Raw genomic sequence first — 56802 nt, forward strand, 5'->3', positions numbered from 1 at the left:
TCGAGTGCGTCGAGATCGAGAAAGTGTTCCACGGCTGAGGGGGTGGCCACGCTGTACACGTCCCAGTCTCGGGCCTTGGCGAGGTCGATCATGTGCGCGATGTGGTCGGCGGGTCCGGCGCCACAGATCATGAGGTACAGGTTCACGCGGCTACTCCGGCTCGGTCTGCCATCTGCTTGACCAGCTTGGCGGGTTCACCGCGCGTGTTGTTGAGCAGGGACCGCAGTAGGCCGTGTGCGAGCGGGCGGCAGCGCACTTCTTCTGGTGCGGTCTGTTCGGCTTGGCCGAGAAGCCGTGCGGCTTGTGCGTATTTGCCGACGGCAGTGTGGGCTTCGGTCAGGTCGAGCAGGTAGTTGGCTCGCCGTTCGGGTGGCAACGCCCGGACTGCTGGTGGCCCGATGGTGTGGGCGAATTCCAACGCGTTGCCCGCCTTGTGCAGGCGGACCAGCGCGGACACCCGATGGATCAGCACATTCGTTTGCCCGAACAGTGTGAAGTGGGAGTCGTGGTGCGGGGTGACGCGCAGTGCGGCGGCCATGGCCTCGTCGTGCATAGCCCGAGCCAGGCTGGCGTCGCCTTGTTCGGCGGCCGTGATGGACGAGGCCAGGTAGAGCATGCCGTACAGGGACAACAGGTTGTGCTCGTCGGTATTGACCTCGGAACGCATCCGGTCGGTCATATCCACGAGCACGGCGATCGCTTCTCGCCGCTGATGGGTGCTGGCCATGGCGCGTGCGACGCTGCGAGAGGCACGCGCCAGTGACCAGGTGTCGGTCGCGGCGAGTGCGGTGTGCATGGCGCGGTCGGCGGCGAGCCAGGCGATGTCTGTGGCCTCGAACTTCAACAGCATCGAGGACGCCAGGCGGTAAGCCGTGACGAGCACGCGGTGGGCCGCGACCTGATCGGCATCCGACATGGTCAACACCGCCGTCTGTGCGTCGCGCATCAGTGCCGGCAGATGGCGCGCTACGACCGTGAAGTGTGAGGCCAACCAAGCGTGATCGAGATAGTCGGCTTGGCGTTGGATCGCTGGCAAGGCGACTTCGTCGCTACTTCGAACGGTCACACCCGGGTAGTGCGCGAGGGCGGTGCGAATAGCCGAAACCTCAGTGGCGTCGACGCATTGGGCCGTTCGCTTGGCCGTCGCCACGTCGGTCAGGACTGACGGATCGAGGTCCAGCACCTCAGCGACTCGTTCGAGCATGGGAAGGCGTGTCAGGTCGCGCTCGCCAGACTCGATCTTGTCCAGCCAGGACGTTGACCGGCCGACCATGTCGGCGAACTGCTTGCGATCGAGATTTCGGCGGAGCCGCCAGTAGCGGACCCGCTCGCCGATCCGGCCGTCTTCAAGCACGGATCAACCATAGCCCCGCAACGGTCACACATTTTGTACGAACATGTGCGCTCCGTAGTTCGTAGCGTCGTCGCCCATGAGCAGATTGGTCTTCATCTGGGTGACCAGCATGCGTGGGCGGGTTGATCACGCGGTCACCGATGAGGAGATGGTCGTCGGGATGGCGGACCGGCATGACGAGTACTTGGCGTTGTGTGGGGTGCGGTTTGTGCCGGCGCCGATGATTTGTGGGCCGCGTCGGACGTGTCGGGTGTGTGCGGGGCGGGTGTGGTGAAGGGGCACGATGACACGTTGCCGTCGGATGAGTGGCAGTACACGGTCGTGCATTGGCATGCGTATGACGAGTATCGCGGGAATGGTTGTGTGCCAAGTGATTCGGCGTATCGGGCACGGAGGCGGCCGCGTGTTGCGTTGTTTGATCCGTGGGCGGTGGCCGGGTGGTTGGACAAGGGGATCCGGTTGCATGTGCGGCACCGGGACTTGTACGCGAAGGTCGACGGGATGTGGATGCCGATCAGTGCGGCTGATCTCGGTGAGGTGCGCAGACTGCACATGTTGACCGCGTCGTGCGGGGAGTCGATTCACACGGACGTGTATTTCAACGGTCTGCATCATGATCTGTTCGCCGATGCGATGACCGCCAAACAGTGCACACGAGACTGCCGCCAAAGCTGATTAGCGCGCGATGCGGTACCAGACTTCGGGGCGGCCGACTTGGCCGTAGTGGGGTTCGCGGTGGGCGATGCCGGCGTCGGCGAGGTATTCGAGGTAGCGGCGGGCGGTGACGCGGGAGACGCCGGTCGCGCTGGCGGTCGATGCTGCCGAGAGGCCGTCGGGGGTGTCGCGCAGGGCGGTGGTGATCGCGTTGAGGGTTTCGCCGCTCATTCCCTTCGGCGTCGCGGCTCGATCAGTCGTGCGGAGGGTGGCGAGCATGTCGTCGACGGCGGCTTGGTCGGGGACCTCGCCGCCCCCGGTCGTGCGGCCGCGGAATTCGGCGTAGCGCTCGAGTTTGTCGCGGAGGGAGGCGAAGGTGAACGGTTTGAGCAAGTACTGCACGACGCCGCTGGATACCGCGGCGCGCACTACGGCGAGATCGCGCGCCGAGGTTACGGCGATCACGTCGACGGCGACACCGGAGGCGCGGAGGGCGCGGCAGACCGCCAGACCATGCGTGTCGGGTAGGTAGAAGTCCAGGAGCACCACGTCGACTCGCTCGCGTTCGAGGAACCGCAGCGCTTCTCCGCCGGAGTGGACCACGCCGGCCACTTCGAAGCCTGGCACGCGCTGGACGTAGTCGCGGTGCGCCTCGGCGGCGACCACGTCGTCCTCCACCACGAGCACCTTGATCATCGTGCGGCTCTTGGCAGGCGGACGGTGAATACCGCGCCGACATCGCGTCCCACACTCACAGTGCCGCCGGCTCGGTGGACGGCTTGGCCGACGAGTGCGAGCCCGAGGCCGTGGCCACCGGCTTCCTTGGTGGTGAAGCCGCGCTGGAAGATCCGGGTGGCCAGTCTGTCTGGCACGCCGGCGCCGGTGTCGGCCACTCGAATGAGTAGTTCGCCGTCTTCTTCTCGGACGGTCACGGTCACCTTCGCGGCCCGTTCGGCGGCCGCCTCCGCCGCGGCGTCGAGTGCGTTGTCCACGAGATTGCCCAGGATTGTGACCAGATCGCGGGCGTCGGCGCCGGCGGTGTCGGACATGGCGGTGTCGCCGGTCAGCTCCAGTTCGATTCCGCGTTCGGCGGCTTCGGCGGATTTGCCGAGTAGTAGGGCTGCGACGACGGGTTCGGCGACGGCGCCGACCACACGGTCGGTGAGCTGCTGGGCGGCGCGCAGCTCGGCGGTGGCGAACTCGACGGCCTGTTCGGTGCGGCCGAGTTCGACCAGTGATACGACCGTGTGCAGGCGATTGGCGGACTCGTGCGCCTGGGACCGCAGCGACTCGGTGAACCCGCGCACGGCGTTCAGCTCACCGGACAGCTCCTGCAATTCCGTGTGATCTCGCAGGGTGATCACGTTGCCCTGGGCCCGCCCGCCGGAGTGCACCGGTGAGGAATTGAGCACGAGTACTCGCGAGCCGGTCACGTGCAGCTCGTCGGCCCGCGGTGTGTCCGAATCGAGCGCGGCGGCGAGCGCGGGGTCCAGGCGCAGTTCGGACACGGACAACCCGACCGGATCGATCTCCAGCTCGAGCAGTTCGCGCGCCGCGTCGTTGCACAGGGCCACCCGGTGATCTTGGCCGACCAGCAGCAGACCTTCGCGCACGGAGTGCAGGATCGCCTCGTAGTAGGCGAACATCCCGGCCAGCTCGGCCGGCGCCATCCCGCGCGTCTGCCGGCGCAGTCGGGCGCTGACCAGGGAGGAGCCACCGACGCCGATCGCCAGCACCACGGCGGCGACTCCGAGTACGGCCGGCATCCGGTCCGCGACGCCGGCCGACACCGCCGAGAGCGTGATGCCCACCGCCACCAGCGCGGTGACCCGGTCGCCGTCGAGCACCGGCACCACCGCGCGGATCGACGGCCCGAGCGTGCCGGTGTAGGTCTCGGTGACCGTGCCGCCGCGCAACGCCTCCGCCGTGTTGCCGAGGAACCGCTGGCCGATCTGGGCCGGCGTCGGGTGGGTGTGCCGGATCCCGGTCGGATCCATGATCGTCACGAAGTCCACGTCCGCATCCGCGCGTACGCGTTCGGCGAACGGCTGCAGCTCGACGCTCGGCTGGGGGAGGCGCAGCGCGGAGCGCACACTCGGCGCGTCCGCGATCGTCCTGGCCACGGCGGTCGCGGACTGGGTGGCCCGCTCCTCGGCGGTCCGCTTGGCGTCCAGGTAGGACAGCACCACACCGCCGACGACCAGCACGACGACCAGCAGCGCCTGCAGCACCAGCAGCTGCCGCGCCAAGCTCCACCGTCGGTTCGCCACGCCTCATGGGATCACATCTGCCGGAAACGTGACGTTCACGAACTTAATGACCACAAACGTGACCCAGTTCATAGCGCCGCCCATAGTCACCGGAAACCAGGGGCACGAGGAGGAGAGCAACGTGGCCACATCGACCGTGGTGAGACGGCGCCGCGACCGGATGCACTACCTGTACCTGGCGGTCATCGCCGCCGTGCTGCTCGGCGTGATCGTCGGGTTCGTCGCCCCCGACGTCGCCAAGGAACTCAAGCCGCTGGGCACCGGCTTCGTCGACCTGATCAAGATGATGATCAGCCCGATCATCTTCTGCACGATCGTGCTGGGCATCGGCTCGGTGGCCAAGGCGGCCAAGGTCGGCAAGGTGGGCCTGCTCGCGGTCGGCTACTTCCTGCTGATGTCCACGTTCGCGCTGGCCATCGGGCTGGTCGTGGGCAACCTGCTGCACCCGGGCGAGGGCATGCGGCTGGACCCGAGTGCCGCGGCCAAGGTGCAGGAGCAGGCCGCCAAGGGCGGCGGAAGCACGGTCGACTTCCTGCTCGGGATCATCCCGGACACGATGGTCTCCTCGTTCACCGCCGGGTCGGTGCTGCAGACGCTGCTGGTCGCACTGCTCACCGGGTTTGCGCTACAACGCTTGGGGGACAAGGGAAAGCCGATCCTGCGCGGTGTCGAGCACGTGCAGCGGCTGGTGTTCCGCATCCTGGCGATGATCATGTGGGCGGCTCCGGTCGGCGCGTTCGGCGCGATCGCCGCCGTGGTCGGCGAGACCGGGTGGGACGCGCTGCGCAGCTTGGCCACGATCATGATCGGCTTCTACCTGACCTGCCTGCTGTTCGTCTTCCTGGTGCTGGGCTCGGTGCTGTGGTTCGGCGCCCGGATCAACATCTTCACGCTGCTGCGCTACCTGGGCCGAGAGTTCCTGCTGATCGTGTCGACCTCGTCGTCGGAGTCGGCACTGCCCAGGCTGATCGCGAAGATGGAGCACCTCGGGGTGAGCAAGCCGGTCGTCGGGATCACGGTGCCGACCGGGTACTCGTTCAACCTGGACGGCACGGCGATCTACCTGACCATGGCGACACTGTTCGTGGCGTCCGCGCAGGGCAGCCCGCTCGGCGTCGGTGAGCAGATCTCGTTGCTGGTGTTCATGATCATCGCGTCGAAGGGTGCCGCCGGGGTGAGCGGAGCCGGCATCGCGACACTGGCCGGCGGCCTGCAGTCGCACCGACCGGAACTGGTGGACGGCGTCGGATTCATCCTCGGTATCGACCGGTTCATGTCCGAGGCGCGAGCGTTGACCAACTTCGCGGGCAACGCGGTGGCGACCGTGCTGATCGGAAACTGGACCAAGGAGTTCGACACCGGTCAGGCCAAGCGGGTGCTCGACGGCGAGGATCCGTTCGACGAGGCGACCATGCTCGACGACCACCCGGTGGCCGAGCGGGAACCGGAACCCGAGCGCGCCCCAGTGTGAGCCCCAGTGTGAGCGGCTGTGTGACCGGCTGAGAGTTCCTCGACCTACGGCACCAGGTCGAGGAACTCCCAGTGCGCGTCGGATTCCGCGCCGCTGAGCCATTTCCCGCAGTTCTGCAGGACTACCGGGCCCGAGGTGATGTGCTGGGTGCCGGTGCCGAGATCACGCAGGAACCGGTCGATCGGCCCGCGCCGGATCGCGGTCGTCGCCGCCCATCGGTGCACGGTCTGGGCGACGTCCTGAGCGGTCCCCGTCGCGTGGTTGAGCGCCAGCCTGATCAGCGTGTCCTGCTCGGTACTCAGCGACTCGCCGGCGGCCAGGGTGTCCTCGTTGCCGTGCCACACGTGCATCGCCCATGCCCGCGCCGCGCGCAGCTTGGCTTCGGCGTTCGCGTACTCGGCGTGGAACTGCGCGGTGTCGACGGCCGCGTTGCGCGTGCCGAACCGTCTCGAGGCGTACCGCTTCAGCTCGTCGAGCAGTCGCCGCCCGACACCGAGCGCCCAGCCGGTGTGCACGATCGCGGACATGTTCACCAGGCCGATGCGGTAGATCGCGCCGCCGTTGGCGGGGGCCATCGTCGTCGCGAGGTAGGTGTGCGTCTTCGGGACGAACGCGTCGGCACAGTTGTAGTCGATGCTGGTCGTCGCACGGAGCCCGAGCACATCCCAGTTGTCGACGAGATTCACCTGCGACTTGGGCATGGCGAGCACTCGAAACTCCTCGGTGCCCTCGATCTGGATCAGGCTGTGGATGTGGGTGGCCAGCGCCATGCCGGAGGCGAACTGCCAATTCCCGCTCACCAGGTAGCCGTCGTCCACCGGGACGGCGCGGCCGGGCCGGGTGCCGTGTCCGGCCAGCAGAGCGTGGTCGCCGCCCGCGACATCGGGAAACAGATCGGCCGCCGCGACGGCACCGAGATAGGCCGCGGTGGCGCCGGTGACCATCTGCAGCCCCATCATCGTCCACCCCGCCGTGGCGTCGTGGTAGCTGAGCCGTTCGGTCGTCTGGATCAGCTGGCGCGGCGAGAACTCGTCACCGCCGAGGTTCTTCGGCAGCCCGGCCCGGACGATTCCGGTGGCCAGTAACGCCCGCGCGATGTCGTCGGTGAGCCTGCCCAGCGTTTCGGCCGCGTCCGCGTCCGCTTCGATGGACTCGCCGAGTGCGTCGATTCGTTCGAGCAGCGCTGGGAATTCTTCGCTGACATTCAACCGGGCCGTGGCCGTCATTGGACAGGCTCCTCGTTTTCGGTATCCCCCTTGCGATCACGGTACCGAGAAGCCGCTAATGAGCGACTAGGACTGCGCTGAACGAGGTCTGCGGGAGTGCCCCACCTCCCCGTACGGCTGTATGTGCATCACCCTCACGTTCCCCGCGCCCTGATGATCTCGGTTGACCTGGGCTTTCTGGGTGGCCGAGGGACTTTAGCGGGCTAAAGTACGCAAAACATGAATGGAGCGATCGCTAAGTTTCGGACAGTACGACGTTGTTCAGCAGCCGGCTAGTGGCGGTGGGTGTTGTCGGGCTGCGACGGGTCGCCGGGGTGCTCGAAGCCCTTCGCCGGACGCACCGACTCGCCGCGGCGACGGTCCAGCCAGCGGGCGAACTCGCGCAGCCGCTCGCCCAGCCCTGACGGGCAGGTGTCCACAGTGGACGGACGGTCGGCCGTCTCGTCGGCGACGGCGGCGTGCCAGGTGTCGGCCGCCAGCACGGGCCCGACCCGCCGTCCCGGATCGGCCGCGCGGAGTGCGGCGGCCAGCGCGGGCGGCAGGTCGTTCAGCGTGGTCCAGCCGATCGGGCGCAGCGGCGCCTGATCGGCGTCCTCCTCGCTGGGCGCGCTGGCGTGGCTGACCCGCCACCACCGGGTGGTCGGCCGTGGCACGGTTTTCGTTGGTGTGCCGGGGAAAGCGTCGTCGAAGACCGCGCTCACCTCCGGGCGGGCGTGCCACGCGGCGGTGTTGATCGACCCGAGCTGCACGGCGCTGATCGGGTCCAGCGGCGCCGGCCGCTCGGCGATCAGGTGCCGTGCGAGGGCCTCTCGGCGGCAGATCTCCTCGGTGAACAGCACGTGCGCGGTCCACCGGACGAGCTGACGGTCCTCGCTGGTGCCGAGTGCGGGAAGCGATCCCGCGCTCGGCGAGGACCGCAACGCGGTGAGCCGCGCCTCGAGCAGCGTCCGGGACACCGGGTCGCCGTCCACCCAGCCGATCACGGTCGCGTCCCGCTGTGCGCGAGCGGCGGCCGCCTTGGCGCTCGGCGGCACGTGCTGGTGGTCATCCCCGTGCGGCATCGCTCACCTCCACCGGAACAGCAGTGCCGTACTGGATTCGGCCGAACCACATCAGCTTGATCAGCACCCACCAGTGACCGGGTTCGGCATCGGCCGGCACGTCGATGTCGAAGCCGATCTCGGTACTGGCACCCGGTTCGACGGTGAATCCCGTCGCGTACGGGTGCACGAATTCCCAGGTGCCCCACGGGCTGACCGGCATCGCCTCGCCGTCGATGCGGTCCGACGCGGCACTGGTGACGGTGAGCGCGAGCCGCCCGCTGCCGCCGGGCGCCACGGTGACCCGTTCGGTGGTCGAGGTGATCCGCAGGCCCGTTTCGCGGCCGGTCGTGGCGGTGGTGCCCTTGGTCTGCTTCTCGTGGTCGATCTCCTCGCCGGGCGGCGGCGGGATGATCGCGTCCAGCTCGCCGCCGGGTACCAGCAGCGTGATCACGTCCTCCACCACGTCCGCGCCGGAACCGATGCGCACTCGGGCGAACCGCAGTCCCGGGTCCACTGTGGACGGTGGGGTGATGGTGAGCGGGAACGCGGTGTGCCCGCCGGGGGCGAGCGTGATCGGGCGGCTCGCCGGCTCGGCCGTCCACCCGTCCGGCAGCACCACGGTCAGCTCCGAGGTGAAGTCCTCGGACATGAGCTGGCTGGCGATCGAGACCGTGGTCTCCAGCGCTTGGCCGGCCACGGTCAGCACGGTCGGGTTCGCCGTCACGCTCACCGGGAAGAACCCCAGCGGTGCCGGGCCGCGGTTGTGCAGCCAGTAGCGGGAGTACACCGGCTGCGCGGGCTCAGCAGTCACGCCAAGCACCTCACCCGCCGGCTCGGCCGCGTCGGCCGGCGTGCCGACGACGGTGGCGATCTGCGAGCCGTCCAACGTGACGGTGATCGCGCCGTCGACCGTGACGGCGCGCTTTTCCTTGTCCTCCAACAGATCCGTCTCACGGGCGGCGGTCCACCCGAACGCCGACTCCACCGTCGCGGTGACCGGCCGGCCGGTCGTCTCGACCAGTCGCACGGTCACGTCGTCGCCATGTGCACGCCCACCGGTGGCACTCGGATTGCCCGCCGGTTTGACCGTCTGCACGGCCACCCGCCGCTCGGGCGACACGGTCAGCAGTGCGTGCGAGGCGGGCAGATCACCGTCGTGCGCGTCGGCCACCTCGGGCCGCAGCGGCGTGGAGAACGCATGCCCACGAGCCACCAGATCGGTGGCCCGCCAGTCACCCGCGCCGCTGACCAGCGCGTAGTCGAAATCGTGCGTCCAGTGCTGGAGCTGGAACGCCGAGCCGTCCGGCATGCGGCGCACCGGCGGATCCAGCCACACGCCGGACGGCCACCCCGTGCACGAGCGCATCAGCGACAGGTGCAGCGCGCCGGCCGGGTCCACCGCGAACCCGGGAATGCCGTAGCTGAGCAGGCCGACCGTGTGGCCCTGGGACATCGTGGTGGAGCCGATCTCGATGGCGATGAACTCGGCGGCGGTGCTCTCCGCGAACCCGACCGTCACCGCGCCGATCTCTGCGGCCAGCGTCTCGGCATCCGACCCGGCGATGATCACCGCGGGCAGCGCGCGCACGTCGCGCAGATCGGCGTTGTGCACCCAGGCCCGCTCCACCGAGGTCTCCGCCGGCACGAACACCCGCGCCGCGCCGCGCTCGTCGAGCTGGCGCTTCAACTCGTCGTGAACCCCTTGTCCCGCACGGGAAACCAGCTCGGCGGCCAGCGGATTGTCCTCCGGCCCGCCGAGCACGATCCGCACGTCGGGCAGGTTGGAGTCCACGTGCAGCCAGCCGTACCGCGCGCCGGCCGCGGTGGAGGTGGTCGCGGTGACGCCGATCCGGCCCAGTGCCACGACGAGATCGCGGGCCAGCGGTGCGGCGTCCTCGATGGCGGGGACGACCACCTCGGCGATCGCGATCGCCGCGTCGCCGAGCTTGACGCCGTCGGGGGAGCACAGGATCAGCGCGGCCGTGGTGCTCACGCCGAAGAACGTGTTGGCCGGGTTGTCCAACGTCCAGGGCGCCTCGGCGGTGTCCGACTCGGGCAGCGCGAACCCGCGCGCGATCACCGCGCCGCCGACCTCGCTGATCGGCCGCGCGCCCGGCACGTCCACCGGGAACTTGACTCGCAGCAGGCGATCCGAGCCGGTGAAGTCCAGCACCCGAGTGCGCAGGTCGAGCCGGTCCACGCCGTGCCACAGCGTGATTCGCTGCTCGTAGTCGACCTCGCCGATCCGCCCGGTGACCACGATCCGCTGCCCGGCCGGGCTGTGCTCCACGCGCACCTGGGCCTCGGTCTTCGCCGAGGTCACCACCGCGCCGGTGGGCACCAGGTGCCACGGCCCCTCGCCGAACTCGGGGTGCTGCGGGTACTCCTCGTATACCCGTAGCTCGTTGCCGACCTGATCCGCGTGCAGCAGCTCTCGTCCACTGTGGACTTCCAGAATGCTGGACAGTGCGCCGCCGCGGGCCGGGTCGGCGGTCACCGAGAAGAACTCGTTGGCGATCGAGAGACCGTCCACAGTGGACCATCGCGCGGGCTCGCCGCCGGGCAGCAGCCGCCAGGTCCGCCAGCCCATGCCCGGCACGTCACGCGCCACGAACGACACGGTGGAATCGTTGTCCGACAAGGCTTCCACCACCAGCGGCACGTCCTCGCCGGCGTCGTCGACCAGTCGCGAGCCGGCCGGCACGGTCAGCCGCACCACGTCGGTGCGCGCGTGCGCCAGCGTGTTGGCCACGACCACCGCGCGCCCCTCGCCCGTGGTGTCCACCCGGCCCACGATCGCGGTGAGCGCGCGGTCCCGGACGTCGGCCGCGAGATCGTGCGCCTCTCGCCACCCGGTGACCAGGTCGATGTACACCTGGTCGGACTCCGAGCCGGTGATCGCGTCGTGGTGCGCGCCGTAGGCGAGCTGGCGCCACACCTTGTCCAGCGCGGCCTCCGGGTACTCGCCGAGCCCGAGCAGGCGCGCGAACGTGGCCAGTTTCTCCGCGTCCGTGGCGGCGGTCTCGGCCGCGCGCTGCGCCTGCTTGGTGTCGATGTAGGAGACGTCCTTGCCGGTGTACACCGGGTTCATGTCGCGGGTCTGCGGGCTCGGCGCGATGCCGCGCTCGGTCAGCTCGGCGTGCACCGCGGCGAAGAAGTCGCGCGGGTTGCCGCACACGAATTTCGGCCACACGTAACGGGAATTCCAGTCCCGGTGGATCAGCGTGACCCACTTGTTCGGCGGCGTGTAGTCGGTGCCGACCGGCAGCAGCGTGTTGCGCGTGGCCGCCGCCGGCTTGAGCGCCTGGAACAGCTCGTAGACCTTCTCCGACGCCTCCTCGAGCGTCGCCGAGGAGTCCATCCACCAGCCGGCCGAGTAGTGGTTGGGCATGTAGTGGGTGATCACGCCGCGCCCGGACGGGGACAGCCATTCGAACTCGGCGGGGAACTGCATGTTCCGCGCGTCCCCGCCGGCCTCGTCGAACTTGGTGAGGATCGGGCCCCACTGGTGGAACGGTCCGCGTGCCCACGACGTGCTCGACAGGCCGGCCTCGGCGACCAGCCCGGGGAACTGCGGGTCGTGCCCGAACGCGTCGAGCTGCCACGCCGTCCTCGGGTCGGCGCCCATGATCGAACGCTGGTAGCCGATGCCGTAGACCAGGTTGCGGATCGTGGTCTCCGAGCCGGTGAGGTTGGTGTTCGGCTCGTTGTAGGTGCCGCCCATGACCTCGACCCGGCCGGCGGCGATCAGGTCGCGCAGCACCTGCCGGTACTCGGGGTGCACGTCCCAGAACGGCTTGAGGTAGTCGACCTCGGCGAGCACGAACGTGTAGTCCGGATCGGACAGCGCCATGTCCAGGTGCGCGCGCACCAGGTTGAAGCCGTTGTGCTCCCACACCGGGCGAGTGGTGCCGTCGTTGCCCTGCAGCTCCCAGGTCTGCGTGTAGGCGGCCTGGGTGTTCCACCACACCGGGTCGTAGTGGAAGTGCGAGACCAGGAACATCCGCCAGCCGGGCTCCGCCACGGTCACCGTGCCCTGCACCGTGGACTGGCCGATGCGGACGTAGACGGGGATCTCGGTGCCGGGCGGCGAGGTGGTGGAGACCCCGACGTCCACCACCACCTCGCCCTTGCCGGCCGGCACCTCCGCGGTGCCGCCGAGGTCGGGACCCGACACCTCGACGTCGTGCGCGCCAGACCGCCAACCCCGGTCGACGGTCACCCGTACCACCTGACGAGGCTCCTGCTCGGTTCCGATGAACAGGTCGGTCGAGCTGACCGACACGATCCGCGATGCCACGATTCTCCTTGGTGTGTCAGCGTTTCTGGTACGAGCTGATCAGCTTGGCCCACTCCCAGGGCTTGGCGGTGCCGCCGGGGTTGGAGGTGAAGTACTCCCAGCCCGCGACACCGCCGAAGTCGGAGTACCTGCCGATGAGCGCCTGGACAGTGTTCTTCAGTGTGGTCTCGATGTCGACGTATCCCTGGCACAGGTCCGGGTGCGTGATCGAGCTGGTGACCACCTTGTTCGCCGGGAAGGCCCTCCGCTCGATGATCTTGTCGTAGCCGGCGGTCGAGTCCAGCGTTCCCCAGCCGCAGTAGAACTGCGCGTTGTACCAGTCGATCTTGTCGCGAAAGCCGTCGCCGAAGTCGGTGCGCAGCGCGTCGATCACCCGCTCGATGCCGGCCAGCGACATGTCCTCCTCGACGTCCAGGTCCGCGCCGTTCAGCCCGTAGGTCTTGATCACGTCGCGCAGCTTCGGGCAGTAGGTGTCGAAGTCCCTGTCCAGTTGGTGAACGTGCCCTTGGCCGCGCCGCCGACCATCACCGACACCCGGACGCCGGCCGCCTTCATGTCGGCCAGGTCCTTCCACATCTGCGTGTACCGCTCGTGGCCGGGCGGGTGGTCGTTGAGGTGCACGGTGCCGTCGTCGTTGAGGTGCAGCGCGGCGACCAGCACATCGGTGACGCGGTCTTGTTGTCCAGCAACGGTTTCGGTTACATGTAGGCGTCGTTGTGGTACTGCGTCTGGTGGTAGACGACGGTCCGCTTCGCGTCTGACGTTGGCTCGGCCGACGCCGGTGCGGCGAACAGCTCGAGCGTCAGTGCGGCGGCACCGAGGGCACCGAACAATGTTGACTTCACAGGGATACCGGAGTGACGATCCCTACGCCGCGCTACGGTGCGAACTACGTGCCATCCCAGGGCTGGTTCTACAGCTGGCTCGACTTTCGCGCCGACGACGTTCGCCGCGACTTCGAGGACCTGCTCGCCACCATCGACATCGCCGCCGAGTTCGGCCTGGACGTCGCGGTGGACCTGCTGCAGGGCCACCTGTCCAGCTTCGACTTCCTGCCGTCCTGGGTGCTGACCTGGCACCGGCGCAGCGTCTTCGCCGACGCCGAGGTGCGCGACGGGATCGCCGCCTACGTCGCACGCCTCGCCGGCGAGATCTCCTTGCGGGACAACGTGTTCGCGCTGACGCTCGGCAACGAGGTGAACAATCTGTGGCCGGCCAGCGGGACCACCGCCGAGCAGTCCCGGCGCTGGGCGGCCGAGCTGCTGGAGGTGGCCGGCAAGGAGGCGCCCGAGCTGCTGTGCCTGCACTCGGTGTTCGACGACGCCTGGTACGCGCCGGAGCACCCGTTCCATCCCGGCGACGCGGTGGAGCTGGGCGATCTGACCACCGTGCACTCGTGGGTGTTCAACGGAACCTCGCGCATCGACGGCCCGCTCGGCCCGGCCACCACGACGCACGCCGACTACCTCGTCGAGCTGGCCGCGTCGGCGGACCCGGGCCGTGCGGTGTGGCTACAGGAACTCGGCGCGCCGGAGCCGGACGTGCCCGCCGCCGACGCGGCCGAGTTCACCCGGCGCACGCTGGACGCGGCCGCCGGCCACCCGGCGTCACCTGGTGGTCCTCGCACGACATCGACCCGAGGCTCGCCGACTTTCCCGCCCGCGAGTACGACCTCGGCCTGTTCACCGTGGACCACGAGCCCAAGCCCGCCGCGCTGGCGCTGGCCGAGCACGTGCGGTCCGCGCACCCGCCGGAGGGTGCCACGCGTGCATTGGTGTGCCCGGCCGACGTGATCGCCGAGCCGCACCGCCGCGCCGAGATCGCTCCGGGCAGCCCGTTCCACACCGCGTGGGTGCGGCTGCGGGAGAGCGGCCGGACGGCGATCGTGCCGCCGAGCCGCGCGGCCGACGCCGACTACCTCGCCGCGCGCGGCATCACCGATCTCCTGCCTCATGAATCATGAGGCGGTTGGTCAACCGCCGTTCCAGCTCAGCACCGATATCCGTTCATGCCGATGAGCGCGTGGTGAAGAACGCGATTGACTGCCCGGCTGATTGAATGGTGCCCTGAGCGAGGGCTGTCCGAGTGCTGGAAGATCGAGTAGTGACATGCGGGCGTCTTTGGCAACGAATTCAGGGCGTCCAGTTCGTAAAGTCGACTCGTTGCTCTCCGACGGAGAATCGGCCATTTATCCATTTTCGACCAGCTCGTACACTGGGCACGAAATCCGATGGCTCGATGCCATAATCAAAGATGTCCGCGAGGCCCGGATCGTCAAACTTGACCAAGAGTTCGTCGCCTGGTTCGAGTCGCACGGGCAACTCGTAACGTTCGGCCGGCCCGGCCTTGATTACTACTGGACCGATCAATTTGCCGCTTTTTGACGATGTGGCTGACAGTTTTAGACCTACCTCATGCACGGTCGTTGCCAGTCTCCCAGCATTTGTCGCGACAACGACAATCCTGCGTTTGCTCGGTTGTTGGAAGACGAACTCCTCGGCAGATCTAACCGAAACTCGGGCACCGCTGTGAATCCATGAAAATATATTCCAGGTCAAGGACACAATTGACACACCGAGAGCGAGCCACGCGATCACCGTCGTCATGTTTTGACACTATCTGATCAGACGGCATCGTTGACGACTATTCCTGTTACGTTGAACCGGTCCGGGCTGCGAGAGAAGTTCGCACGGGTGATGGCGGCACGGGAGAACTGCGACGAGCCGCCGATCGTGATCGGCCACAGTATGGGCGGCCTGCTCGGCCAGAAGCTCGCGGCAGCGACCGACTGCGCCGCATTGGTTCTGCTGGCCGCCATTCCGCCCGACGTGCTGTGGCCGCAGGTGCGTCCCCTGCCGCATCTGTTCCCGGTCCTGTTCGCTGTGCGCGCACGATGTGGGAGGTGCGGTTGAGCACGCTCCCGCGTGAGGAGCAAGACGCTCTGATCCCGAGTTGGTGCCGGACTCGGGGCGAGCGTTTCGGTCGATGACGTTCGGCACTCCCGCCACGCGGGTGAAGGCCACCGATGTCCTGTCCGGTATTGGTCGTCAGTGCGGGCTCGGACCGCAACGTTGCGCCGTGGGCTGTCTCGGTTGATCGCGGCACGCTACGGCGCCGAACACCAGGTGCACTCCGGCCTGCCACACTGGATCATCGCCGAATCGGCTCTGCGGAATGTCGCCCCACCGTGCTGTCGTGGCTGCACGCGGTCCTGGACGGCGAGCGGTAGACAGGATGCCGTGCACCGTAGTCATGGCTGTTTCGCTTCTCGATGGACTACGCGGTAACGCAGATGTGTCGCGTCGCGGCCTTCGAGCCGGCGGACGAGCTCCAGTTCGATGTGCTCGCGTCCGGTCGGCTCGAACAGCCGCCGTCCGTCACCCAGCAGTACTGGGACGAGGTGCAGTTCGAGTTCGTCGAGCTGGCCGGCTGCCAGCAACGCCCGCGCCGCACTCGCGCCGTGGACCAGTACGGCTCGATCTCCCGCCGCTTCCCGGGCCTCGTTGGCGCACGCGTTGACGTCGGTGTAGAACTTCGCGCTGCCCGGTGGCTCGTCGGCCGGGTCGATGTCGTGGGTGAGCACGTGGATCGGCACTCCGTCGTGGTGGTCGCCCTGCCATCGACCGGCCAGCTCGAACGTGCGGCGTCCGGATATCACGGCGCCGGTCGCCATGGCCTCGGCGTACACCTGCCCGTTGATCCCCTCGGACATCCGGTCGTCGAGCCAGTTGAACAGCCGCCCTCCGTCGCGGCCGAGCTCCTGGCCCGGCCGGTCGTCCGGCCCGGCGATGTACCCGTCGAGCGACATGGACATGTAAAGCCGGAGTGGCGTCCTACCCATTTTCTTCCCCTTCCTCTGGCCAGTCGGCGGCGGTGATGCCGTCGGTGTGGCCCGCGGGCCACTGGACGAGTTCGATCCGGCGACCGTCCGGGTCGGCGATGAACGCCGTCTTCGGGCCGTCATCGCTTTCCTGCCCTGGGGCGACCGGCTCGATCCCGTGGTCGGCCAGCACGCCGAGCGTGTCGGCCATCGACTCGACCTGCACGACGAAGTGACTGACGTCGGTGCCACGGTCGACCGGCTTGCCGTCGTGAACCAGCTCGACGGTGACGAACTCGTCGTCGGGGAGCTTGAGCATGGTCAGATGCCCGATCGGCGTCTCGGGCACGCTACCGACGAGCTCGTAGCCGACAGCCGTGTAGAACGCCAACGACCGCGCGAGATCGGTCACCCGCAATCCGACGTGCAACGTTCTCATTCCAGTACCTCCATTGCGTGCGTCGATCATGCTGCGACCTGGGTCTTCGCGGCTATCCCCACATTTCTGGGGGTTCGGCTAGGTTGAGGCATGGTCACCGCCCAGCCAGTGCACGACCGGCTCCGCGACACCATCTCGCGGCTGGTCCACCGCGGGCTTGGCGCGGAGGACTACTGGCGTGCAGTGAGCGATGCGCTGGATGGCGCGGTGCCGTCAGAGGGCTCCTGCCTGATGACGATGGACCCGTCCACCATGCTGCCGACCGCGGAGTTCGTCGAGAACGGGATGCCCGCGGACGCGATCAGCCGGCTCGTCGAGATCGAGTTGCGCCAACCCGACTACACCAAGTGGGTCGACATGGCGCGCGGGCAGAGCCGCGGCGAGCCTCAGCGACGTCACAGCGGGCGAGCTCGACCTCAGCCGGCGTCACCGGGAGGTCCGGCGCCCCGGGGGTTTCTCCGACGAACTCCGAGTCGTCCTGTCCAGCAGCACCGGCACGTGGGGCGCGCTCACCGTGTTCCGCGAGAAGGACCGCCCGTACTTCTCGCCCTCCGAGGTACGGCTTGTCACATCGCTGACCGGTTTGATCTCGGACGGACTGCGCCGGTCGCTGCTACTGGACGACGCCCGCGCCGACCGGCACGACACCGGAATGCTCGTCCTGGATCCCGATGACGGCGTCGACCTCGCCAATCAGGTGGCCGAGAAATGGATCGAGGAACTCGGCATCGGCACACGAGCGGGCACAACGCTCCCACTGGTGATCCGTGCGGTCGCCAGGCAGGCCCGTGCCATCGGCGGCCGGGAGGAGGGGCACGTGGGCGAAGCGAGCACCAGACCAGCCAGAGCGCGCGTGCGCACCAAGGCAGGGCGTTGGGTGATAGTCCGGGCATCGCTACTGGGCGAGGGCACGACGGCGCCGGTCGCGGTCCTGCTCGAAGCAGCTCGCCCGGCGGAGATGGCGCCACTGCTGGCCGACGTCTACGGCCTCACCCCGCAGGAGCGACGGGTCACCGAATGTGTCGCACAAGGCCTGCCGACCAGACAGATCGCCAACCAGCTTCGGATGTCGACCTACACCGTCCAGGACCATCTGAAGTCGATCTTCTCCAAGACTGGCACCGGCGCCCGCGGCGACCTCGTCGCCCGCCTGTTCTTCGATCAGCGCGCCCTGCGACTCACAGCTCCGCCGGCAATTCCGGACGAGTAGTGCCCGTTCTGGACACCGTGGAGACCGATCGCCTGATCCTTCGGGGTCGGGGTCGGGGTTCTGGCGGTGGAGCGGAAGGGCACGGCCGACGTCATCGGGTATTGCGGGTTGATCTTTCCTGGGAACGCGGCGCCTGGCGAGCCTGAGTTGGCCTTCGAGTTGCTGCGAGCGTCGACAACTCACACCTCGCCCGGAGGTCTCCCCACATTCAAGCCGCCACTCCGTCAACAACGCTCATGGGCACTACAAGCTAGCCGTACGGGAGTTTTGAGCGCGTCTGGCGAATCTGGATCAGCGGACGGCGATCGCGCCGCCGGGCCGGGCGGGCGATGCCGAGTACCTCGCGGCACGCGGCATCGCCGAGTTGATCAGGTGATCAGGCCGGGACGTCGTGCACGTGCAGGGTGGGCCGGTAGACGAGTTCCTGGATGTCGCGGTCGAGCGTCCGGGTCTCGATCAGCTCGAGGTCGAAGTCGGCCGCGTCCTTGAAGATCGGGTCCACTCCGTTCTCACCGGTGATCACCGGGAAGAGCGTCACCTGGACACGGTCGACCAGACCGGCGGCCATCAGCGCCCGGTTCAACGACAGGCTGCCGTGCGAGCGCAGCGGCACGTCGGACTCCTCCTTGAGCCGGGCGACGATGTCGACCGCGTCGCCGCTCACGACGGTCGCGTTCGGCCATTCGAGGGGTTCTTCCAGCGTGCTCGACACCACCGTGATCGGCTGATTCGTCATCCGGGTGACCCAGGGGTCACGCACCTCGGACTCCTCGGTGCTCGAGGCCAGCATCTGTACGAATTGCCGAAAAGTGTTGGCCCCCAAGACCATCCGCTGCTCCTCGGCGAACAGGGCGAGCCGGTGGTCGAGCAACTCGGGGCCTTGCTTGCCCCAGTAGCCGCCCCAGTCGCCGCCGCCGACGGAGCCGAAGCCGTCGAGGCTGGAGAAGATGTCGAAGGTGTAGGTGGCGGTCATGATGCGCTCCTCGAATTTCGATCGATCCGGTGTGCGGATACAGACCGGAAACCCCGACAAAACTCATCGCTGTTGGTACGGCATGCGTTTTCGTGCCACTGAGACGATGCCAGCATGTCGCCCGCGCCCGTTCTGGACACTGTGGAGACCGATCGCCTCATCCTTCGGTATCGCAGGGTGGGCGAGGCCGCGATCTATCGTCAGTTGTGGACTGAGCGGGATCCGCGGGTGCCGCCGCAGCGGCGAATCGATCCCGAGGGCCGACCGACCGTGGCGGACATCGCGGCGGAGGTGCGCGCGGAGCGTGCGAATTCGGGGCCAGGGATTCTGGCGGTGGAGCGGAAGGGCACGGCCGACGTCATCGGGTATTGCGGGTTGATCTTTCCCGGGAACGCGCCGCCTGACGAGCCCGAGTTGGTATACGAGTTGCTGCGTGCGGCTCACGGTCGCGGCTACGCGACTGAGGCGAGTCGAGCCGTGGTCACCTGGGCGAGCGAGGCGGGCTACCGGCGGTTGTGGGCAACGGTCTGGGACTGGAATGTCGCGTCGCGGCGGGTTCTGGAGAAGCTTGGGTTCCGCGAAACGGGCCGGGTGGAGCCCGACTCCGTCAACGGTCACAGTTTGCTGGCCGTACGAGAGTGAGGTGCTGGCCAACTACAACCACCTGCTGATCCAGACCTATCTCGTGGTCGCGTTGATCTACCTGGTGGTCAACGCGTCACTGTCCAAACTGGCGCGCGGTCTCGACGCGCGGCAGTCGATCAAGGGAGGAACGCGTGCCTGACCCATGGCGCCGGCTGGCCGAGGTGCGGCGATCCGGGTTCCTGGAGAGTGTGCACTTCGGCAGCGTCGTCGGGCTCGACCCGGACGGCTCGGTGGCGGTGTCGGCCGGCCCGATCGAGCAGCCGATCCTGCCGCGATCGTCGCTGAAACCGTTGCAGGCACTGGGATGTCTTGCCGCCGGTGCGCCGCTGGCCGACGAGCGGGTGGCGATCGTGGCGGGCAGTCACACCGGCGAGGACTACCACGTCGAGACGGCCGGCCGCATGCTCGCGGACGCGGGGCTGGACGAGTCGGCGCTGCGTTGCCCGGAGACCTGGCCGCAGGACGAGCGCACGCATCACGAGCTTGTCCGAAGTGGACAGTCGACGTCGCGGATCAGGATGAACTGCTCGGGCAAGCACGCCGGCATGCTGTCCGCGTGCGTGGCGTCGGGGTGGCCGACCGAGAGCTACCTGGACGCGGATCATCCGCTGCAGCAAGTGATCCACCAGACCGTGGCCGATCTCGCCGAGGAGTCGATCGGCCACACCGCCGTCGACGGCTGCGGGGCGCCGGTGTTCGCGATCTCCCTGCTGGGGCTGGCCCGGTCGTTCCGGTCGCTCGCCGAATCCACTGTCGGGGACGCGATGCGCGCGTTCCCCGAGTACGTCGCCGGGACCGGCCACGTGAACACCGAGCTGATGCGGCTGCTGCCCGGCGTGATCGTCAAGGGCGGGGCCGAAGGCGTGATCGCGCTGGCCACCGCCGAGGGACACGCGGTCGCGGTGAAGGTGATCGACGGCGGGAACCGGGCGACCACCGTGATCGCCCTGGCCGTACTGCGCGCGCTGGGCGTGGATACCGCGCCCGCCAAGGAGTTGAGCGAGATCACCGTACTCGGCGGCGGCCAACCCGTCGGCAAGATCACCGCAGTGGAGAAGGAGTGGGCGTGAGCATCCGGTACGAGGTGTGCGTGGACAGCGTCGAGGGGGTGCTGGCCGCCGAGCGCGCCGGCGCCGACCGGGCGGAGCTGTGCGCGAACCTGTTTGAGGGCGGCACGACGCCGACGCTGGGCACCGTGGTCACCACGATGGCGGCGGTGTCCTCGATCCGGGTGCACGTGATCATCCGCCCGCGTGGCGGGGACTTCGTGTTCGACCGGTACGAGGTCGACGCGATGGTGCGGGACGTGGCCGCGGTGCGCGAGGCCGGCGCGCACGGTGTGGTGATCGGCGCGCTGACGCCGCTGGAGCGGCTCGTCGAACTCGGTGTGCACCGGGTGCTCACCTCCGGGCAGGAGCCGTCCGTGCTGGAGGGCGCGCCGCTGATCGCCGAACTGGTCAAGCGGGCCGGCGACCGGATCGTGGTGCTGCCGGGCGGCGGGATCACCGAACGCAACGCGGCCCGGATCGTCGCCGAGACGGGCGTGACCGAGTTGCACTTCGCCGCGTTCGTGTCGGCGGAAAGCCCTGCCACGCACCGGAATCCGCACGTGTACATGGGCGGCGAACTGCGGCAGCCGGAGTACTCCCGCAAGATCACTTCGGCGGACCGGATCGCCGCCGTGATGCGCACACCGTGAACGACCTCGCTAACCACTCGCTAACACCGTGTTGCGGGGGTGCTGGCCGGCTGCGAGATTGAGTCGTGATCGAGAATGGCGCACGGGTCGCGGCCGTGGCACTGCTGCTCGTGTCCGTGGGTGCGTGCAGCGCTGAGGACACTCCGAGCCCGTCGACCTCGACAGCGGGCACACCCGTCGTCGAGACGCCGGTCGTTGATCCCGTGCGGCAGGTGGTCGACCGGTTCGGCCCGCTGGTCCACCTGGCCTCCGGGGAACGATTCGAGCCGACGACGGCCGAGCAGTTCATCGGCAACTCGGTCCTCATGTTCTCGCCCGGCGCGGACTGTCCGGACCCGGTGGTCGCCGACTCGGTCGACGCCGCACGGTTGAGCGCCGGATACGTCGGGGTCGAGCCAGCCGACAAGTGCTCGGGCGAGAAGAAGACCTGGCGGTCCAACACGCCGTCGCGCCCCAAGGACCGCGACGCCGTCGGCTTCTACCTCGACATCGCCGAGAACGCGCGCGGCGGGACCGGCCCGGCCGCGCCGGCCTACGTCCAGTTCAAGGACCGGTCCTACGTCATGTACTGGTTCCTCTACGCCTACAACCAACAGCCGGTCGGCGCGGTCGGCCAGTTCTTCGACCACGAAGGCGACTGGGAGCGCGTGGCCGTGCTGCTGGACGGGGACAACAACCCGACCGACGTCGTGTACTTCGGGCACGGCGGCAAATGCCGCACGACCTGGTCGCAGGCTCCCAAGGAAGGCGATCACCCCGTCGTCTACTCGGCCAAGGGAACCCACGCGTCCTACCCGGACGAGGGAATCCACCGGGTTGGCATCGACCGGACCAGCGCCGGGAAGCCTTGGCGCACTTGGGAAAACCTACGCATGGTCGACGACCAGCCGTGGCGCGACTACGGCGGCGGCTGGGGCAACGTCGGGCAAGGGGCGCACGCGACCGGACCGGAAGGGCCGCACCGCAACCGGAACGTCGACTCGGTGCGCGACACCGAACCGTGCGGCGTGAACGACGTGCCCGCGCAATTCGTCGGCGACTGGAAATCGCTCGGACTGGTGAATCAGCCGTCGGCGGACACCAAGTACTCCGCGGAGCTGACGATCAGGGCCGGGACGGCGGAGGGAACGCCGATCGGTTCGAGCTACTACCCGGGCCTGGAATGCCGAGGCGATCTCTATCTGGTCGCCTCCACCAACGACGAACTGGCCAGAGATCGACTCCAGGTGCGCGAGAAGATCACCCAGGAACCGCTGCACCAGTGCGTCGACGAGGTCGACATCAATCTGACCATCGATCGCGATCAGATCGACTATGACGTGCTGCGTGGCGCGCCGGGGCCGACGACGGCAATCTTGCAGCGGAAGTAGCACCAATCCGCACACCCCGCGGTGGCGAACTGCTTGTGCCACGGCCTTTGCGGAGTCACATCGTCGTCCTGCACCACGGCCGCATCCTCGAGGAGGGCACCCACCGGGACCTGATCGCCGCGAACGGCCACTACGCCACCCTGTTCCGCATCCAGGCCCGCGCCTACCTCGACGCGCGGTAGCCGCCTCCCCGCGAGCCGCGAGTCCCGCGCTCAGACACCCCGAGTCCCGCGCTGTGCACCGTGCGGGGCGCGGGACTCACCGGTGCGGGGCGCGGGACTCGCGATCAGAGCTAGATGTGGACGGTTCGTCCATTATGTGATTATATGGACGTCGAGTTCATTACGGCCGAAGGGGAGACACCATGAGCACCACACCGGATCGCGTCGCACTCGTCCTCGGTGGCTCGGGAGGCATCGGCCGAGCCGTGTCCGAGCGGCTGGCCGCCGACGGCATGGCGGTCGCCGTGCACTACGCGGGCAACAAGGGCAGGGCGGAGGAGGTCGTCACCGCGATCGACGCGGCAGGTGGCGCGGCCATCGCCGTCGGCGGCGACGTGGCCGACGAGAACGACATGCGCGCGGCGTTCGAGGCGGTGGAGACCGCGTTCGGCGGAGTCGACGTGGTGGTGAACACCGCAGGGATCCTGATCCTCAAGCCGATCGCCGAGTTCGACCTCGACGACCTGGATCGTATGCACCGCACCAACATTCGCGGCACGTTCGTCGTGGCGCGCGAGGCCGCCAACCGGGTGCGTGCCGGCGGTGCCGTCGTCAACTTCTCGACGTCGGTGACCCGCCTGCAGATGCCGACCTACGGCGGTTACGTCGCCAGCAAGGCCGCCGTGGAGGGCATGACCCTGATCCTCGCCCGCGAGCTGCGCGGCCGGGACGTCACCGTCAACGCCGTCGCGCCCGGTCCGACCGCGACGCCGTTGTTCCTGGACGGCAAGGACGAGGCCACGATCGCCAACCTCGCCAAGGCCGCCCCGCTCGAGCGCATCGGCCGGCCCGAGGACATCGCCGAAGCTGTCTCGTATCTCGCCGGTCCGGCCCGCTGGGTGAACGGGCAGGTGCTGTTCACCAATGGCGGAATCGCCTGATCTGGCAAGGAGAATCGTCATGAGCAACGTCATCGTCATCACCGGAGCGTCCAGCGGCTTCGGCGCACTCACCGCGCGCGCACTCGCCGGCGCGGGCGACACCGTCCACGCGGGCATGCGGGAGACCGCCGGCCGCAACGCTCCTCGCGTCCAGGATGCCGCCGACTACGCGAGCCAGCACGGCGTCGACCTTCGCGCGATCGAGCTGGACGTGAACTCGACCGAGTCCGTCGCCGCCGCCGTCACGGCGATCGAGGCCGAGCACGGCCGCGTCGACGTGCTGATCCACAACGCTGGCCACATGGTCGTCGGACCGGCCGAGGCGTTCACCCCGGAGCAACTCGCCGAGCTGTACGACGTGAACGTGCTGTCCACCCAGCGGGTCAACCGCGCGGTGCTGCCCGGCATGCGTCGCCGCGGTGAGGGCCTGGTGATCTGGGTGTCCAGCTCCAGCGTGAAGGGCGGCACTCCGCCCTACCTCGCCCCGTACTTCGCCGCGAAGGCCGGTATGGACTCGCTCGCGGTGTCCTACGCCGGCGAGCTGGCGCGCTGGGGAGTCGAGACCTCGATCGTCGTGCCGGGCTCGTTTACCAATGGTACCAACCATTTCGCGCACGCCGGCCGTCCGCGCGACGCCGCCGTGGAGGCCGAGTACGACACCAGGTACGCCGGCCTGATGGACCAGGTCGCGACGAAGCTCGCGGCACTCGCACCACCGGACGCGGACGCCTCGCTGGTGTCCGACGAGATCGCCAGGATCGTCGCGCTGCCCTCTGGTGAACGGCCGTTCCGGGTGCACATCGACCCGGCCGACGACGGGTCCGAGGTCGTCTCGGCGGTGGCCGACCGCGTGCGCCGCGAGTTCCTCACTCGCGTCGAACTGGCCGACCTGCTCGCCGCCCGGCGTCCCTAGACTCATGCCGATGACGAACCAGCCGGCCGTCCGCAGGGGGCGCGGCCGTCGGCCGGCCGACGAGGTCCGGGCGGACGTCCTGCGCACGGTCGGGGAGGTGCTGCTCGCCGAGGGGAGCGCGGACCTGACCTTCGAGCGGGTGGCGCGGCTGTCCGGGGTCAGCAAGACGACGCTGTACAAGTGGTGGCCGTCCAAGGGCGCGCTCGCTCTGGACGGCTACTTCCACGCCGTGGAGCCGACGCTCGCGTTCCCCGAGACCGGCGACATCCGCGCCGACCTGATCGCCCAACTGCGCGCGTTCGCCCGCGTGATGACGGAAACCTCTGGCGGCAAGGTGTTGGCCGAGCTGATCGGCCAGTCCCAGACCGACCCGGACCTCGCCACCGCCTACCGGACGCTGTACTCGGCCGAGCGGCGCCGGCTGGCCGGCGAGCGACTGCAGGCGGCACAGCGAGCCGGGCAGATCCGCGCCGAGGTGGACGTGCAGGTCGTCGTGGACCAACTGTGGGGCGCGGTCTACCACCGGCTGCTGATTCCGGACGAGCCGGTCACCGACGAGTTCGTGCTCGCCCTGGTGCACAACCTGCTCGACGGCATCAGCGGGCGTTCGTAGCGCGGGTCAGCGCACCTGCCGGTCGGCATCGCCCCAGCCGTGGTCTGCTCACCGGGCTGGAGGTGAACCGCGGCATGGTCACGCCGTTCATCGAGCCCCACAGGAATCGTGCGGTGTCCAGCGGTGCGGGCTCTGGACATACCGGTTACTGTCGAGTAACAAGTCGTTCGCGCTGAACCGAATCGCGAGGTGTGTGTCCCATGTCCGCTCCGTCCCTCGAGACGTTCAACCGGCTGCGCGCGCTGGTGGCCATCGACGACGTCGACGCGCGGCCGTCAAGGCCGGTGCACGAGGTCTTCAGCGGCAAGGAACTGGCCACCGTCCCGGTCGGCACGGCCGAGGACGTGCGGGCGGCCTTCGCCACCGCCAGGGCGGCGCAGGCGGAGTGGGCGGCGCGGCCGATCAAGGAACGCGCCGCGATCATGGAGCGGTTCCGCGACCTGGTCATCGCCAACCGGCAGTCGCTGATGGACGTGCTGCAGGCCGAGACCGGCAAGGCCCGTTCGGCTGCCCAGGAAGAGATCGTCGACATGATGCTCAACGCGCGGTACTACGCGCGTCAGGCACCGAAACTCCTTGCGCCGCAACGTGTTCACGGTCTGCTGCCCGGGCTGACCAAGACCGTCGTGCACCGTCAGCCCAAGGGTGTGGTCGGCGTGATCGCGCCGTGGAACTATCCCATGGCACTGTCCATTTCGGACTCGATCCCCGCGCTGGTGGCCGGCAACGCGGTCGTGATCAAGCCGGACAGCCAGACGCCGTACTGCACGCTGGCCAACGTCGAGCTGCTCTACCAGGCCGGCGTGCCGCGCGAGGTGCTCGCCGTGGTGCCCGGCCCCGGCTCGGTGGTCGGCAGCGAGATCGCCGAGCTGTGCGACTACCTGATGTTCACCGGCTCCACCGCGACCGGCCGGGTGCTCGCCGGGCAGGCCGGCCGGCGCCTGATCGGCTTCTCCGCCGAGTTGGGCGGCAAGAACCCGATGATCGTGCTGAACGGCGTGAACGTCGACAAGGTGGCCAAGGCGGCGCTGCGCGCGTGCTTCTCCAACGCCGGGCAGCTGTGCATCTCCATCGAGCGGATCTACGTGGAGCGCGCCGTCGCCGACGAGTTCACCCGCGCGTTCGGCGAGCAGGTGCGCGCCATGAAGCTGGGCACCGGCTACGACTTCAGCGCCGACATGGGCTCGCTGATCTCCGCCGACCAGGTCAAGACCGTGACCGAGCACGTGGCGGACGCCACGGCCAAGGGTGCCACCGTGATCGCCGGCGGCAAGGCACGGCCCGACATCGGTCCGCTGTTCTACGAGCCGACCGTGCTCACCGGGGTCACCGACGAGATGGAGTGCGGGCGCGCGGAGACCTTCGGCCCGCTGGTGTCGATCTACCCGGTGGACGACGTGGACGAGGCGGTGGAGAAGGCCAACGATTCCGAGTACGGGCTCAACGCCAGCGTGTGGGCGGCGAGTCCGGCGCAGGGCGAGGCCGTCGCGGTCAAGCTCCGCACCGGCACGGTCAACGTCGACGAGGGCTACAGCCCGGCGTACGGGAGCACGGCGGCGCCGATGGGCGGCATGGGTGCCTCCGGTGTCGGTCGCCGGCACGGTCCCGACGGACTGCTCAAGTACACCGAGTCGCAGACCGTTGCCACGACGCGGCTGGTCAACCTGGATCCGCCGATGGGCGTGCCGCAGACGTTGTGGCAGAAGGCGATGACGCCGATGATCCGCGCGGTGCAGAAGCTCCCCGGCCGCTGACGGCTCAGTACCAGTGGGCTCGGCCGCCCACCTTCGTGCCGGCGCGGCCCAGCACGAACAGCACGGCGCCGATCACGACGAGCGCGATTCCGATCGACCACAGAATGGAAACGTTGGCGACGAGCCCGATCACTAAGAGAATGATTCCGAGAGTGATCACGAAAACCTCCTGATTGGAGCGCCGCGTGGGGACCGGTGCGGCGATCGGGGGTCGGGACGACCGAGTCCGGATGCCCGTTTTCGCCCGGTTCATGCGGGAGGATTTCCTGTCATCGCCCGGGGTCGTCGTGTGAACGGTTGAGGAGCAGGCCACTGGCGCGAGCCATGACCTGGGCGCGGGTGCGGCCGGGGTGATCGGCGGCGAGGAAGTGGCTGCCGATGGCCATGCAGAAGGCGAGCAGGCTGCGCGCCTCGACCTCGTCCGGGTCGGGGCAGAAGGTGCTGATCGCGTCCCGGAGCAGTCGCATGCGACTGTTGTCCACGCGCCGCAGTCGCTCGGCGACCTCCTCGTCGCGGCGAGCCCAGTCGCGGACGGCCAGGTCGATGGGGAACAGGCGGTCGTTGGAGAAGGTGAGCTGTCCGGCCAGCCGGACCTTGTCCAGCGCGTCGCCGCCCTCCTGCTCGATCCGCTCAAAGACGTCGTCGACGCTCTCGCGCTCCCAGGTGTCCAGCATCTCGGTCAGCAGCGCGCCACGGTCGGCGAAGTAGCCGTAGAACCCGCCCTTGGTGACGCCGAGCGCCTTGGCCAGGGCTTCGACGCGCACGGCGTCCACGCCGCCATCGGCCAGTGCTCGCAGACCTGCTTCGACCCACATCTCACGCGGTGTGCGCAGCGCGCCCATCGAGTGACCCACCTCTCGTTGTACGTTGCCGTATAACTGTCCTAGTCTCGGCTTGTACGCAACCGTATAACGCGAGAGGGGCACTGTCATGTCGTTCGGATTCGTCGCCTTCCACTACCCGGCTCCCGAGCACTTCGAGGAGTTCGTCGAGGGCTGTCACGAGGTCATCGCCGCCGGGCGCGCGCAGCCGGGCTTCGAGCGTGCCGATGTCTGGGTCACTCCCGACGGCGAAGCCGTCGTGACGATCGCGTCGTTCGAGTCCGAGGAGGCGTTCCAGGCGGCGGCCGAGGCGATCGGCCCGCAGTCCGAGGAGCAGGAGATCAAGCCCCGCCAGATCCACTTCCTCCAGTCGCGGTGAGGGCGCCGGAGCGGTGGTCGGCCAGAAGGTGGGAGACGGTTTCCTGGGCGCAGGTCCGGTTGGTGCCGATGACCCCGGTCGGGCCTCGTTTGATCCAGCCGGCGGTGTAGACGCCTGGCACCGCTCGTCTGTCGCGGCCGAACACGCGGCCACCGTCGTGGGGGACGGTGCCAGTATCGGGGCGAAACTGACGCTGGCGGGGGGACGGCCGAGGAAACCGATCGCCGGAATCACCAGCGCGGTCTCGATGACGGCCCGCTCGTTTGTCGCCGCCAGGGGCGTGTGGCGAACCTCGACCGCCGACCGCGTGACGGGAGCGGCGACTGGACGTGAGCCCATTGGGCGGGGTCCGGGGGTGGCGCCCGAGAGAACATAGCAACGAGCCGTCGCGCTCCCTCCTTTGAAGTCAACGCGACGGCCCGTTCCTTGCTTGCGTTTGGCGTCTACCTATGTACGGTGCCCGTAGTATTTGCACGTGCCGGATCTGGCGGTACCTGGGCCAGCAGTTCAGACAGCCTATAGTCCAGTCGATCGGTCGTATGATAGGAAAGATAAATTGAGTCAAGCTTAGGTCCGTCGTACCTAGTAACAATCATCGAATGGTCGAGCTTCCCATCCGGCGTTGCCGAGCCATTAGCGTTTTCCCAGTCGACCTGTACGACATCGGCACCGCCCAGGTCTTCAAAGTATTGCAGCAAGTACGTCCGCTTCGAATGCTCGGTTGCGAAAAAGAACCAATCATGTGACACGGGCCAGGTGGGAGGATGGATATCGGCCCACCACCAACCCTTCTTGGGCTCGTTGGTATTGTAGACGAACTCCCATCCGCCGGCTCTCAATGATTGAGAACAAAGTTCATGCAGTCGTTCCCGAAGCTGGCATATTCGGGGTTGCGCCCTAATGCCCGCCTTCGCGCGTAATCGATCATTGCGCCGTAGTCGTATGACCGTGAACTCATTTCCTTCTTATCGAGGTGGTTTCCGCCGGATGTGCCCGCCACGGCTAGAGGAGCTCCCAAGGGCGGCGTAGCCGTGCCTGGTGTGGTCAGCCTCAACGGTGTACTCGGCGACACGTATGTGAACGGTCCGATCGAACCGCGCGGAACATCGGCCCTATCGTCGGCCAGGCGCCATCCTTCCGCTACCTTCGCGAATGTCAGTTTGCGCCTGAGCCTGTACTCGCTCGCACTCGGTGCGTCGGGTGCGGAGAGACGACTGTAGAACAGCTTAGTCGACTCGGTCAGATCGACTTCAGCTGATCCGGGCAGAACCTTGACAGCGTGTGGAGTCACGTCGACCTTGGCGGCGCGGTATCCACCGTCAAGCTCTTCAAGTCGCGCCGTCCGTGAATCAAGCTCGGTGAATTCTAGGCCGAGCCTCCAGCGCATCTCGTTTGTGGTGGCCACTGAAATGTGCGTGGCGTCGGGTCCGCCGACGGTTGCGCGGTCCGCACGTTCCTCGAGGTAGCGTACGGATAGACCAAGAATGTCCCTCTCGTCATTCCTTTCTTCTGGATTAGAAGCGTTTGCGTGTGCTGGCACGACACCCAAGAAGGATGTGGCAAACACAAGTATGCTCCCCGTATAAGAATCGATCTCACGGAAACCTTCTCCCAGTAGGTAATAACCGTCGAGACCTGGACTGACACGTCCGATTCATCGTTGAACCCCCAGTGCGAACCCCCGTATCAGTGTCTACTCTGGTTGCGCGCTGGGTGTCGATCGGCCATAAGAGTGAATGATCCCAACATCCTGTAGACGCAGTGCGTATAGTGGCAACATGGGGTCTGGTTGAGACTGTTGAGCTAAGGTTGCTCTGGGGATATCTGGTCGGTCGATGAGAGGGTCCATCCGTCATGTCGCGACGTTGGTGCGCAATCGCCTTGGCGGCCGTCATCCTGGCGATGGCAGCGTGTGGCACAAGCCCTGCCGTGGAGCCACCTGTCAGTACGCCGTTGCGCACGATGGCCGAAAGCGCTACTGGCTCACGTGATCCACATCTTGAGACAAGACTACGCAGCCAGCTAATCGGGGCGCTGCCGCCTGCCCGCATACAGGATGTCCGTTCCTCCGTTATTTCGCGCAAGGACGGCCAGACCCTGCACGTGGCGGCTCTAGTTGCCGACGAGGATGGGCATCATGGCGTGGTTGCCGTGACCATGGATAAGCCGCCGCTTTCGATCGGCGAGATGTCCTGCCTGCCGCCCCTGTTTAAGAATTGCAGCCAGCGAGACTCGAGGAGTGGGCCGGTAGTAATCACTGATCAGAGCGCACCGGAAATTAAGCCTGGATATCGGTTCTTGCTGGCGGAACTCTACAAGCGAGATGCGCAGAGTTCGACTAACCGCGGCGCAGTGGTCATGTCAGTAAGAGCGATGGATCAACCGAGAAGCGCGGCGAACCAATTCTGGGACGGCGGTTCTCCCGTCGCGGAAGTGCCTCTAACCTTAGATCAGATTATGGCGCTGGTCGAAGCGATGTATCCGTAAGTCGCATGCCCTGAACGACGAGCCGGTCCAGGACGATCAAGCAAGGTGGGGTCGATCGCAATCTCGTATCGAATCCGTGTCGTGGCTCCACGACTATTAGCTCAAGGTAGCGGTCCATGAGATGGTTAACGGCGTCTTGGTGCGGATTTCGTCGCTCGTTGACTTCATTGATAAATCACGCCTCGATGGCCTCGGCGGCATCCCATGCATTAGGCGTGTCGGCCAACACCGTGTCGGTGATGCCGTCTTGCGGCGGCTCCCGGGTCGCGGCTGGCGTGGCCCCGCACACGCAGTGACCCGCTCGGAAAGGTGTCGATGATGCCGCGAGCGCGCCGCTTTGGGCCGGTTCGACGGGTTGCGATGGCGTCACGGTACCCAGTCGGTGTCACGTTTACCCAGGTCGGCTAGCTGGACACGGCCTCTGACCTTGGTGCCCTTGACAGGATTCGAACCTGTGACACCTGCCTCCGGAGGGCAGTGCTCTATCCACTGAGCTACAAGGGCGTTCGCTCGATGCGTAGAGGTTACAGCACCTCTCAGTGTGTCCTGCACCGCATCCGACCATCGTCGGATTGTACTCATGCGCATGTGACTATATGTTGGAGGTGACGGAAGGGGACAGTCGACATGGGGCACGGTCACGGGCACGGGGTTGGCGCGGGACAGAGCGCCAGCGGCAAGCACGTCGGTCGGCTGTGGGCGGCGTTCGGGATCGGCGCGACGTTCATGGTGCTGGAGCTCGTCGTCGGGTTCACCACATCGTCGCTCGCCCTGATCTCTGACGGCGCGCACATGGTGACCGACGTGGTCGGCGTGGGCCTCGCGCTCACCGCGATCCTCATGGCCCGCCGCGCGAACAAGGCGCCGGGGCGCACCTACGGGCTCTACCGCGCCGAGGTCCTCGCCGCGCTGGCCAATGCCGTGCTCCTGTTCGGCGCGGCGGGTTACGTCGTGATCGAAGCTGTCGGGCGCTTCGCCGACCCGCCGGCGGTGCCGGGCGCGCCGGTGCTGCTCGTCGCGACCGCCGGCCTGCTCGCCAACCTCGTGTCCTTCGCGCTGCTGCGGGGCGGCGCCGAGGAGAGCATCAACGTCCGCGGCGCCTACCTCGAGGTGCTCGCCGACCTGATCGGCTCGGTCGGCGTACTCGTGAGCGGCGCGGTGATCCTGCTGACCGGCTGGCGGTACGCGGACCCGATCATGGGTGTGGCGATCGGCCTGTTCGTGCTCCCGCGCACCTGGAAGCTGGCTCGCCGCGCACTCCACATTCTCTTCCAGCACGCGCCGGAGCGGCTCGACATCGACGAGATGCGCACCGCGCTCGGGCGGCTCTCCGAGGTCGACGAGGTGCACGACCTGCACGTGTGGACCCTGACCTCGGGCATGGAGGTGGCCTCCGCACACCTCACGATCACCGAGAAGGCGAACCCGACCACGGTACTGTCCGACGCGCAGAGCCTGCTGGCGCGCGAGTACAACATCGAGCACGCCACCCTGCAGATCGAGACGCGCGGGTCGGCCGAGCGCTGCCGCGAGATGTCCTGGTGATCAGGGCCGCGTGATCACGGCAGCGGCGCGGCTCCACGCTGGGCGAGCAGGGTGGTCATGAACTCGACCTCCTTCTTCTGCCCGTCCACCATCTTCTGCGCGAGGTTGCGCACGTACGGCTCGGTCGCCCGTTGTGCCGCGAACTGCGCCATGCCGAGCCCGCCCTGATGGTGGCGCAACATCAGCTGCAGGAAGAACACGTCGAGTTCCGGGCCGCGCAGCGCGCGCAGCTTGTTCAGCTCCTCGGTGGAGGCCATGCCCGGCATGCGGGCCATCCCGCCGTCGGGCATCGGCTGACCACCGTGCGCGTGCCCGCCGGCGCCGGACATCCACGTCATGTACTGCCGCCCGTGCACCGCCTCGGGCTGGCCCCACACGGTCAGCCAGCCGGCCATCTCGCCGACCTGCCCGAGCTGGGTGGACTGGATGTCGAACGCCAGTCGCCGCACGGACTCGTCGGTGGACGTCTCCCGCGCGATGTTCGCCATCGTGACCGCCTGCAGGTGGTGCACCTGCATGTCCTGCGAGAACCCGACGTCCACCGAGCCCTCGGTAGGCTTGGTCGGCTCGTCGACGGTCGCGAACGTGATCAGCATGCCGATCGCGGCGCCGACCAGGAGCACGGCCAGCGCGGCGGCCGACAGCACCAACGCACGCGGGGCCTGCCTGCTGGGCCGCTCCTCGTCGGCGAGCTGGTCGTCCTGGACCTCGGTGTCCTCAGAAGCCACGCCGTGCGTCACCTATTCGCCGGGGGCTGACCCGCTGGCGGTTGACCGGCCGGGGGCTGGCCCGCCGGAGGCTGGCCGGCGGGCGGCTGCTGACCACCCGGCGGAACCTGCGGCGTGCCCATGCCGGTGTTCTGGCCCGGGTTGTCGAAGGCGCCCTTGCCGTCCATGCTCACCGAGCCGGGCGGCGGAGGCGCCGGGTCGAACGGCGGCGGCGCGGCGGGGTCGAAGTACGGCGGGCCGGGGGAGTCACAGCTGCCGCGCGGCTCGGGGTTCTGGTACTGGTTCTGCCGCAGCGACTTGATGAACTGGTCGACCCGCTCGTCGTCGGGGTTGTCCAGCTTCAACTGGTGGCCCCAGGACGACAGCGCGATCGGCTTGTCCAGCCCCGGGTAGGGCGACATGATCATGTACGGCTGGCCCTCGACCTTGCTCTTGAGCTTGTCGACCGCCGCGTCCTTGATCTGGTCCGGGTTGTAGGCGATCCACACCGAGCCGTGCTCGAGCGAGTGCACCATGTTCTCGTTGCGGACCGCCGTCTTGTACACCACGCCGGTGCAGTCGGCCCAGGCCTCGTCGTGCGGGCCGCCGAACGGAGGCGACTGGTCGTAGATGACTCGCTGGGTGCCCTTGACGTGCTTGCCGGCCTCGTATTTCGTCCGCACGACGCCCTCGATGTTCTCCGACGGGTCCTTGTTGTCCTCGGAGACCTTGAACTGCTGGCTGTCGGAGATCTGCACGTAGGCATATCCGAACACGCCGCCGGCGAGCAGCACCACCGCGATGACCGCGAAGATCGTGCCCCAGGGCTTCGGCTTGTTCGCGACGACGGAGGCTCGTGCCGCACGCACGCTCTTGTTCTTCGTACCGCTGGCCATCCTCAGCCCTGCCCCGTCTCGTCACGGATGATGTGCGTCGGCCAGTCTAAGGAACTCGTGTCTGGTCCCGGTCAACGGCCACCGAATCGTGGGCGAGGAACGGGTTCGCAGCGCCTGACGGCCCGCACATAGACTCCTCAGGGTGACTCCCGCAGTGCTCGCCGACCTCGTCCGCTCGACCGCGGAGACAGTGCTCACCGAGCACGGTCTCGACACCGCCGTGCTCCCCGCGACGGTGACCGTCGAGCGACCCCGAAACCCCGAGCACGGCGACTACGCGACCAACGTCGCGCTCCAGGTGGCGAAGAAGGCCGGCGTCCCGCCGCGCGACCTCGCCGGCTGGCTGGCCGAGGCGCTGGCCGCCGACGTGACGATCACCAGCGCCGAGATCGCCGGCCCCGGCTTCATCAACCTGCGCATCGCCGCGGACGCCCAGGGCGAGATCGTGCGCCAGGTGCTGGACAAGGGCGCCGGCTACGGCAAGGGCGACGCGCTCACCGGCACGAGGATGAACCTGGAGTTCGTGTCGGCCAACCCGACCGGGCCGCTGCACCTCGGCCATTCGCGCTGGGCGGCCTGCGGCGACGCGCTGGGCAGGGTGCTGACCGCGGCCGGCGCCGAGGTCACCCGCGAGTACTACATCAACGACGCCGGCGTGCAGATCGACAAGTTCGCCGCGTCGCTGATCGCCGCCGCGAAGGGCGAACCGGCGCCGGAGGACGGCTACGCCGGCGCCTACGTCGGCGACATCGCCGCGGAGATCCTGCGCCGCGAGCCGAGCGCGCTGTCGCTGCCGGACGACGAGCGCACCCAGACCTTCCGTGACCTGGGCGTCGCGCTGATGCTGGAGGAGATCAAGCGCAGCCTGAGCGAGTTCGGCACCGAGTTCGACGTGTGGTCCTCGGAGAAGTCGATGTACGCGTCGGGCCGGGTCGAGGCGTCGGTCGAGGAGTTGAAGCAACACGGCCACCTGTACGAGGCCGACGGCGCGTGGTGGCTCAAGTCCAGCGACCTCGGCGACGACAAGGACCGTGTGGTCATCAAGAGCGACGGCGTGCCGGCCTACATCGCCGCCGACATCGCCTACCTGCTGGACAAGCTGGAGCGCGGGTTCGACCCGTGTATCTACATGCTCGGCTCGGACCACCACGGCTACATCGGGCGGCTCAAGGCCATCGCGTCGGCCTTCGATCACGACCCCGCCGTCGTCGAGGTGCTCATCGGGCAGTTGGTGAACCTGTTGCGCGGCGGCGTTCCGGTGAAGATGAGCAAGCGCGCCGGCACGATGATCACGCTGGAGGACCTGGTCGAGGCGGTCGGGGTGGACGCGGCGCGCTACGCGCTGGTCCGCTCGTCGCACACGTCCACTCTGGACATCGACATCGAGCTGTGGACCAAGCGTACCAACGACAATCCGGTGTTCTACGTGCAGTACGCGCACGCGCGGCTGTCCTCCTTGCTGCGCAACGCTTCCGAACTCGGGCTCACCGTGCCCGACGCGGCCACGACGGCGGCGGCCGACCTCGGCCTGCTCACCCATGAGCGCGAGGGCGACCTGATCCGCACCATCGGCGAGCTGGGACGGGTGATCTCCACCGCCGCCGAACTGCGCGAACCACACCGGGTCGCGCGCTATCTCGAAGACCTCGCCAGCGCGTACCACAAGTTCTACGACAGCTGCCGAGTTCTGCCCCAGGGCGACGAGCAGGCGACCGGGCTGACCACCGCGAGGCTGGCGCTGTGCGCGGCCGCGCGGCAGGTGCTGGCCAACGGGCTCGCGCTGCTCGGCGTCTCCGCACCCGAGCGGATGTGACCCGGATGAGAGCACACCCAGCAGGACCCCGCCACGCCGATGTGGTCCAGCACAACGACACCGCGGGCCAACGACCGTCCACTGTGGACGACCTGGACCTGCTGCACCCCGAGGTGTGGCCGCGAAATGCTTCCAGGGCAACGGATGGCGCGCTCGAACTGTCCGGAGTGGACGTTCGCGACCTCGCCGAGGAGTACGGCACGCCGCTGTTCGTGGTGGACGAGGCGGACTTCCGCGCTCGCTGCGCCGAACACGTCGCCGCGTTCGGCGAGCCGTCGCTGGTGCACTACGCGTCCAAGGCGTTCCTGTCCGTGGAGATCGCCAAGTGGGTCGCCCAGGAAGGGCTGAGCCTGGACGTGTGCAGCGGCGGCGAGCTCGCCGTGGCGCTGCACGCGGACTTCTCGCCGGAGCGGATCACGTTGCACGGCAACAACAAGTCCGTCGAGGAGCTGGTCGCCGCGCTGGACGCCGGCGTCGGCACGATCGTGCTTGACTCGTTCCACGAGATCGCCCGGCTGGACCATTTGGCGGTCGAGCGCGGGATCACCCAGGACGTGCTGGTGCGGGTGACCGTGGGCGTGGAGGCGCACACCCACGAGTTCATCGCGACCGCGCACGAGGACCAGAAGTTCGGGTTCTCGCTGACCTCCGGCGACGCGGCCGAGGCGGCGCGGCGGGTGTTCAAGTCCGGCGGGCTGCGGCTGGTCGGCCTGCACAGCCACATCGGCTCGCAGATCTTCGACGCGGCCGGCTTCGAGGTGGCCGCGCACCGGGTGATCCGGCTGCTCGCGGAGCTGCGCGCCGAGCACGGTGTGGAGAAGATCGCCGCGATGGCCACCATCGACCTCGGTGGCGGCCTCGGCATCGCGTACACACCGGCCGACGATCCGCCGCCGCCCGCCTGGCTCGCCGAGCAGCTGCGCTCGATCGTGGCGCGCGAGTGCGCGGTGTACGGGCTGGACGTGCCGAAGGTCGCGGTCGAGCCGGGCCGCGCCATCGCCGGACCGGGCACGGTGACCCTCTACGAGGTGGGCACCATCAAGGACGTTTCGTTGGGGCACAACACATTCCGGCGCTACGTGAGCGTGGACGGCGGGATGAGCGACAACATCCGCACGGCGCTCTACGACGCGGTCTACGACTGCCGGCTGGTCTCGCGCGGCGCCGAGCCGGGCGAGGAGGGCGACGGCGACGCGGTGCTGTGCCGCGTGGTCGGCAAGCACTGCGAGTCCGGCGACGTGGTGGTGCGCGACTGCTGGCTGCCCGGCGACCTCGCGCCCGGCGACCTGATCGCCGTCGCGGCCACCGGCGCGTACTGCTACTCGATGGCCAGCCGGTACAACGGACTGTTCCGCCCGGCCGTGGTCGCCGTGCGCGACGGGCAGTCGCGACTGTTGCTGCGCAGGGAAACCCTCGACGATCTGCTTCGGCTGGAGATGCCGTGAACCCGATCAAGGTAGCGCTGCTCGGCTGCGGCACGGTCGGCTCGGAGATCGCGCGGCTGCTCGATCACCACGGCGAGGACCTGGCCGCGCGGATCGGTGCGCCGGTCGAGTTGACCGGGATCGCGGTGCGCAGGCCGGACCGGCACCGCGAGGTGCGCGCCGACCTGCTCACCGCCGACGCCGCCGGGCTCGTCGCGTCCGATGTGGACATCGTGGTCGAGGTGATCGGCGGTATCGAGCCGGCCCGCACGCTGTTGCTGGATTCCTTGCGCGCCAACAAGTCCGTGGTCACCGCGAACAAGGCGCTGCTCGCCGAGCACGGTGCGGACCTGTACGCCGCGGCCGACGCCTCGGGTGCGGACCTGTACTTCGAGGCGGCCGTCGCGGGCGCGATCCCGCTGGTGCGGCCGCTGCGCGAATCGCTGGCCGGTGACCGGATCACCCGCGTGATGGGCATCGTCAACGGCACCACGAACTACATCCTGTCCGAAATGGACTCGACCGGCGCCGGCTACGCCGAGACGCTGGAGGAGGCCTCCCGGCTCGGCTACGCGGAGGCCGACCCGACCGCCGACGTGGACGGCTACGACGCGGCGTCCAAGGCCGCGATCCTCGCCTCCATCGCCTTCCACACCAGGGTCACCGCCTCGGACGTACACCGCGAGGGCATCAGCTCGGTCACCCCGTCCGACATCGCCGCCGCCCGCGCGCTCGGCTGCACGATCAAGCTGCTGGCGATCTGCGAGCGGGTCGGCGAGCCCGGCGAGGAGCACGTGTCGGTGCGGGTGCACCCGGCGATGCTGTCCAAGTCGCACCCGTTGGCCAGCGTCGGCGGCGCGTTCAACGCGGTGTTCGTGCAGGCGGACGCGGCCGGACAGCTCATGTTCTACGGCCAGGGCGCCGGGGGAGCGCCGACCGCGAGCGCCGTGCTCGGCGATCTCGTCGCGGTGGCGCGCAATCGCGTCGCCGGTGGGCGCGGGCCGCGCGAGTCGGCATACGCGGCGCTGCCCGTGCGGCCGATCGGGAAGGTGTCCACGCGGTACCACATCAGCCTGGACGTGGCCGATCGCGCCGGCGTGCTCGCCTCGGTCGCCGAGGTGTTCGCCAAGCACGACGTGAGCATCGCCGCCGTGCGCCAGGAGGGGCGGGTGGGCGACGCGAGCCTGGTGATCGTCACGCACGCGGCGCCCGACCACGCGCTCCAGTCCACTGTGGACGATGTGCGGCAGCTCGCGGTGGTGCACGACGTGGTGAGTGTGATGCGGGTGGAGGGCGAACAGTCATGACCCCCGACGTGGCCACAGCACAGTCCGTCCGGCACGGCTGGCCGGGCGTGATCGCCGCCTACCCGGACCGGATTCCGTTGCCGGACAACGCGAAACCCGTCACCCTGCACGAGGGTGGCACCCCGCTGGTGCCCGCGCCGCACCTGTCCGAGCTGACCGGCTGCGAGGTGCACCTCAAGGTCGAGGGCGCCAACCCGACCGGCTCGTTCAAGGACCGCGGCATGACCGTGGCGATGACCTACGCGCTCGCGCAGGGCGCCCGAGGCGTGATCTGCGCGTCCACCGGCAACACCTCCGCGTCGGCCGCCGCGTACGCCGCGCGCGCCGGGCTGGAGTGCGCCGTGCTGGTGCCGCGCGGCAAGATCGCGCTGGGCAAGCTGTCCCAGGCGGTCATGCACGGCGCCCACATCCTGCAGATCGACGGCAACTTCGACGACTGCCTGGAGCTGGCCGCCAAGACCGCCGCCGAGTACCCGATCGAGCTGGTCAACTCGGTCAACCCGGTGCGGCTGATCGGCCAGCGCAGCGCCGCGTGGGAGATCTGCGACGAACTCGGCCGCGCGCCGGACGTGCACTGTCTCCCGGTCGGCAACGCGGGCAACATCACCGCCTACTGGCAGGGCTACTCGGCCTACTTCGGCGACGGCGTGATCGACACGGCGCCGCGCATGTTCGGCTTCCAGGCCGCCGGCGCCGCACCGCTGGTGCTCGGCGAGCCGGTCGCCGAGCCGGAGACGATCGCCACCGCGATCCGGGTCGGCAGCCCGGCGTCCTGGACCGGTGCGGTGACCGCCCGCGACGAGTCGAAGGGCCTGTTCGAGGCGATCACCGACGAGAAGATCCTGGAGGCGTACCGGCTTCTGGCCGCGCGTGAGGGCGTGTTCGTCGAGCCGGCGTCGGCCACCAGCGTCGCCGGCCTGCTCGCCACCTCGGCGGACGGCCGGCTGCCGCGCGGCTCCACCGTGGTGTGCACGCTGACCGGGCACGGGTTGAAGGACCCGGACACGGCACTGCGCGATGTCGCCGAGGTGGAGCCGGTGCCGGTGCTCGCCTCCGCCGTCGCGGCCGCGCTGGAGCTGGCGTGAGGGTTGGCGATGCAGTGCGGGTGACCGTGCCCGCATCCACCGCGAATCTCGGCTCCGGCTTCGACGCGCTCGGCATGGCGCTCGCGCTGCACGACGTGGTCGAGGCCAGGGTGACCGACGGCGGCCTGTCCATCGAGGTCACCGGCGAGGCTCCGGACTCGGGCCGGCACGGCGAGCGGCACCTGGTGGTCAAGGCGTTCCGGGCCGCCTCGCGGCACCTCGGAGCGACCCCGCCCGGGCTCGCGTTGCGCTGCGTGAACGCGATCCCGCACTCCCGCGGTCTCGGTTCCTCGGCGTCCGCCCTGGTCGCCGGTGTGGCCGCGGCGTACGGGCTCGCGGGCGTTCCGCTCGACGAGCACGCACTGCGAATCGCCGCCGGTTTCGAGGGGCACGCGGACAACGCGGCGGCCAGCCTGTCCGGCGGGCTCGCCCTGGCCTGGGCCGAGGGTGAGGAGTTTCACGCCCTGCGGCTGGACCCGCATCCCGATCTTCGGCCCGTGGTGCTGATCCCGCACGAACGGTCGGCAACCGCCGTGACCAGGGGACTGCTGCCGGACACCGTGCCGCACACCGACGCCGCGTTCGCCGCGGGCCGGTGCGCGCTGGCCGTGCAGGCCGTCACCGCCCGGCCCGACCTGCTGCTGGCCGCCACCGACGACCGGTTGCACCAGCCGTACCGAGAGAGCGCCTGGCCCGCGACCATGGCACTCGTTCGAGCGCTTCGAGCACGGGGAGTAGCGGCCGCCGTGTCCGGCGCGGGCCCCACGGTGATCGCCTTCCCGCGTGCCGGCGAGCTGCCGTCGGGGCTGGACACGGCCGGCTTCGAGGCACGTGAGCTGGCCGTTGACCGCGACGGCGTGCGCGTCGAGCAGGCGTAGTCCGCGACACGGTTCGCGGGGGTGGTTCTTGCACCATGCGGTACGGCCGTCTAGGCTCTGTGGCGTTAGGTCACCGCGCGCACGGCGCCCGGTGCCGTTCCCGGGGAATCTTTCCGGGTCGCATCTTCCGCTGGAGAGTCGGCTCGCGCTACCAGCCTGAGCCGGTTGTCGACGGATACCCGATCGCCGTGGTGACCGAGATGCTTCGTGTAGGCAGCCAACTCGCTCGCTTGGCCTTTCGTCTGGTCAGGCAAGTGGCGGGGGCTCGCCCACAGCGGGGAGACAAGCCGTCCCGCATTCCGCCGGGAGGCAGTCCGCTGGTCCGCGTTGGAGGCGAGGACCGGTCAGGAAGGACATGTGTGAGCAACACCGATTTGTTGAACAGCGATGCGGACGCTGGCGCTTCTGACGCGCCCACGACTGGATCGACCCAGTCCACCGAGGCCCCACCGGCCTCGCAGCCCGTTTCGCAGGACACGGCGGCAAACACCGAGCAGGTCGCGGAGAAGCCGCAGGCCAACGGGGGTACGGCCCGCCGCAGGGGAGGGTTGACCGGAATGGTGCTCGCGGAGCTTCGCGAGCTCGCCGGCCAGCTCGGCATCACCGGCACGACCGGGATGCGCAAGGGGGAGCTGATCGCCGCCATCAAGGAGCGGCAGAACGCGTCCGGCTCGTCGGACACGCTCCCGCTGAACGGCGTCGGCGACAAGCCGGCCGAGAAGCCGGTTCAGCAGGACCCGCCGGCCGAGAAGGTCGCCGACACACCTGCCGACAAGCCTTCGGAGGACAAGGCCGACAAGCCTGAGCAGGGCGAATCCAAGGAGCAGGCCAAGACCTCCTCCGCGACTTCCTCTGCGACCTCTTCCGGGCAGGACCAGCCGGCCGACTCGGCCACCGAGTCCGGCACGCGCAACCGTCGCCGCAGGTCCAGCCGTCCGGCGGGCTCTGACGGCGAGGCCAAGGGCGGCTCCGGCGACGGCCAGAACGAGCGTCAGCAGAGCGACCGCAACCAGGGTGACCGCAACCAGGGCGAGCGCCAGCAGAACGACCGCAATCAGAGCGGCCGTGACCAGGGCGACCGCAATCAGGGTGGCCGTGACCGTGACCAGGGCGGTCGCAACGATCGCAACCAGGGCGGCCGCAACAACGACCGCAACGACCGCAACCAGGGCGGCCGCAACAACGACGACGACGATGACGAGCGGGGCGGGCGGCGCGGCCGCCGGTTCCGGGATCGTCGCCGCCGTGGCGGTGGCACCGGCGGCGGCCGGGGTGACGGCGGCACCGACACCGAGATCCGCGAGGACGACGTGCTGCTGCCCGTCGCCGGCGTGCTCGACGTGCTGGAGAACTACGCGTTCGTGCGCACCTCCGGCTACCTCGCCGGCCCGGACGACGTGTACGTCTCGCTGTCCCTGGTGCGCAAGTACGGCCTGCGTCGCGGTGACGCGATCACCGGCCAGGTGCGTCAGCCGCGCGAGGGTGAGCAGCAGCGGCAGAAGTTCAACCCGCTGGTGCGCGTCGAGACGATCAACGGTCTCGAGCCGGACGCGGCCAAGCAGCGGCCCGAGTTCACCAAGCTCACCCCGCTGTACCCGAACGAGCGGCTGCGCCTCGAGACCGAGCCGCACCACCTCACCACGCGGGTGATCGACCTGGTGATGCCGATCGGCAAGGGGCAGCGCGCGCTGATCGTGTCGCCGCCCAAGGCCGGCAAGACGATGGTGCTGCAGTCGATCGCCAACGCGATCACCACCAACAACCCCGAGTGCTACCTGATGGTGGTGCTCGTGGACGAGCGGCCGGAAGAGGTCACCGACATGCAGCGGTCGGTGAAGGGCGAGGTCATCGCCTCCACCTTCGACCGCCCGCCGTCGGACCACACCACGGTCGCCGAGCTGTCCATCGAGCGGGCCAAGCGTCTGGTCGAGATGGGCCACGACGTGGTCGTGCTGCTCGACTCGATCACCCGTCTGGGCCGCGCGTACAACCTGGCGGCCCCGGCGTCCGGCCGGATCCTGTCCGGTGGTGTCGACTCGACCGCGCTGTTCCCGCCGAAGCGGTTCCTCGGCGCGGCACGCAACATCGAGGGTGGCGGCTCGCTGACCATCTTCGCCACCGCGTTGGTGGAGACCGGTTCCGCCGGTGACACGGTGATCTACGAGGAGTTCAAGGGCACCGGCAACGCCGAGCTCAAGCTGGACCGCAAGATCGCCGACAAGCGGATCTTCCCCGCGGTGGACGTGGACGCGTCCAGCACCCGCAAGGAGGAGCTGCTGCTGTCGCCGGACGAGCTGGCGGTCACCGTCAAGCTGCGCAGGGTGCTCGGTGCACTGGATTCGCAGGCCGCGGTCGAGCTGCTGCTCGACCGGCTGCGCAAGACACGCACCAACATCGAGTTCCTGATGAACGTCGCGAAGACCACGCCGGGCTCCGGCGGGGACGAATAGGAATAACGGGCTGCGGCCCCGCGTTCCAGTCCCCGCCAGCCCGTCTGGCACACTGGTTCGAGGTCCGGCACCGGTTCACCTCATGCTGATTCGAGGACCCGGGGCCATCTGAGAAAGGGACACCATGAAGACCGGTATTCACCCCGAGTACGTCACCACCGAGGTGGTGTGCGGCTGCGGGAACACGTTCAGCACCCGTAGCACCAAGACGTCCGGCCACATCCACGTCGAGGTCTGCTCCAACTGCCACCCGTTCTACACGGGCAAGCAGAAGATCCTGGACACCGGCGGCCGGGTCGCCAAGTTCGAGGCGCGCTACGGAAAGCGCAAGAAGTAGCGACTTTCACGGCGCCCACCCATGCTCGGGTGGGCGCCGTTGTCGTGTCCGGAGGAAGGAGGCGCGGTGACCGTGTCAGCCGATACGTCGAGCCTGCGGTCGCTGCTGGCCGAATACGCCGAGCTGGAGCGGCAGATGGCCGATCCGGCTCTGCACTCCGACCTGGTGAACGCACGCAAGATCGGCCGCCGGCACGCCGAGCTGAGCCCGATCGCCAAGACCGTCGAGGAGCTCGAGACGGTCAGGGCCGATCTGGCCGCCGCGCGCGAACTGGCCGAGGAGGACGCCTCGTTCGCCGAGGAGGCGCGCACCCTGGCGGCGCGCGCCGACGAGCTGGACGCGAAGCTGTTCGAGCTGCTGCTCCCGCGCGACCAGCACGACTCGGCCGACATGCTGATGGAGATCAAGTCCGGCGAGGGCGGCGAGGAGTCCGCACTGTTCGCCGGTGATCTGCTGCGGATGTACCTGCGCTACGCCGAGCGGCACGGCTGGCGCGCCGAGGTCCTCGACTCGACCGAGTCCGACCTGGGCGGCTACAAGGACGCCACGGTCGCGATCAAGACCAAGGGCGCCCAGATCGACGGCGTGTGGGCGCGGCTGAAGTTCGAGGGCGGCGTGCACCGGGTGCAGCGCGTTCCGGTCACCGAGTCGCAGGGGCGCATCCACACCTCGGCGGCCGGCGTGCTCGTGTACCCGGACTTGGACGACGCTGTGGACGCCGCTGAAATCCCCGAGAAGGACCTGCGCGTCGACGTGTACCGCTCGTCGGGCAAGGGCGGGCAGAGCGTGAACACCACCGACTCCGCCGTGCGGATCACCCACCTGCCCACCGGCATCGTGGTCTCCTGCCAGAACGAGCGCAGTCAGTTGCAGAACAAGACCCGCGCGATGCAGGTGCTGCGCGCGCGTCTGGCGGCGGCCGCCGAGGAGGAGGCGGCCAAGCAGGCGGCCGACGCCCGGCGCAGCCAGGTGCGCACGGTCGACCGTTCCGAGCGGGTGCGCACCTACAACTTCCCGGAGAACCGCATCTCCGACCACCGCGTCGGCTACAAGGCGCACAACCTGGACGCGGTGCTCGACGGCGACCTGGACGGCGTGCTGGACGCGCTGGCGGAGGCGGACCGGGCCGAGCGGCTCGCCGCACACGCCGATGGCTGACAGACGCACGCCGCTGCGCCTCGCGATCATCGAGGTGTCGCGGGATCTCACCGAGGCGGGCGTCGCGTCGCCGCGCACCGACGCGGAGCTGCTCGTCGCGCACGTGCTCGGCGTCGATCGCTCCAAGCTGGTGATGGTGCCGTCGCTCGATCCGTCCCAAATGGACACTCTGGGCGCGCTGGTGGCCCGCCGCGTTCGCCGTGAGCCGCTGCAGCACCTGCTCGGGTACGCGCCGATGGGTGAGATCACCGTCGAGGTCGGCACCGGCGTGTTCGTGCCCCGGCCGGAGACCGAGCTGCTGTTCGCCTGGGGAACCGTTGCGCTGCAAGGGGTTCCCGATCCGGTGGTGGTCGACCTGTGCACCGGTACCGGCGTGCTGGCGTTGGCCGTCGCGCACGCCCGGCCGGACGCCACCGTGCACGCGGTCGACCGGGATCCGACCGCGCTGTCCTGGGCGCGCCGCAACGCCGACGCGCGCGCGACTCACGGTGACACACCGATCCGGTTGCACGCCGGGGACGTCGCCGATCCCGCGCTGCTGTCCGAAATGGACGCGTCGGTCGATCTCGTCGTCTGCAACCCGCCCTACGTCCCGGCCGGCACCCCGGTGCCGCCCGAAGTCGCCGACCACGACCCGCCGGCCGCGGTGTTCGCCGGCGCCGACGGGTTGGACGTGATCCGCCACGTGATCACCTGCGCGGTGCGACTGCTGCGCCCCGGCGGCGTCCTGGCCATCGAGCACGACGACTCGCACAGCTCCTCGGTCCCCGCGCTCCTGACCGCCCGCTCCCTGCTCACCGACGTCGAGGACCACCCCGACCTCGCCGGCCGCCCCCGCTACGCCACCGCCCGCCGCCGTTGACGGACTTTAGCGGGCTAAAGTACGCACGCATAAGGTGGCGCGGAAGTCAAACGCGAATTGTATTCTGTGGATAACTGTGGCGCTGTGGATTGCTCGCGACATGGATGCGGGCTGATGCGGCAGACTGCGAAACATGGGAAACGAAATCGCATCGTGCGGCTCGCCATACGGCCTGTTTCGAGGATCTGTCGCTGTCGGTCTCGGTGATGTTTCGTATAGGGCGCTCCGCAGCAACGCTTACCGTCGAGTTCTGCACGACGTGTACACGACGCCGGATCAACCGATCACACACGAGGTGCTCTGCCACGCGGCGAGCATGATCTCGCCGCCCGGGACCATGCTCACCGGTTGCTCCGCGGCGGTCGTGTACGGCCTTGACATGGCTGACGCCGCCAGCCCGGTGGAGTTGGTCGTGCCGGAGAAGGAGAGGTTTGGCCCGGTGCGCGGGCTGCGTATTCATCGGGGGCCCGTCAGGCTGTGCGAGGCCGTGGCCTGGCGAGAGATAAGCATCGCGACACCTGCGCGGATGGCTCTGGACTTGATGTTGCGCTCAGCGCCGAGGACCAAGACGTTGACCGGCCGTCTACGCGCGGCTGTCGCTTACGTCGATCAGGTGCTGCGCAAGGGACTGGTCACCGAGGATCAGCTTTCTCGGCTGCTCGTCGGTCGACGCGACTGGGGTGTCGTGCTGGCGAGGCAGGCGTTGACGTTGGTGGACGCTCGCGCGGAGTCGCCTCCCGAATCCGAGCTTCGTGTCATTCTCGCGATGGATGGAATTCCGGCCGAGCCGCAGTACGTCGTTACGCATGCTGGTCAATTCCTTGGTCGCCTGGACCTTGCCTACCCGGATTCTTTGGTGGCGGTCGAGTACGACGGAAGATGGCACGAAGATCCTGAACAAATGAAGCGGGATGAGGAGCGGCGCGCCGCGTTGATGCGCCGAGGGTGGCGCTTCGTCCTGGTCCGGCATGACGATCTGTCGGGCGACGTGTCACGCATCGTGGCGAAAGTTCGCGATGCCCTCCGCGCGGCGGCGGACTTTAGCCCGCTAAAGTCCGCAGCGTGAGCACGGTGTACGACTGCTCGGAGCCTCAGGAGCGCGCCGACGGGCTGGCGGCTGCCGCCAGCTCGGTCAGAGCCGGCCGGCTGGTGGTGGTCCCGACCGACACGGTGTACGGGATCGGCGCGGACGCGTTCGACTCGACCGCCGTGCACTCGCTGCTGCAGGCCAAGGGCAGAGGCTCGGACATGCCGGTCGGCGTGCTCGTCGGCTCGTGGTCCACAGTGGACGGTCTGGTGCTGTCCGTGCCGACGCACGCGCGCACCCTGGTCGAGGCGTTCTGGCCGGGCGACCTGTCGATAGTGCTGCCGCACGCGCCCTCGCTGGCCTGGGATCTCGGGCAGACCAGAGGCACCGTGATGCTGCGCATGCCGCTGCACCCGGTGGCGCTGGAGCTGTTGCGCGAGGTCGGGCCGATGGCCGTGTCCAGCGCGAACCGCTCGGGCCAGCCGGCCGCCGGGACCGCCCAGCAGGCCCGCGACCAGCTCGGCGACTCGGTCGCCGTGTACCTGGACGGCGGCGAGAGTGGCGACCCCGTCCCGTCCACGATCGTGGACCTCACCGGCGACGACCCGATCGTGCTGCGCGAGGGCGCGGTCACCGTCGCCGACGTGTCCGACGCGCTCGGCGTCGAGGTCCGCACCGCGCGGTAGCGTTACCGAAATCGCTATTCGTCACGGGAGGAGTGCACGTGCCAACCCCGTACTGGGGTCCCGACTTCGAGGTCCTCGCACGCGAGGACCCGGAGATCGCCGACGTGGTCATCGGTGAGCTGCACCGGCTGCGGTCCGGTCTGCAGCTGATCGCCAGCGAGAACCTGACCAGTCCGGCGGTACTCGCCGCGCTCGGCTCGACGCTGTCCAACAAGTACGCCGAGGGCTACCCGGGGCACCGGTACTACGGCGGCTGCGAGCAGGTCGACGTCGCCGAGGAGCTGGCCGTCGCCAGGGCACGTGCGCTGTTCGGCGCCGAGCACGCCAACGTCCAGCCGCACTCCGGCGCGAGCGCGAACCTCGCCGCGTACGCCGCGTTCTGCCAGCCGAACGACGTGGTGCTGGCCATGGACCTCAAGCAGGGCGGCCACCTCACCCACGGCTCCAAGGTCAACTTCTCCGGCAAGTGGTTCGCGCCGGTGTCCTACGGCGTGCGCGAGGACACCGAGCTGATCGACTACGACCACCTGCGCGACCTCGCGCTGCACCACCAGCCGCGCATGATCATCGCCGGCGCGACCGCGTACCCGAGGCTGATCGACTTCGCCGCGTTCCGGGAGATCGCCGACGAGGTGGGCGCGGTGCTGGTGGTCGACGCCGCGCACTTCATCGGGCTGGTCGCGGGCAAGGCGATCCCGTCGCCGGTGCCGTACGCCGACGTGGTCACGCTGACCACGCACAAGGTGCTCCGCGGGCCGCGCGGCGGCATGATCCTGTGCCGCGAGGAGCACGCCAAGGCGATCGACAAGGCCGTGTTCCCGTTCAGCCAGGGCGGGCCGCTGATGCACGCGGTCGCGGCCAAGGCGGTGGCGCTCAAGGAGGCCGCGTCGACCGAGTTCCAGACCTACGCCGCCCGGGTGGTGGCCAACGCCGGCGCGCTGGCCACGGGCCTCGAGGCGGAGGGCATGCGGCCGGTCTCCGGCGGCACCGACACCCACCTCGCGCTGCTGGACCTGCGCGGTGCCGGGGTGACCGGCGCCGAGGCGGAACGGCGGTGCGACCTCGCCCGGATCACGCTGAACAAGAACGCCATCCCGTTCGACCCGCAACCCCCGATGACCGCGTCAGGCATCCGAATCGGGTCGCCGTGCGTCACAACGGTGGGAATGACGGAGGCGGACATGGGCGAGATCGCGAAGCTGATCGGACGGGCGGTGCGCGCCGAGCCGGGCACCGGTGCCGGCGACGCGGAACTGGCCGAGGTCGCCGACGCCGTGGGCCGGCTGGTCGCGGCGCACCAGGCCTACCCAGAGGGCTGAGGCCGTGCAGCCAACGCCAGTGATCGCGGCCGGGCTCCCCGTCCGCGAGTACGTGCTGGTCGCCCTCATCACCGCGGCCCTGACCTTCCTGCTCACCGGCCTGGTCCGGCTGTTCGCGATCAGGATCGGCGCGGTCGCCTACCCGAGGCAGCGGGACGTGCACGTGGTCCCGATCCCGCGCCTCGGCGGGCTCGCCATGTACCTCGGTGTGTGCGGCGGAATCCTTCTGGCACACCAACTTCCGGTGCTCCGGCACGCGTTCACCAGCTCGCTGGACGTGACCGGCGTGCTGGTCGGCGGCGGCGTGATCGTGCTGATCGGCATGCTGGACGACCGGTTCGAGCTGGACTCGACGACCAAGCTCGCCGGGCAGACCACCTCGGCGGGCATCCTGGTGCTGTTCGGCCTGCAGTGGATCGTGTTGTGGGTGCCGTGGGGCGGCGACGGCGAGTACTACGGCACGCAGTTGTATCTCGACCAGAACCAGGGTGGCCTGCTCGCCGTCCTGCTCACCGTGACGCTGGTCAACGCGATGAACTTCATCGACGGGCTGGACGGGCTGGCCGCCGGTGTCGGGCTGATCGCGGCCGCGGCGACCTGCGCGTTCTCGCTGAACCTGCTGGACGAGTCGCGCGGGGACGTGACCAACTACCCGCCGGCGCTGATCGCCGCCACGCTGGCCGGCGCGTGTCTGGGCTTCCTGCCGCACAACTTCCAGCCGGCCAAGATCTTCATGGGCGACTCCGGCTCGATGCTGATCGGGCTCATGCTGGCCGCGGCGACGACCTCGGCGTCGGGGCGTGTGGTCCCGAACAACACCGGCCCGCGTGACACGCTCGCGCTGCTGTCGCCGCTGCTGGTGGTGGCGGCCGTGTTGTTCGTGCCGCTGCTGGACCTGGTGCTCGCGGTGATCAGGCGAACCAGACGCGGGCAGAGCCCGTTCCACGCCGACAAGATGCACCTGCACCACCGGCTGCTGGAGTTCGGTCACTCGCAGCGGCGCGCGGTGTTGTTGATCTACTTGTGGGCGAGCATCATCGCGTTCGGCGCGGTGGCCCTGCGGCTGTTCGACGTGTACATCGTGGGCTGGGGGATCGGTATCGCGCTCCTGGTGGCACTGCTCGTCTCGGCGATACCTAGACTCAGGTCTCGATGAGCGACGACGACAAGGCCCTCGGCCTGGACACCGACATCCCGGCGACGCACGAGGCGTCGGTGCTGAAGCTGGCCGGCGCGATGCGGCGGCTGGTGTTGATCTCCACGAGCGTCACCTGGGCGCTCGCGCTGGTGCTGTTCGGGATCCTGTACGGCGGCGAGGGGCTGCTCGGCTCGGCGGTCGGCGGGGTGATCGCGATCGGGTCCACGCTCGGCACGCTGTGGCTGATGCGGATGACCGCCGCGCAGGGCCCGCATCTGGTGATGGCGGCGGCACTCGGCGGCTTTCTCGGTAAAGCCGTTGTGATCTTCATCGCGATGACTCTGCTGCGCGATGTCGAGGCGATCGAGCGCTATTCGCTGGCCTTCACGATGGTCGCGATCGTGGTCGTCGCGGCGGCCGCTGACGTGCGTGCTTTCCAGCGCACCAAGATTCCCGCGGTCATCCCCACCAGCGAAAACAGCTAAGCAGTACGTGCGTCCGGCGGGCTGAGTACCGGCTGGTAGGGTGCCGCACGTAGGGCGGACCGGCACCCAGTGGCGGAGCGTGGCTCGGCAGGGGTGCCGATGTCAGATGCCCGATAACCGTGAGGTACGTTTCGTCCTGATCGTGACGATTCCCCCGGCGGTGTGAAGCGCCGGCCGGGAGAACCGGAAGGAGCCCAGTTGGGCGCGCTAGTTTTGGCCGAGGGTGGCGACTTCGTTCCTCCCAACACGGACATTTTCTTCCTGCCTCCGATCTTCGGCAGCGTCACCAAGCCGATGGTTCTGCTGGTGCTGTCCGTCCTCGTCATCGTCGCGTTCTTCATGGTCGCCGCGCGGGGTCTCAAGATCGTGCCGAGTCGTTTCCAGTTCATGGCGGAGTCGGTGTACGACTTCAGCCGCAACAACATCGCGCGCGAGCAGATCGGCTCGAAGGACTTCCGGCCGTTCGTTCCGTTGATTCTCTCGTTGTTCACCTTCATTTTGGTGAACAACCTGTTCGGCCTGATTCCGATCCTGCAGTTCCCGTCGATGTCGCACATCGGGTTCCCGCTGGCGCTGTCGCTTCTCGTGGTCTACCCGGTCTGGCACGGCGTCGGCATCAGGCGGCACGGACTCGGCAAGTACCTGAAGAAAGAGATCTTCCCGCCCGGTGTTCCGGTGCCTGTCTACTTCCTGCTCTCGCCCATCGAAGTGTTCACGAAGTTCATCATGAACCCGATCACTCTGGGCGTCCGAGTTTTCGCCGCGATGTTCTCCGGCCACCTGATCCTGGTGCTGTTCACGCTCGCCGGTGAGTACCTGGTGTTCGAGTCGTCGAGCCTCATGCTCGCGCCGGTCGGCATCCTGTCCTGGCTGTTCGCCATCGCGATGACGTTCCTCGAGGCGCTGATCATGGTCCTGCAGGCGTTCATCTTCGCGAACCTGGCGGCCGGGTACATCGGTCGCGCGCTCTCCGAAGACCACTAAGAAAACCACAAGCCCCCGATCCGCGAAGTGGCGGACCGAATGAAAGGGAAACGCAAGTGAGCAACGCACTTGTTCTGGCACAGCAGACGATCAACACCAACCAGGGTCTTTCCGCGATCGGCTACGGCCTCGCCGCGATCGGCCCGGGCATCGGTGTGGGTCTGATCTTCGCCGCGGTCATCAACGGATCCGCCCGCCAGCCGGAGGCGCAGAGCCGCCTGATGACCATCGCGTGGACGACCTTCGCCATCGTCGAGGTGCTCGCGATTCTGGGCTTCGTGCTCTACTTCCTCGCATCCAGCCCTGGCTGACCAACCTCTCATTACGTTGGGAGACGTCGTGGTGAAATCCGAGCTATACCTGGCGGCCGAGGAGCACAACCCGGTCCTGCCGGAGATCTCCGAGATCATTCTCGGCCTGGTCTCGTTCGGCATTCTGCTGTTCGTGCTGTGGAAGTTCGCGGTGCCCAAGTTCGAGGCGCTCTACAAGGAGCGGACCGCGAAGATCGAGGGTGGCATCGAGAAGGCCGAGCAGGCGCAGGCCGAGGCGCAGCGCGCGCTGGAGCAGTACAAGGCGCAGCTGGCCGAGGCGCGGGCCGAGTCCGCGAGGATTCGGGACGACGCGCGGGCCGAGGCCGAGCAGATCAAGGCCGACCTGCACGCCCAGGCGCAGGAGGAGGCCTCGCGGATCATCGCGCAGGGCCAGGCCCAGCTCGAGGCACAGCGTGCGCAGATCGTCGCCGAGCTGCGTGCCGACCTCGGGCGCAACTCCGTCGAGCTGGCCAGCCGGATCGTTGGCGAGTCGCTCGAGGACGAGGCGCGTCAGCGCGGCACGGTCGACCGGTTCCTCGCAGAGCTGGACTCCAACGCGCCGGCCGGCGCGGGCAAGAAGTAGAGGACGCGCGCTATGAGTGCCGACAAGGCCCTGACCTCGATGCACGCCGCGAGCCGGGAGGCGCTGGCCGCCTGCGAGCTCGAGCTGCTCGACGTGCTCGACCGCGCCGGCAAGGAGACCGACAAGATCGGGCAGCTCGGCGACGAGCTGTTCGCGGTCGTCGGTCTGCTCCAGCGGGAGATCGGGCTGCGCCGCACGCTGGCGGACTCGTCGACCGACCCGAACGGCCGGGCCGACCTCGCCAAGACCGTGCTCGCCGGCAAGGTCGGCGAACCCACCGTGCAGGTGGTGGCCACGGTCGTGGCGGCGCGCTGGTCCAGCCCGCGCGAGATGGTCGACGGCCTCGAGTCGCTCGGCGTCACCACGCTGCTGGTGCGCGCGGAGCGGGAGGGCAAGCTCGACACGGTGGAGGACGAGCTGTTCCGGCTCGGCCGCATCATCGCCGACAGCACCGGCCTCGAGCAGGTGCTGTCCGACCAGACCCAGCGGGCCTTGGGCAAGGCCGAGCTGCTCGGCGGGCTGATCGACGGGAAGACGCACGCGGTCAGCGCCGCGCTGGTGCGCAACCTCGTCACGCAGCCGAGGGGCCGGGGTGTGGTCAACGGGCTGGAGAGCCTCGCGGCGGCGGCGGCCAAGCGTCGGGAGCGCTCGGTGGCGCACGTGATCTCCGCCGGACCGTTGAACGAGGAGCAGCAGGAGCGGCTTTCGGCCACCCTGCAGCGCATCTACGCACGTCCGATCGCCCTGCACGTCGAGGTCAACCCCGGCCTGCGTGGCGGTCTGCTGATCAAGGTCGGCGAAGAGGTCATCGACGGCAGCGCCATCGGCCAGCTCGAGGCAGTACGCCGGCGGCTGGCCAGCTGAGCGTCCAATACTTTCGGTACAGGCAAGAACGAAGCGAGAGCAGGAACACGACATGGCGGAGCTGACGATCTCGTCGGACGAGATCCGCAGTGCGATCGACAATTACGTCTCCACCTACTCCCCGGACGTGAGCCGGGAAGAGGTCGGCGTGGTGGCCGACACCGGCGACGGCATCGCGCACGTCGAGGGCCTGCCCTCGGCGATGGCGAACGAGCTGCTGGAGTTCCCTGGCGGCGTCCTCGGCGTCGCGCTGAACCTGGACACCCGCGAGATCGGCGCCGCCATCCTCGGTGACTACGACACCATCGAGGAGGGCCAGGAGGTCAAGCGCACCGGCCGCGTGCTGTCCGTGCCGGTCGGCGACGGCTTCCTCGGCCGGGTGGTGGACCCCCTCGGCAAGCCGATCGACGGCCTCGGCGAGGTCGTCGCCGAGGAGACCCGCGCGCTGGAGCTGCAGGCCGCGACCGTGGTGCAGCGCCAGCCGGTCGGCGAGCCGCTGCAGACCGGTCTGAAGGCCGTCGACGCGATGACCCCGATCGGCCGGGGCCAGCGGCAGCTGATCATCGGTGACCGCAAGACCGGCAAGACAACGGTCTGCGTGGACACGATCATCAACCAGAAGAAGGCGTGGGAGACCGGCGACCCGAAGCAGCAGGTGCGCTGCATCTACGTCGCGATCGGCCAGAAGGGCTCGACGATCGCCGGCGTGAAGACCGCGCTGGAGGACGCCGGGGCGCTGGAGTACACCACGATCGTGGCCGCGCCCGCGTCCGACTCGGCCGGTTACAAGTGGCTCGCGCCCTACACCGGTTCCGCGCTCGGCCAGCACTGGATGTACCAGGGCAAGCACGTCCTGATCGTGTTCGACGACCTCACCAAGCAGGCCGAGGCGTACCGCGCGATCTCGCTGCTGCTGCGTCGCCCGCCGGGCCGCGAGGCGTACCCGGGCGACGTGTTCTACCTGCACTCCCGTCTGCTCGAGCGTTGCGCGAAGCTGAACGACGAGCTGGGCGCCGGCTCGATGACCGGCCTGCCGATCATCGAGACCAAGGCCAACGACATCTCGGCGTACATCCCGACCAACGTCATCTCGATCACCGACGGCCAGTGCTTCCTGGAGTCCGACCTGTTCAACGCCGGTCAGCGCCCGGCGATCAACGTCGGTACGTCGGTGTCCCGAGTCGGTACCGCCGCGCAGACCAAGGCGATGAAGACGGTGGCCGCGACGCTGCGCCTGGAGCTCGCCCAGTACCGCGAGCTGGAGGCGTTCAGCGCGTTCGCGTCCGACCTGGACGCCACGTCGAAGGCGCAGCTGGCCCGAGGCACCCGGATGATGGAGCTGCTCAAGCAGCACGCGTACTCGCCGCAGCCGTTCGAGGAGCAGGTCATCTCGATCTTCGCCGGCACCAAGGGCTACCTCGACTCGGTTCCGGTGGTGGACGTGAAGCGGTTCGAGTCCGAGCTGCTGGAGAACATCCGGCACCGGCACACCGGCATCGTCGAGGAGATCCGCGTCGACAAGAAGCTCACCGACGACAACATCGAGCGCCTGGCCAACGCCATCGACGAGTTCAAGAAGAACTTCACCGCGTCGGACGGCAGTTCGGTCGTGGTGAACGAGGCGGAGGCCGAGGCGATGAACGAGGGTGACGTCGGCCAGGAGAAGGTCAAGGTCAACAAGCCGGCTCCGACGAAGAAGTGACCGGGTAGACCATGGCACAGCTTCGAGAGCTACGGCAGCGGATCAAATCCACCCAGGCCTTCAAGAAGATCTTCAAGGCCCAGGAGCTGATCGCGACTTCGCGGATCAGCAAGGCACAGGCCAGGGTGGCGGCGTCCAAGCCCTACGCGGACGAGATCACCAACGTGCTCACCGCGTTGGCGAGCGCCGCGGCGAACCTGGACTCGCCGCTGCTGGTGGAGCGGGACACCCCGCGTCGCGCCGGCATCCTCGTGGTCACCAGTGACCGCGGCCTGTGCGGCGGTTACAACGCCAACGTGTTGCGCGCCGCCGAGGAGTTGCAGTCACTGCTTCGTGAGCAGGGCAAGACGCCTCAGCTGTACGTGATCGGCCGCAAGGGCGTCAGCTACTACTCGTTCCGCCAGCGCGAGGTCGTCAAGAGCTGGACCGGCTTCTCCGAGAAGCCGGCCTACGCCAACGCGGCCGAGGTCGGTCAGGACATGGTGAACTCGTTCCTGGCCGGCGTGGACGACGACGGCGACGGCCCCGGCGAGGACGGCATCCTCGGCGTGGACGAGCTGCACATCGTCTACACCGAGTTCAAGTCGATGCTGTCGCAGAAGCCGCTGGCCAAGCGCATGGCACCGCTGGAGTTGGAGTACGCCGGCGACGAGGAGGAGCAGGCGAGCTCCAAGGTCATCCCGCCGACCTACGAGTTCGAGCCGAGCGCGGAGACGTTGCTGGCGAACCTCCTGCCGAAGTACGTCAACACCAGGATCTACGCGGCGCTGCTGGAGTCCGCGGCCTCGGAGTCCGCGGCCCGGCGTACCGCGATGAAGGCCGCGACGGACAACGCCGACGAGTTGGTGCGCAGCTTCACGCGAGTCGCCAACCAGGCCCGCCAGGCACAGATCACCCAGGAGATCAGCGAGATCGTCGGCGGCGTTGAAGCGCTGTCGACTTCCGCAGGAAGTGATGACTGACATGACCGCCGTACAAGAACCAGCCGCCAAGACCGGTACCGGCCGTGTCGTCCGGGTGATCGGTCCCGTCGTCGACGTGGAGTTCCCGCGCGACTCGGTTCCCGAGTTGTACAACGCGCTCAAGGTCGAGGTGGACCTCGAGTCGATGAAGAAGACCGTCACCCTCGAGGTCGCCCAGCACCTCGGCGACAACCTGGTGCGCTGCATCTCCATGCAGCCGCAGGACGGCCTGGTGCGTGGTGCCCCGGTGACCGACACTCGCGGCCGCATCTCGGTGCCGGTCGGCGACGAGGTCAAGGGCCACGTGTTCAACGCCCTGGGCGAGTGCCTGGACAAGCCGGGCCACGCCTCGGACGCGCCGCGCTGGGAGATCCACCGCAACCCGCCGCCGTTCGACCAGCTCGAGGGCAAGACCAAGATGCTGGAGACCGGCGTCAAGGTGCTCGACCTGCTCACCCCGTACGTCGAGGGCGGCAAGATCGGCCTGTTCGGCGGCGCGGGCGTCGGCAAGACGGTGCTCATCCAGGAGATGATCACCCGTATCGCCCGCAACTTCGGTGGCACCTCGGTGTTCGCCGGCGTCGGCGAGCGCACCCGTGAGGGCACCGACCTCTTCCTCGAGATGGACGAGATGGGCGTGCTCCCGGACACCGCGCTGGTGTTCGGCCAGATGGACGAGCCGCCGGGCACGCGTATGCGGGTCGCGCTGTCCGCGCTCACCATGGCGGAGTACTTCCGGGACGCCCAGAACCAGGACGTGCTTCTCTTCATCGACAACATCTTCCGGTTCACCCAGGCCGGCTCCGAGGTGTCGACCCTGCTGGGCCGTATGCCTTCGGCCGTGGGCTACCAGCCGACGCTGGCCGACGAGATGGGCGAGCTGCAGGAGCGCATCACCTCCACCCGTGGCCGTTCGATCACCTCGATGCAGGCGATCTACGTGCCCGCGGACGACTACACCGACCCGGCGCCGGCGACCACGTTCGCCCACCTGGACGCGACGACGGAGCTGTCCCGGCCGATCTCGCAGAAGGGCATCTACCCGGCGGTGGACCCGCTGACCTCGTCGTCGCGACTCCTCGCGCCGGACGTGGTCGGCGAGGAGCACTACCGGGTGGCCCAGGAGGTCAAGCGGATCCTGCAGAAGTACAAGGAGCTGCAGGACATCATCGCGATCCTCGGTATGGACGAGCTGTCCGAAGAGGACAAGGTGACGGTGAACCGCGCCCGGCGTATCGAGCGCTTCCTGTCGCAGAACTTCTTCGTGGCACAGAAGTTCACCGGCGAGGAGGGCTCGTTCGTCAAGGTGGCCGACACCATCGAGGCGTTCGACCGCGTGGCCAAGGGCGACTACGACCACGTGCCGGAGCAGGCCTTCCTGTCCATCGGCGGTCTCGAGGACCTGGAGCGCAAGTACCACGCGCTGACCAAGAAGTAAGGCGCGCCAAGCGAAACAGGCCCGGTGTCCACTGTGGACACCGGGCCTGTTTGGTTATCGAGGGCAAGGCCGCCGCTGGTTCGGCTTCGCCGAAACGCCTGTGGTCGGGTTGCGTGGGTGGTTACCTGCGGGGGTTGGTGGGCTGCGTGTTGCGTGGGTGGTTGGGAGAGACGCCTTCGGCGTGACGGCGGTCGCCCTCGACTTTTCGGCCGACCTTGGCGTGGTTTCGATCGGTGCGGTCAAGCGGGCCGGCTGCGTGAAGGTGGTGGGTGGCCCGCACTAGCAGCCTCTGATTTTC

Annotated in this window: 59 protein-coding genes and 1 tRNA gene; 40 read left to right on the forward strand and 20 right to left on the reverse strand. The window is 68.5% G+C overall.

Annotated elements, in window-relative coordinates:
- Positions 1 to 142: 142 nt before the first annotated feature.
- Positions 143 to 1354, reverse strand: coding sequence for a helix-turn-helix domain-containing protein (locus tag EV193_RS27380; RefSeq protein ID WP_130347827.1), 1212 nt, complete (start codon positions 1352 to 1354; stop codon positions 143 to 145).
- A 192-nt stretch (positions 1355 to 1546) separates the two neighbouring features.
- Here EV193_RS27380 and EV193_RS27385 point away from each other — a divergent pair, with 192 nt between their 5' ends.
- On the forward strand, positions 1547 to 2029 hold the full coding sequence (locus tag EV193_RS27385; protein ID WP_130347828.1) for a hypothetical protein: 483 nt from the start codon (positions 1547 to 1549) through the stop codon (positions 2027 to 2029).
- Here EV193_RS27385 and EV193_RS27390 read toward each other — a convergent pair whose 3' ends face one another.
- A complete protein-coding gene (locus EV193_RS27390; protein ID WP_130347829.1) occupies positions 2030 to 2704 on the reverse strand; it encodes a response regulator in 675 nt (224 codons plus the stop codon). It lies immediately after the preceding gene.
- Positions 2701 to 4257 carry a sensor histidine kinase gene (locus EV193_RS27395; RefSeq protein WP_165401525.1) on the reverse strand — a complete coding sequence of 519 codons (1557 nt, stop codon included), beginning with the start codon at positions 4255 to 4257 and terminating at the stop codon, positions 2701 to 2703. Before EV193_RS27395 ends, EV193_RS27390 begins: the two co-directional genes overlap by 4 nt.
- Before the next feature lie 181 nt (positions 4258 to 4438).
- Between EV193_RS27395 and EV193_RS27400 the strand changes: the two genes are divergently transcribed.
- Entirely contained in the window at positions 4439 to 5749 is a 1311-nt protein-coding gene (locus tag EV193_RS27400; RefSeq protein ID WP_130347979.1) for a cation:dicarboxylate symporter family transporter, read from the forward strand.
- Between the two features lie 44 nt (positions 5750 to 5793).
- Here the strand turns inward: EV193_RS27400 and EV193_RS27405 are convergent, their stop codons facing one another.
- The 6 genes from EV193_RS27405 to EV193_RS33850 all read right to left on the reverse strand — a co-directional run bounded on the left by EV193_RS27405 (position 5794) and on the right by EV193_RS33850 (position 13163).
- Positions 5794 to 6975 (reverse strand): acyl-CoA dehydrogenase family protein, encoded by a 1182-nt coding sequence (locus EV193_RS27405; RefSeq protein ID WP_130347830.1) that lies wholly within the window; start codon positions 6973 to 6975, stop codon positions 5794 to 5796.
- Between the two features lie 272 nt (positions 6976 to 7247).
- Positions 7248 to 8036 carry a DUF7158 domain-containing protein gene (locus tag EV193_RS27410; protein ID WP_130347831.1) on the reverse strand — a complete coding sequence of 263 codons (789 nt, stop codon included), beginning with the start codon at positions 8034 to 8036 and terminating at the stop codon, positions 7248 to 7250.
- Positions 8020 to 12318 (reverse strand): glycoside hydrolase family 38 N-terminal domain-containing protein, encoded by a 4299-nt coding sequence (locus EV193_RS27415; RefSeq protein WP_130347832.1) that lies wholly within the window; start codon positions 12316 to 12318, stop codon positions 8020 to 8022. The genes EV193_RS27410 and EV193_RS27415 overlap by 17 nt, the downstream gene beginning before the upstream one ends.
- A 16-nt stretch (positions 12319 to 12334) precedes the next feature.
- On the reverse strand, positions 12335 to 12766 hold the full coding sequence (locus EV193_RS33840; RefSeq protein ID WP_207222829.1) for a glycoside hydrolase family 18 protein: 432 nt from the start codon (positions 12764 to 12766) through the stop codon (positions 12335 to 12337).
- A complete protein-coding gene (locus EV193_RS33845; RefSeq protein ID WP_207222830.1) occupies positions 12763 to 12978 on the reverse strand; it encodes a glycoside hydrolase family 18 protein in 216 nt (71 codons plus the stop codon). Before EV193_RS33845 ends, EV193_RS33840 begins: the two co-directional genes overlap by 4 nt.
- A gap of 38 nt (positions 12979 to 13016) precedes the next feature.
- Positions 13017 to 13163 carry a hypothetical protein gene (locus EV193_RS33850; RefSeq protein WP_207222831.1) on the reverse strand — a complete coding sequence of 49 codons (147 nt, stop codon included), beginning with the start codon at positions 13161 to 13163 and terminating at the stop codon, positions 13017 to 13019.
- Between the two features lie 12 nt (positions 13164 to 13175).
- Between EV193_RS33850 and EV193_RS27425 the strand changes: the two genes are divergently transcribed.
- Positions 13176 to 14111, forward strand: coding sequence for a glycoside hydrolase 5 family protein (locus tag EV193_RS27425; protein ID WP_207222832.1), 936 nt, complete (start codon positions 13176 to 13178; stop codon positions 14109 to 14111).
- Positions 14093 to 14281 (forward strand): hypothetical protein, encoded by a 189-nt coding sequence (locus tag EV193_RS33855; protein ID WP_207222833.1) that lies wholly within the window; start codon positions 14093 to 14095, stop codon positions 14279 to 14281. The genes EV193_RS27425 and EV193_RS33855 overlap by 19 nt, the downstream gene beginning before the upstream one ends.
- 169 nt (positions 14282 to 14450) lie before the next feature.
- On the opposite strand, the gene EV193_RS27430 is transcribed toward EV193_RS33855, so the two are convergent.
- Positions 14451 to 14924, reverse strand: a complete 474-nt coding sequence (locus tag EV193_RS27430) for a hypothetical protein (RefSeq protein WP_130347833.1) — start codon at positions 14922 to 14924, stop codon at positions 14451 to 14453.
- Between the two features lie 51 nt (positions 14925 to 14975).
- On the opposite strand from EV193_RS27430, the gene EV193_RS27435 reads away from it, so the two are divergent.
- Positions 14976 to 15230 carry an alpha/beta fold hydrolase gene (locus tag EV193_RS27435; protein ID WP_130347834.1) on the forward strand — a complete coding sequence of 85 codons (255 nt, stop codon included), beginning with the start codon at positions 14976 to 14978 and terminating at the stop codon, positions 15228 to 15230.
- Positions 15231 to 15568: 338 nt separating this feature from the next.
- Here the strand turns inward: EV193_RS27435 and EV193_RS27440 are convergent, their stop codons facing one another.
- Positions 15569 to 16159, reverse strand: coding sequence for a dihydrofolate reductase family protein (locus EV193_RS27440; protein ID WP_130347835.1), 591 nt, complete (start codon positions 16157 to 16159; stop codon positions 15569 to 15571).
- Positions 16152 to 16577 carry a VOC family protein gene (locus tag EV193_RS27445; RefSeq protein ID WP_130347836.1) on the reverse strand — a complete coding sequence of 142 codons (426 nt, stop codon included), beginning with the start codon at positions 16575 to 16577 and terminating at the stop codon, positions 16152 to 16154. Before EV193_RS27445 ends, EV193_RS27440 begins: the two co-directional genes overlap by 8 nt.
- 514 nt (positions 16578 to 17091) lie before the next feature.
- Between EV193_RS27445 and EV193_RS27450 the strand changes: the two genes are divergently transcribed.
- The gene (locus EV193_RS27450; protein ID WP_130347837.1) at positions 17092 to 17787 is read left to right on the forward strand and encodes a helix-turn-helix transcriptional regulator; all 696 of its coding nucleotides are present in this window, start codon (positions 17092 to 17094) and stop codon (positions 17785 to 17787) included.
- Between the two features lie 376 nt (positions 17788 to 18163).
- On the opposite strand, the gene EV193_RS27460 is transcribed toward EV193_RS27450, so the two are convergent.
- The gene (locus EV193_RS27460) at positions 18164 to 18760 is read right to left on the reverse strand and encodes a dihydrofolate reductase family protein (protein ID WP_130347838.1); all 597 of its coding nucleotides are present in this window, start codon (positions 18758 to 18760) and stop codon (positions 18164 to 18166) included.
- 141 nt (positions 18761 to 18901) lie between these two features.
- On the opposite strand from EV193_RS27460, the gene EV193_RS27465 reads away from it, so the two are divergent.
- From EV193_RS27465 to EV193_RS27505, 10 genes are all read left to right on the forward strand, one after another.
- On the forward strand, positions 18902 to 19402 hold the full coding sequence (locus tag EV193_RS27465) for a GNAT family N-acetyltransferase (protein WP_242613710.1): 501 nt from the start codon (positions 18902 to 18904) through the stop codon (positions 19400 to 19402).
- A 1-nt stretch (position 19403) separates the two neighbouring features.
- Positions 19404 to 19544 (forward strand): hypothetical protein, encoded by a 141-nt coding sequence (locus EV193_RS27470; protein ID WP_207222834.1) that lies wholly within the window; start codon positions 19404 to 19406, stop codon positions 19542 to 19544.
- Positions 19537 to 20475, forward strand: coding sequence for an asparaginase (locus tag EV193_RS27475; protein ID WP_130347840.1), 939 nt, complete (start codon positions 19537 to 19539; stop codon positions 20473 to 20475). Before EV193_RS27470 ends, EV193_RS27475 begins: the two co-directional genes overlap by 8 nt.
- Positions 20472 to 21104: a copper homeostasis protein CutC gene (locus tag EV193_RS27480; protein ID WP_130347841.1), complete on the forward strand. Its 633-nt coding sequence runs from the start codon at positions 20472 to 20474 to the stop codon at positions 21102 to 21104. Before EV193_RS27475 ends, EV193_RS27480 begins: the two co-directional genes overlap by 4 nt.
- 65 nt (positions 21105 to 21169) lie before the next feature.
- Positions 21170 to 22474 carry a hypothetical protein gene (locus tag EV193_RS27485; RefSeq protein WP_130347842.1) on the forward strand — a complete coding sequence of 435 codons (1305 nt, stop codon included), beginning with the start codon at positions 21170 to 21172 and terminating at the stop codon, positions 22472 to 22474.
- A gap of 35 nt (positions 22475 to 22509) precedes the next feature.
- Positions 22510 to 22656, forward strand: coding sequence for a hypothetical protein (locus EV193_RS33530; protein ID WP_165401526.1), 147 nt, complete (start codon positions 22510 to 22512; stop codon positions 22654 to 22656).
- Positions 22657 to 22838: 182 nt separating this feature from the next.
- Positions 22839 to 23576 carry an SDR family oxidoreductase gene (locus tag EV193_RS27490; protein WP_130347843.1) on the forward strand — a complete coding sequence of 246 codons (738 nt, stop codon included), beginning with the start codon at positions 22839 to 22841 and terminating at the stop codon, positions 23574 to 23576.
- Between the two features lie 19 nt (positions 23577 to 23595).
- Positions 23596 to 24489 carry an SDR family oxidoreductase gene (locus EV193_RS27495; RefSeq protein ID WP_130347844.1) on the forward strand — a complete coding sequence of 298 codons (894 nt, stop codon included), beginning with the start codon at positions 23596 to 23598 and terminating at the stop codon, positions 24487 to 24489.
- Positions 24490 to 24499: 10 nt separating this feature from the next.
- Positions 24500 to 25102 (forward strand): TetR-like C-terminal domain-containing protein, encoded by a 603-nt coding sequence (locus tag EV193_RS27500; protein ID WP_165401527.1) that lies wholly within the window; start codon positions 24500 to 24502, stop codon positions 25100 to 25102.
- Between the two features lie 200 nt (positions 25103 to 25302).
- On the forward strand, positions 25303 to 26856 hold the full coding sequence (locus tag EV193_RS27505; protein WP_130347846.1) for a succinic semialdehyde dehydrogenase: 1554 nt from the start codon (positions 25303 to 25305) through the stop codon (positions 26854 to 26856).
- Between the two features lie 4 nt (positions 26857 to 26860).
- Here EV193_RS27505 and EV193_RS34265 read toward each other — a convergent pair whose 3' ends face one another.
- On the reverse strand, positions 26861 to 26989 hold the full coding sequence (locus EV193_RS34265) for a DUF6131 family protein (protein WP_423202229.1): 129 nt from the start codon (positions 26987 to 26989) through the stop codon (positions 26861 to 26863).
- A gap of 136 nt (positions 26990 to 27125) precedes the next feature.
- Complete coding sequence (locus EV193_RS27510) at positions 27126 to 27698, reverse strand: TetR/AcrR family transcriptional regulator (protein WP_207222835.1); 573 nt, start codon at positions 27696 to 27698, stop codon at positions 27126 to 27128.
- Between the two features lie 88 nt (positions 27699 to 27786).
- Here EV193_RS27510 and EV193_RS27515 point away from each other — a divergent pair, with 88 nt between their 5' ends.
- A complete protein-coding gene (locus EV193_RS27515) occupies positions 27787 to 28056 on the forward strand; it encodes an antibiotic biosynthesis monooxygenase (protein ID WP_130347848.1) in 270 nt (89 codons plus the stop codon).
- 443 nt (positions 28057 to 28499) lie between these two features.
- On the opposite strand, the gene EV193_RS34820 is transcribed toward EV193_RS27515, so the two are convergent.
- Positions 28500 to 28895 carry an amidase domain-containing protein gene (locus EV193_RS34820; RefSeq protein WP_165401528.1) on the reverse strand — a complete coding sequence of 132 codons (396 nt, stop codon included), beginning with the start codon at positions 28893 to 28895 and terminating at the stop codon, positions 28500 to 28502.
- Positions 28892 to 29623 carry a hypothetical protein gene (locus tag EV193_RS27530; RefSeq protein WP_130347849.1) on the reverse strand — a complete coding sequence of 244 codons (732 nt, stop codon included), beginning with the start codon at positions 29621 to 29623 and terminating at the stop codon, positions 28892 to 28894. Before EV193_RS27530 ends, EV193_RS34820 begins: the two co-directional genes overlap by 4 nt.
- Before the next feature lie 386 nt (positions 29624 to 30009).
- Here EV193_RS27530 and EV193_RS27535 point away from each other — a divergent pair, with 386 nt between their 5' ends.
- A complete protein-coding gene (locus tag EV193_RS27535; RefSeq protein ID WP_130347850.1) occupies positions 30010 to 30543 on the forward strand; it encodes a hypothetical protein in 534 nt (177 codons plus the stop codon).
- 428 nt (positions 30544 to 30971) lie between these two features.
- Here EV193_RS27535 and EV193_RS27540 read toward each other — a convergent pair.
- Positions 30972 to 31047, reverse strand: a tRNA-Arg gene (locus EV193_RS27540).
- A 123-nt stretch (positions 31048 to 31170) separates the two neighbouring features.
- Between EV193_RS27540 and EV193_RS27545 the strand changes: the two genes are divergently transcribed.
- Positions 31171 to 32088, forward strand: a complete 918-nt coding sequence (locus tag EV193_RS27545) for a cation diffusion facilitator family transporter (protein WP_130347851.1) — start codon at positions 31171 to 31173, stop codon at positions 32086 to 32088.
- 14 nt (positions 32089 to 32102) lie between these two features.
- Here the strand turns inward: EV193_RS27545 and EV193_RS27550 are convergent, their stop codons facing one another.
- Both EV193_RS27550 and EV193_RS27555 read right to left on the reverse strand, forming a co-directional pair.
- Entirely contained in the window at positions 32103 to 32816 is a 714-nt protein-coding gene (locus EV193_RS27550) for a DUF305 domain-containing protein (protein WP_242613712.1), read from the reverse strand.
- Between the two features lie 8 nt (positions 32817 to 32824).
- The gene (locus EV193_RS27555) at positions 32825 to 33691 is read right to left on the reverse strand and encodes a DUF3105 domain-containing protein (protein WP_130347852.1); all 867 of its coding nucleotides are present in this window, start codon (positions 33689 to 33691) and stop codon (positions 32825 to 32827) included.
- Positions 33692 to 33833: 142 nt separating this feature from the next.
- Here EV193_RS27555 and argS point away from each other — a divergent pair, with 142 nt between their 5' ends.
- The 21 genes from argS (at position 33834) to atpD (ending at position 56504) form a co-directional block, all read left to right on the forward strand.
- Positions 33834 to 35504, forward strand: coding sequence for an arginine--tRNA ligase (gene argS, locus EV193_RS27560; RefSeq protein WP_130347853.1), 1671 nt, complete (start codon positions 33834 to 33836; stop codon positions 35502 to 35504).
- A gap of 5 nt (positions 35505 to 35509) precedes the next feature.
- A complete protein-coding gene (lysA, locus tag EV193_RS27565; RefSeq protein WP_130347854.1) occupies positions 35510 to 36949 on the forward strand; it encodes a diaminopimelate decarboxylase in 1440 nt (479 codons plus the stop codon).
- Positions 36946 to 38235: a homoserine dehydrogenase gene (locus EV193_RS27570; RefSeq protein ID WP_130347855.1), complete on the forward strand. Its 1290-nt coding sequence runs from the start codon at positions 36946 to 36948 to the stop codon at positions 38233 to 38235. Before lysA ends, EV193_RS27570 begins: the two co-directional genes overlap by 4 nt.
- A complete protein-coding gene (gene thrC, locus EV193_RS27575) occupies positions 38232 to 39320 on the forward strand; it encodes a threonine synthase (protein ID WP_130347856.1) in 1089 nt (362 codons plus the stop codon). The genes EV193_RS27570 and thrC overlap by 4 nt, the downstream gene beginning before the upstream one ends.
- Positions 39321 to 39334: 14 nt before the next feature.
- Entirely contained in the window at positions 39335 to 40198 is an 864-nt protein-coding gene (thrB, locus tag EV193_RS27580; RefSeq protein WP_423202237.1) for a homoserine kinase, read from the forward strand.
- Positions 40199 to 40557: 359 nt separating this feature from the next.
- Complete coding sequence (gene rho, locus EV193_RS27585; protein WP_423202230.1) at positions 40558 to 42648, forward strand: transcription termination factor Rho; 2091 nt, start codon at positions 40558 to 40560, stop codon at positions 42646 to 42648.
- A 124-nt stretch (positions 42649 to 42772) separates the two neighbouring features.
- Positions 42773 to 42985 (forward strand): 50S ribosomal protein L31, encoded by a 213-nt coding sequence (rpmE, locus tag EV193_RS27590; RefSeq protein ID WP_130347859.1) that lies wholly within the window; start codon positions 42773 to 42775, stop codon positions 42983 to 42985.
- Positions 42986 to 43051: 66 nt separating this feature from the next.
- Positions 43052 to 44143: a peptide chain release factor 1 gene (gene prfA, locus EV193_RS27595; RefSeq protein WP_278044225.1), complete on the forward strand. Its 1092-nt coding sequence runs from the start codon at positions 43052 to 43054 to the stop codon at positions 44141 to 44143.
- Positions 44136 to 45005, forward strand: a complete 870-nt coding sequence (gene prmC / locus EV193_RS27600) for a peptide chain release factor N(5)-glutamine methyltransferase (RefSeq protein WP_130347861.1) — start codon at positions 44136 to 44138, stop codon at positions 45003 to 45005. The genes prfA and prmC overlap by 8 nt, the downstream gene beginning before the upstream one ends.
- A gap of 133 nt (positions 45006 to 45138) precedes the next feature.
- A complete protein-coding gene (locus EV193_RS27605) occupies positions 45139 to 46071 on the forward strand; it encodes an endonuclease domain-containing protein (protein ID WP_130347862.1) in 933 nt (310 codons plus the stop codon).
- Positions 46068 to 46718 carry an L-threonylcarbamoyladenylate synthase gene (locus EV193_RS27610; RefSeq protein WP_130347863.1) on the forward strand — a complete coding sequence of 217 codons (651 nt, stop codon included), beginning with the start codon at positions 46068 to 46070 and terminating at the stop codon, positions 46716 to 46718. The genes EV193_RS27605 and EV193_RS27610 overlap by 4 nt, the downstream gene beginning before the upstream one ends.
- Before the next feature lie 38 nt (positions 46719 to 46756).
- On the forward strand, positions 46757 to 48037 hold the full coding sequence (locus EV193_RS27615; RefSeq protein ID WP_130347864.1) for a serine hydroxymethyltransferase: 1281 nt from the start codon (positions 46757 to 46759) through the stop codon (positions 48035 to 48037).
- A 4-nt stretch (positions 48038 to 48041) separates the two neighbouring features.
- Positions 48042 to 49193 carry a glycosyltransferase family 4 protein gene (locus tag EV193_RS27620; protein ID WP_130347865.1) on the forward strand — a complete coding sequence of 384 codons (1152 nt, stop codon included), beginning with the start codon at positions 48042 to 48044 and terminating at the stop codon, positions 49191 to 49193.
- A complete protein-coding gene (locus tag EV193_RS27625) occupies positions 49190 to 49660 on the forward strand; it encodes a Cg1360 family ATP-synthase-associated protein (RefSeq protein ID WP_130347866.1) in 471 nt (156 codons plus the stop codon). The genes EV193_RS27620 and EV193_RS27625 overlap by 4 nt, the downstream gene beginning before the upstream one ends.
- A 198-nt stretch (positions 49661 to 49858) precedes the next feature.
- On the forward strand, positions 49859 to 50644 hold the full coding sequence (atpB, locus tag EV193_RS27630) for a F0F1 ATP synthase subunit A (RefSeq protein ID WP_130347867.1): 786 nt from the start codon (positions 49859 to 49861) through the stop codon (positions 50642 to 50644).
- A gap of 56 nt (positions 50645 to 50700) precedes the next feature.
- Positions 50701 to 50955: an ATP synthase subunit c family protein gene (locus EV193_RS27635; protein ID WP_130347868.1), complete on the forward strand. Its 255-nt coding sequence runs from the start codon at positions 50701 to 50703 to the stop codon at positions 50953 to 50955.
- A gap of 28 nt (positions 50956 to 50983) precedes the next feature.
- The gene (locus tag EV193_RS27640) at positions 50984 to 51538 is read left to right on the forward strand and encodes a F0F1 ATP synthase subunit B (RefSeq protein WP_130347869.1); all 555 of its coding nucleotides are present in this window, start codon (positions 50984 to 50986) and stop codon (positions 51536 to 51538) included.
- A gap of 12 nt (positions 51539 to 51550) precedes the next feature.
- Positions 51551 to 52402, forward strand: coding sequence for a F0F1 ATP synthase subunit delta (locus EV193_RS27645; protein WP_130347870.1), 852 nt, complete (start codon positions 51551 to 51553; stop codon positions 52400 to 52402).
- Positions 52403 to 52454: 52 nt separating this feature from the next.
- Positions 52455 to 54104 carry a F0F1 ATP synthase subunit alpha gene (atpA, locus tag EV193_RS27650; protein ID WP_130347871.1) on the forward strand — a complete coding sequence of 550 codons (1650 nt, stop codon included), beginning with the start codon at positions 52455 to 52457 and terminating at the stop codon, positions 54102 to 54104.
- Positions 54105 to 54115: 11 nt separating this feature from the next.
- A complete protein-coding gene (locus EV193_RS27655; protein ID WP_130347872.1) occupies positions 54116 to 55066 on the forward strand; it encodes a F0F1 ATP synthase subunit gamma in 951 nt (316 codons plus the stop codon).
- A 1-nt stretch (position 55067) separates the two neighbouring features.
- A complete protein-coding gene (atpD, locus tag EV193_RS27660; RefSeq protein ID WP_130347873.1) occupies positions 55068 to 56504 on the forward strand; it encodes a F0F1 ATP synthase subunit beta in 1437 nt (478 codons plus the stop codon).
- Positions 56505 to 56802 lie beyond the last annotated feature (298 nt).

This window comes from Herbihabitans rhizosphaerae (genome assembly GCF_004216555.1).
GTDB classification, from domain to species: domain Bacteria; phylum Actinomycetota; class Actinomycetes; order Mycobacteriales; family Pseudonocardiaceae; genus Herbihabitans; species Herbihabitans rhizosphaerae.

What these genes read in the sequence shown, in the direction of transcription:
- EV193_RS27390 (WP_130347829.1), bottom strand. Translation starts at nt 2,704, where the DNA reads ATGATCAAGGTGCTCGTGGTGGAGGACGACGTGGTCGCCGCCGAGGCG.
- EV193_RS27400 (WP_130347979.1), top strand. Translation starts at nt 4,439, where the DNA reads ATGCACTACCTGTACCTGGCGGTCATCGCCGCCGTGCTGCTCGGCGTG.
- EV193_RS27405 (WP_130347830.1), bottom strand. Translation starts at nt 6,975, where the DNA reads ATGACGGCCACGGCCCGGTTGAATGTCAGCGAAGAATTCCCAGCGCTG.
- EV193_RS27410 (WP_130347831.1), bottom strand. Translation starts at nt 8,036, where the DNA reads ATGCCGCACGGGGATGACCACCAGCACGTGCCGCCGAGCGCCAAGGCG.
- EV193_RS27430 (WP_130347833.1), bottom strand. Translation starts at nt 14,924, where the DNA reads ATGACGACGGTGATCGCGTGGCTCGCTCTCGGTGTGTCAATTGTGTCC.
- EV193_RS27440 (WP_130347835.1), bottom strand. Translation starts at nt 16,159, where the DNA reads ATGGGTAGGACGCCACTCCGGCTTTACATGTCCATGTCGCTCGACGGG.
- EV193_RS27445 (WP_130347836.1), bottom strand. Translation starts at nt 16,577, where the DNA reads ATGAGAACGTTGCACGTCGGATTGCGGGTGACCGATCTCGCGCGGTCG.
- EV193_RS27460 (WP_130347838.1), bottom strand. Translation starts at nt 18,760, where the DNA reads ATGACCGCCACCTACACCTTCGACATCTTCTCCAGCCTCGACGGCTTC.
- EV193_RS27490 (WP_130347843.1), top strand. Translation starts at nt 22,839, where the DNA reads ATGAGCACCACACCGGATCGCGTCGCACTCGTCCTCGGTGGCTCGGGA.
- EV193_RS27495 (WP_130347844.1), top strand. Translation starts at nt 23,596, where the DNA reads ATGAGCAACGTCATCGTCATCACCGGAGCGTCCAGCGGCTTCGGCGCA.
- EV193_RS27500 (WP_165401527.1), top strand. Translation starts at nt 24,500, where the DNA reads ATGACGAACCAGCCGGCCGTCCGCAGGGGGCGCGGCCGTCGGCCGGCC.
- EV193_RS27505 (WP_130347846.1), top strand. Translation starts at nt 25,303, where the DNA reads ATGTCCGCTCCGTCCCTCGAGACGTTCAACCGGCTGCGCGCGCTGGTG.
- EV193_RS27510 (WP_207222835.1), bottom strand. Translation starts at nt 27,698, where the DNA reads ATGGGCGCGCTGCGCACACCGCGTGAGATGTGGGTCGAAGCAGGTCTG.
- EV193_RS27515 (WP_130347848.1), top strand. Translation starts at nt 27,787, where the DNA reads ATGTCGTTCGGATTCGTCGCCTTCCACTACCCGGCTCCCGAGCACTTC.
- EV193_RS27545 (WP_130347851.1), top strand. Translation starts at nt 31,171, where the DNA reads ATGGGGCACGGTCACGGGCACGGGGTTGGCGCGGGACAGAGCGCCAGC.
- EV193_RS27555 (WP_130347852.1), bottom strand. Translation starts at nt 33,691, where the DNA reads ATGGCCAGCGGTACGAAGAACAAGAGCGTGCGTGCGGCACGAGCCTCC.
- lysA (WP_130347854.1), top strand. Translation starts at nt 35,510, where the DNA reads ATGAGAGCACACCCAGCAGGACCCCGCCACGCCGATGTGGTCCAGCAC.
- thrC (WP_130347856.1), top strand. Translation starts at nt 38,232, where the DNA reads ATGACCCCCGACGTGGCCACAGCACAGTCCGTCCGGCACGGCTGGCCG.
- rpmE (WP_130347859.1), top strand. Translation starts at nt 42,773, where the DNA reads ATGAAGACCGGTATTCACCCCGAGTACGTCACCACCGAGGTGGTGTGC.
- prmC (WP_130347861.1), top strand. Translation starts at nt 44,136, where the DNA reads ATGGCTGACAGACGCACGCCGCTGCGCCTCGCGATCATCGAGGTGTCG.
- EV193_RS27605 (WP_130347862.1), top strand. Translation starts at nt 45,139, where the DNA reads ATGGGAAACGAAATCGCATCGTGCGGCTCGCCATACGGCCTGTTTCGA.
- EV193_RS27625 (WP_130347866.1), top strand. Translation starts at nt 49,190, where the DNA reads ATGAGCGACGACGACAAGGCCCTCGGCCTGGACACCGACATCCCGGCG.
- EV193_RS27645 (WP_130347870.1), top strand. Translation starts at nt 51,551, where the DNA reads ATGAGTGCCGACAAGGCCCTGACCTCGATGCACGCCGCGAGCCGGGAG.
- atpA (WP_130347871.1), top strand. Translation starts at nt 52,455, where the DNA reads ATGGCGGAGCTGACGATCTCGTCGGACGAGATCCGCAGTGCGATCGAC.
- EV193_RS27655 (WP_130347872.1), top strand. Translation starts at nt 54,116, where the DNA reads ATGGCACAGCTTCGAGAGCTACGGCAGCGGATCAAATCCACCCAGGCC.
- atpD (WP_130347873.1), top strand. Translation starts at nt 55,068, where the DNA reads ATGACCGCCGTACAAGAACCAGCCGCCAAGACCGGTACCGGCCGTGTC.